Source organism: Noviherbaspirillum sp. (assembly GCF_035654295.1).
GTDB lineage: Bacteria > Pseudomonadota > Gammaproteobacteria > Burkholderiales > Burkholderiaceae_D > Noviherbaspirillum.
Genome location: NZ_DASRXF010000034.1, coordinates 1 through 46,863, shown reverse-complemented (window position 1 = coordinate 46,863; position 46,863 = coordinate 1). Strand labels below are relative to the sequence as shown.

45 protein-coding genes and 1 tRNA gene are annotated in these 46,863 nt (G+C 61.6%); 34 read left to right on the top strand and 12 right to left on the bottom strand.

Annotation, left to right across the window (positions count from 1 at the left end):
- On the top strand, positions 1–454 hold a 454-nt coding region (locus VFF99_RS04155; RefSeq protein ID WP_414691498.1), incomplete at its 5' end, for a branched-chain amino acid ABC transporter permease.
- Between the two features lie 43 nt (positions 455–497).
- Positions 498–1,598 carry an ABC transporter substrate-binding protein gene (locus tag VFF99_RS04150; RefSeq protein ID WP_325015253.1) on the top strand — a complete coding sequence of 367 codons (1,101 nt, stop codon included), beginning with the start codon at positions 498–500 and terminating at the stop codon, positions 1,596–1,598.
- Positions 1,599–1,679: 81 nt separating this feature from the next.
- Here VFF99_RS04150 and VFF99_RS04145 read toward each other — a convergent pair whose 3' ends face one another.
- On the bottom strand, positions 1,680–3,059 hold the full coding sequence (locus tag VFF99_RS04145; protein ID WP_325015252.1) for an erythromycin esterase family protein: 1,380 nt from the start codon (positions 3,057–3,059) through the stop codon (positions 1,680–1,682).
- A 130-nt stretch (positions 3,060–3,189) separates the two neighbouring features.
- On the opposite strand from VFF99_RS04145, the gene VFF99_RS04140 reads away from it, so the two are divergent.
- The 3 genes from VFF99_RS04140 (at position 3,190) to VFF99_RS04130 (ending at position 5,705) form a co-directional block, all read left to right on the top strand.
- Positions 3,190–3,636, top strand: a complete 447-nt coding sequence (locus VFF99_RS04140) for a CBS domain-containing protein (RefSeq protein WP_325015251.1) — start codon at positions 3,190–3,192, stop codon at positions 3,634–3,636.
- A gap of 35 nt (positions 3,637–3,671) precedes the next feature.
- The gene (locus VFF99_RS04135) at positions 3,672–3,905 is read left to right on the top strand and encodes a hypothetical protein (RefSeq protein WP_325015250.1); all 234 of its coding nucleotides are present in this window, start codon (positions 3,672–3,674) and stop codon (positions 3,903–3,905) included.
- A gap of 129 nt (positions 3,906–4,034) precedes the next feature.
- Positions 4,035–5,705 carry a methyl-accepting chemotaxis protein gene (locus tag VFF99_RS04130; protein WP_325015249.1) on the top strand — a complete coding sequence of 557 codons (1,671 nt, stop codon included), beginning with the start codon at positions 4,035–4,037 and terminating at the stop codon, positions 5,703–5,705.
- A 71-nt stretch (positions 5,706–5,776) separates the two neighbouring features.
- Here the strand turns inward: VFF99_RS04130 and VFF99_RS04125 are convergent.
- Both VFF99_RS04125 and VFF99_RS04120 read right to left on the bottom strand, forming a co-directional pair.
- Positions 5,777–5,853, bottom strand: a tRNA-Pro gene (locus tag VFF99_RS04125).
- Positions 5,854–5,897: 44 nt separating this feature from the next.
- On the bottom strand, positions 5,898–6,857 hold the full coding sequence (locus tag VFF99_RS04120; protein ID WP_325015248.1) for a tripartite tricarboxylate transporter substrate binding protein: 960 nt from the start codon (positions 6,855–6,857) through the stop codon (positions 5,898–5,900).
- Between the two features lie 95 nt (positions 6,858–6,952).
- Here VFF99_RS04120 and VFF99_RS04115 point away from each other — a divergent pair, with 95 nt between their 5' ends.
- Together VFF99_RS04115 and VFF99_RS04110 are read left to right on the top strand one after the other, a co-directional pair.
- Positions 6,953–8,080: a M14 family metallopeptidase gene (locus VFF99_RS04115; protein ID WP_325015247.1), complete on the top strand. Its 1,128-nt coding sequence runs from the start codon at positions 6,953–6,955 to the stop codon at positions 8,078–8,080.
- A 2-nt stretch (positions 8,081–8,082) separates the two neighbouring features.
- The gene (locus VFF99_RS04110; protein ID WP_325015258.1) at positions 8,083–8,550 is read left to right on the top strand and encodes a CYTH domain-containing protein; all 468 of its coding nucleotides are present in this window, start codon (positions 8,083–8,085) and stop codon (positions 8,548–8,550) included.
- On the opposite strand, the gene VFF99_RS04105 is transcribed toward VFF99_RS04110, so the two are convergent.
- The 6 genes from VFF99_RS04105 to VFF99_RS04080 form a co-directional block, all read right to left on the bottom strand.
- A complete protein-coding gene (locus VFF99_RS04105; RefSeq protein ID WP_325015246.1) occupies positions 8,547–9,794 on the bottom strand; it encodes a DUF2863 family protein in 1,248 nt (415 codons plus the stop codon). The genes VFF99_RS04110 and VFF99_RS04105 overlap by 4 nt on opposite strands.
- Before the next feature lie 192 nt (positions 9,795–9,986).
- Entirely contained in the window at positions 9,987–10,226 is a 240-nt protein-coding gene (locus VFF99_RS04100) for a hypothetical protein (protein ID WP_325015245.1), read from the bottom strand.
- 101 nt (positions 10,227–10,327) lie between these two features.
- Positions 10,328–13,039, bottom strand: coding sequence for an aconitate hydratase AcnA (gene acnA / locus VFF99_RS04095; RefSeq protein WP_325015244.1), 2,712 nt, complete (start codon positions 13,037–13,039; stop codon positions 10,328–10,330).
- A 155-nt stretch (positions 13,040–13,194) separates the two neighbouring features.
- The gene (locus VFF99_RS04090; protein WP_325015243.1) at positions 13,195–13,653 is read right to left on the bottom strand and encodes a hypothetical protein; all 459 of its coding nucleotides are present in this window, start codon (positions 13,651–13,653) and stop codon (positions 13,195–13,197) included.
- 54 nt (positions 13,654–13,707) lie between these two features.
- Positions 13,708–14,682 carry a CoA ester lyase gene (locus VFF99_RS04085; protein ID WP_325015242.1) on the bottom strand — a complete coding sequence of 325 codons (975 nt, stop codon included), beginning with the start codon at positions 14,680–14,682 and terminating at the stop codon, positions 13,708–13,710.
- A gap of 85 nt (positions 14,683–14,767) precedes the next feature.
- On the bottom strand, positions 14,768–15,757 hold the full coding sequence (locus tag VFF99_RS04080; RefSeq protein WP_325015241.1) for a malate dehydrogenase: 990 nt from the start codon (positions 15,755–15,757) through the stop codon (positions 14,768–14,770).
- Between the two features lie 286 nt (positions 15,758–16,043).
- Between VFF99_RS04080 and VFF99_RS04075 the strand changes: the two genes are divergently transcribed.
- From VFF99_RS04075 to VFF99_RS04015, 13 genes are all read left to right on the top strand, one after another.
- A complete protein-coding gene (locus VFF99_RS04075; RefSeq protein ID WP_325015257.1) occupies positions 16,044–16,835 on the top strand; it encodes a GntR family transcriptional regulator in 792 nt (263 codons plus the stop codon).
- Positions 16,836–16,976: 141 nt separating this feature from the next.
- Positions 16,977–17,387 (top strand): succinate dehydrogenase, cytochrome b556 subunit, encoded by a 411-nt coding sequence (sdhC, locus tag VFF99_RS04070; RefSeq protein WP_325015240.1) that lies wholly within the window; start codon positions 16,977–16,979, stop codon positions 17,385–17,387.
- 1 nt (position 17,388) lies between these two features.
- Entirely contained in the window at positions 17,389–17,757 is a 369-nt protein-coding gene (gene sdhD, locus VFF99_RS04065) for a succinate dehydrogenase, hydrophobic membrane anchor protein (RefSeq protein WP_325015239.1), read from the top strand.
- Positions 17,758–17,759: 2 nt separating this feature from the next.
- Positions 17,760–19,538: a succinate dehydrogenase flavoprotein subunit gene (sdhA, locus tag VFF99_RS04060; RefSeq protein WP_325015238.1), complete on the top strand. Its 1,779-nt coding sequence runs from the start codon at positions 17,760–17,762 to the stop codon at positions 19,536–19,538.
- Between the two features lie 9 nt (positions 19,539–19,547).
- On the top strand, positions 19,548–20,258 hold the full coding sequence (locus VFF99_RS04055) for a succinate dehydrogenase iron-sulfur subunit (RefSeq protein ID WP_088710641.1): 711 nt from the start codon (positions 19,548–19,550) through the stop codon (positions 20,256–20,258).
- A 100-nt stretch (positions 20,259–20,358) separates the two neighbouring features.
- Complete coding sequence (locus tag VFF99_RS04050) at positions 20,359–20,628, top strand: succinate dehydrogenase assembly factor 2 (RefSeq protein ID WP_325015237.1); 270 nt, start codon at positions 20,359–20,361, stop codon at positions 20,626–20,628.
- Positions 20,629–20,697: 69 nt separating this feature from the next.
- A complete protein-coding gene (gene gltA, locus VFF99_RS04045; protein ID WP_325015236.1) occupies positions 20,698–22,011 on the top strand; it encodes a citrate synthase in 1,314 nt (437 codons plus the stop codon).
- Positions 22,012–22,404: 393 nt separating this feature from the next.
- On the top strand, positions 22,405–25,260 hold the full coding sequence (locus tag VFF99_RS04040; protein WP_325015235.1) for a 2-oxoglutarate dehydrogenase E1 component: 2,856 nt from the start codon (positions 22,405–22,407) through the stop codon (positions 25,258–25,260).
- Positions 25,261–25,320: 60 nt separating this feature from the next.
- Positions 25,321–26,598: a 2-oxoglutarate dehydrogenase complex dihydrolipoyllysine-residue succinyltransferase gene (gene odhB, locus VFF99_RS04035; protein WP_325015234.1), complete on the top strand. Its 1,278-nt coding sequence runs from the start codon at positions 25,321–25,323 to the stop codon at positions 26,596–26,598.
- Between the two features lie 84 nt (positions 26,599–26,682).
- Positions 26,683–28,110 (top strand): dihydrolipoyl dehydrogenase, encoded by a 1,428-nt coding sequence (gene lpdA / locus VFF99_RS04030; protein ID WP_325015233.1) that lies wholly within the window; start codon positions 26,683–26,685, stop codon positions 28,108–28,110.
- 10 nt (positions 28,111–28,120) lie between these two features.
- Positions 28,121–28,519 carry a hypothetical protein gene (locus VFF99_RS04025; protein ID WP_325015232.1) on the top strand — a complete coding sequence of 133 codons (399 nt, stop codon included), beginning with the start codon at positions 28,121–28,123 and terminating at the stop codon, positions 28,517–28,519.
- Positions 28,520–28,676: 157 nt separating this feature from the next.
- Positions 28,677–29,774, top strand: coding sequence for a cell division protein ZapE (gene zapE / locus VFF99_RS04020; RefSeq protein WP_325015231.1), 1,098 nt, complete (start codon positions 28,677–28,679; stop codon positions 29,772–29,774).
- Between the two features lie 26 nt (positions 29,775–29,800).
- Complete coding sequence (locus VFF99_RS04015) at positions 29,801–30,493, top strand: hypothetical protein (RefSeq protein WP_325015230.1); 693 nt, start codon at positions 29,801–29,803, stop codon at positions 30,491–30,493.
- 7 nt (positions 30,494–30,500) lie between these two features.
- Here VFF99_RS04015 and VFF99_RS04010 read toward each other — a convergent pair whose 3' ends face one another.
- A complete protein-coding gene (locus tag VFF99_RS04010; protein ID WP_325015229.1) occupies positions 30,501–31,307 on the bottom strand; it encodes a PP2C family protein-serine/threonine phosphatase in 807 nt (268 codons plus the stop codon).
- A gap of 204 nt (positions 31,308–31,511) precedes the next feature.
- Between VFF99_RS04010 and VFF99_RS04005 the strand changes: the two genes are divergently transcribed.
- The 3 genes from VFF99_RS04005 (at position 31,512) to VFF99_RS03995 (ending at position 34,807) form a co-directional block, all read left to right on the top strand.
- On the top strand, positions 31,512–31,712 hold the full coding sequence (locus VFF99_RS04005) for a YdcH family protein (RefSeq protein WP_325015228.1): 201 nt from the start codon (positions 31,512–31,514) through the stop codon (positions 31,710–31,712).
- Positions 31,713–31,751: 39 nt separating this feature from the next.
- The gene (locus VFF99_RS04000) at positions 31,752–33,776 is read left to right on the top strand and encodes an ATP-dependent DNA helicase (RefSeq protein ID WP_414691497.1); all 2,025 of its coding nucleotides are present in this window, start codon (positions 31,752–31,754) and stop codon (positions 33,774–33,776) included.
- A 92-nt stretch (positions 33,777–33,868) separates the two neighbouring features.
- Positions 33,869–34,807, top strand: a complete 939-nt coding sequence (locus tag VFF99_RS03995; RefSeq protein ID WP_325015226.1) for a flagellar brake protein — start codon at positions 33,869–33,871, stop codon at positions 34,805–34,807.
- A 33-nt stretch (positions 34,808–34,840) separates the two neighbouring features.
- Here VFF99_RS03995 and VFF99_RS03990 read toward each other — a convergent pair whose 3' ends face one another.
- A complete protein-coding gene (locus tag VFF99_RS03990; protein ID WP_325015225.1) occupies positions 34,841–35,821 on the bottom strand; it encodes an NADPH:quinone oxidoreductase family protein in 981 nt (326 codons plus the stop codon).
- A gap of 115 nt (positions 35,822–35,936) precedes the next feature.
- On the opposite strand from VFF99_RS03990, the gene surE reads away from it, so the two are divergent.
- The 6 genes from surE to rlmD all read left to right on the top strand — a co-directional run bounded on the left by surE (position 35,937) and on the right by rlmD (position 41,752).
- Positions 35,937–36,674, top strand: a complete 738-nt coding sequence (gene surE / locus VFF99_RS03985) for a 5'/3'-nucleotidase SurE (protein WP_325015223.1) — start codon at positions 35,937–35,939, stop codon at positions 36,672–36,674.
- Positions 36,671–37,540, top strand: coding sequence for a protein-L-isoaspartate(D-aspartate) O-methyltransferase (locus VFF99_RS03980; protein WP_325015221.1), 870 nt, complete (start codon positions 36,671–36,673; stop codon positions 37,538–37,540). Before surE ends, VFF99_RS03980 begins: the two co-directional genes overlap by 4 nt.
- 60 nt (positions 37,541–37,600) lie before the next feature.
- On the top strand, positions 37,601–38,542 hold the full coding sequence (locus VFF99_RS03975; protein ID WP_325015255.1) for a peptidoglycan DD-metalloendopeptidase family protein: 942 nt from the start codon (positions 37,601–37,603) through the stop codon (positions 38,540–38,542).
- The gene (rpoS, locus tag VFF99_RS03970; RefSeq protein ID WP_325015219.1) at positions 38,543–39,565 is read left to right on the top strand and encodes an RNA polymerase sigma factor RpoS; all 1,023 of its coding nucleotides are present in this window, start codon (positions 38,543–38,545) and stop codon (positions 39,563–39,565) included. It abuts the gene before it with no gap.
- On the top strand, positions 39,562–40,341 hold the full coding sequence (locus VFF99_RS03965; protein WP_325015217.1) for a 3'-5' exonuclease: 780 nt from the start codon (positions 39,562–39,564) through the stop codon (positions 40,339–40,341). The genes rpoS and VFF99_RS03965 overlap by 4 nt, the downstream gene beginning before the upstream one ends.
- Positions 40,342–40,408: 67 nt before the next feature.
- The gene (gene rlmD / locus VFF99_RS03960) at positions 40,409–41,752 is read left to right on the top strand and encodes a 23S rRNA (uracil(1939)-C(5))-methyltransferase RlmD (RefSeq protein ID WP_325015215.1); all 1,344 of its coding nucleotides are present in this window, start codon (positions 40,409–40,411) and stop codon (positions 41,750–41,752) included.
- Positions 41,753–41,814: 62 nt separating this feature from the next.
- Here rlmD and VFF99_RS03955 read toward each other — a convergent pair whose 3' ends face one another.
- Complete coding sequence (locus VFF99_RS03955; RefSeq protein ID WP_325015213.1) at positions 41,815–42,507, bottom strand: Bax inhibitor-1/YccA family protein; 693 nt, start codon at positions 42,505–42,507, stop codon at positions 41,815–41,817.
- Between the two features lie 203 nt (positions 42,508–42,710).
- Between VFF99_RS03955 and ndk the strand changes: the two genes are divergently transcribed.
- The 5 genes from ndk to VFF99_RS03930 form a co-directional block, all read left to right on the top strand.
- Positions 42,711–43,136, top strand: coding sequence for a nucleoside-diphosphate kinase (ndk, locus tag VFF99_RS03950; protein ID WP_325015211.1), 426 nt, complete (start codon positions 42,711–42,713; stop codon positions 43,134–43,136).
- A gap of 67 nt (positions 43,137–43,203) precedes the next feature.
- Positions 43,204–44,373 (top strand): 23S rRNA (adenine(2503)-C(2))-methyltransferase RlmN, encoded by a 1,170-nt coding sequence (gene rlmN, locus VFF99_RS03945; RefSeq protein ID WP_325015209.1) that lies wholly within the window; start codon positions 43,204–43,206, stop codon positions 44,371–44,373.
- Between the two features lie 17 nt (positions 44,374–44,390).
- Entirely contained in the window at positions 44,391–45,170 is a 780-nt protein-coding gene (pilW, locus tag VFF99_RS03940) for a type IV pilus biogenesis/stability protein PilW (protein ID WP_325015254.1), read from the top strand.
- On the top strand, positions 45,163–46,101 hold the full coding sequence (locus VFF99_RS03935) for a helix-turn-helix domain-containing protein (protein ID WP_325015207.1): 939 nt from the start codon (positions 45,163–45,165) through the stop codon (positions 46,099–46,101). Before pilW ends, VFF99_RS03935 begins: the two co-directional genes overlap by 8 nt.
- Before the next feature lie 7 nt (positions 46,102–46,108).
- A partial coding sequence (locus VFF99_RS03930; RefSeq protein WP_325015205.1) for a flavodoxin-dependent (E)-4-hydroxy-3-methylbut-2-enyl-diphosphate synthase occupies positions 46,109–46,863 on the top strand: 755 nt, incomplete at its 3' end.

The following is a 46,863-nucleotide window of genomic DNA, read 5'->3' as shown; positions in this document are numbered from 1 at the left end:
GATCTCGCTGGGCTATGACACCGACAAGTACAAGCTGCTGGCCTTCGTGCTGTCGGGCGCGCTTGCCGGCCTTGCGGGTGCTACTAAAACCGTAGTGCTTGGCTTCGAAACGCTGACTGATGTGCACTGGAGCATGTCCGGGCTGGTGGTGCTGATGACGCTGGTCGGCGGCCTCGGCACGCTGGCCGGCCCGATTGTCGGCGCCGTCGTGATCATCGCGCTGGAAAACAAACTTGGCGAACTTGGCAACGGGATCGCCATGGTGACCGGCATCGAATGGTTCCGCACGCTGGGCGAGTCGGTGACCATCGTGACCGGTGCCATCTTCATCGTCTGCGTGCTGGCCTTCCGCCGCGGCATCGTGGGCGAGCTGGTGGAGTTTGCCAAGAAAAGGCGTAAGCCTGTTGCAGCGGTAACGACGCATTCCACGGTGATGAAAACAATGGAGGGATAGCATCATGAAACCACTTGTCTGGTTGAGGTTGGCAGCAGGATGTTTGGGAGCATCTTTCGCCATCTGCGCTTTTAGCGCGGACGAGATCGTGATCGGGCAGGTGGCTCCTCTCTCCGGTGTCCTCGCGGACACCGGAAAGGACATGGTGCTGGGCGCCAAGGTGTACTTCGAGTCGGTCAACGACAAGGGCGGAGTGCACGGCAAGATGATCCGGCACGTGGTGAAGGATGACGGCTACAAGGTCGACGAGACCGTCCGCCTCACCCGCGAGGTCATCGAGAAGGACGGCGCGGTTGCGCTGATCGGTTTCGCCGGCACCGGCAATGTCGGCGAGCTGCTCAAGCAGAAGGTGCTGGAAAAGGCGAACATCGCCCTGGTGGCGCCTTATACCGGCGGCGAGATCCTGCGCACACCGTTCAATCCCTACATCTTCCACATCCGCGCGGGGTATGCGGATGAGGCGGAGGGGATCGTCGACCAGCTGCTGCTGCTCAACATGAAGCGCATCGGCGTGATGTACCAGGATGATCCGTTCGGGAAGGCGGGCCTGGCCGGCGTGGAAGCGGCGCTGAAGAAGCGCGGGCTGGAAGTGGTGGGCACCGGCGCCTACGAAAAGAACACCGACAACGTCGATGCCGCAGTGCAGGCGATCGCCAAGGCGAACCCGCAGGCGGTGGTGATGATCTCGGTAAACAAGAGCACGGCGGCGTTCAGCAAGCAGATCCGCGCGGCGTCGACGGTGGCGCAGCTGGTGAACATCTCGGTGGTCAATCCGAAAGAGATCGTGCGCATCATCGGGCCGGAGAACGCGCGCGGCATCGGCATCGCGCAAGTGATGCCTTATCCCTATTCGCCGACGCTTGCGATCGTGAAGGAGTACCAGCAGGCGATGAAGAAATACGCGCCGCCGGGAACCGAGATGTCGTACACCAGCTTCGAGGAGTTCGTGGGCGCCAAGGTGCTGGTGGAAGGACTGCGCAAGGCGGGACCAAACCCCAGCAGGGAGAAGGTGATCCGCGGGCTGGAGAGCCTGAGTGCGTATGACGTCGGCGGCTTCACGTTGCATTTCTCGCCGAACAATCGCGTCGGATCGCGCTTCGTCGAGATCACGGTGATCGGGAAGGATGGACGCCTGTTGCGTTAAAAGAATTCGGCTGTCGCAAGACGGTAAAGGTTGTTGTTCCCCAGCAGTTTAGGGTTACGCTTGCGTAACCCTTTTTTTTGCTCAGATTCCCGTCGGGTAGGTCTCCGGAAGTTCACCTTCGTGGTGCGCTGCCGCCTTCTCCAGTGGCCGAATCGCATGGGTCTCGTCGAGATGGATCACCGCATCGAACTGGCGCGAGAGGCTTGCGTAGAAATAGTGGCTGACGCGTTCGGATTCCGGAAGGTAGATGACGCCGATTGCGCGTTCCAGCCGCTGCTCTTCGAGCAATCCCCGCAGTTCCGCATTGTCGCGCAAGGGGACGATGAAATTGCCGAGTCCGGTATCGTGGAACACGCGCTCGTAGCTGTCGGGATGGGATGGCCTGACGTTCTTCGTTTCCGACGGCGCATCCCAATCCGACGCGGCCGTGACCGTGCCGGTGTGCGTGCTGAAACCGAGCAGGAATGCATCCCTCATTCCGTACTGTTCCCTCACCAGCTGTCCGAGATTGAGCTGGCCATGTTCACCCATCTCGGTTGCGCGCGCATCGCCGAGATGGGAATTGTGCGCCCAGACGGCGATCTTCGGGCGCCGGCCTTTCCGGTCGATGATGTGCGTGCGCAGCGCCGCCAGGGTTTCGGCCATGTGCTGGTCGCGCAGGTTCCATGATTCATTGCGCCCCTGGAACATCGCGCGATAGTAGGCTTCCGCGTTTTGCGCCACGCGCGCATTTTGCTGGGCGTGGAACAGTTCGTCCGTCTGGTCCGGCCCGCTGTCGGAGAAGAGCGGGGCGCCGTTCTGCGTCAGCTCGACAAGCTGGCGCACGACTTCATTTTCGCAATCCTTGCGCATGCCGAAACTGGCCGCATAGCCATAACGCTGCGGGTCTTCGGCGAGATGGTCGAAGCAGGCATAGCGCGCTCGCGCCCGGCGCGCTGCTTCCGGATCGACTTGCGACAGGTAGCGCACGACCGCTTCCATCGAACTGCGCAGGCTGTAGAGGTCGAGGCCGAAGAAGCCGACCTTGTCCCTGTCGTCGGCGACCTGCATGTTGTGCTGCCGCAGCCAGCCGACCAGTTCGACGATCTCGGTATTGCGCCACATCCACTGCGGGAAGCGTTCGAAGCCGTGCAAGGCTTCGTCGGCAGTGCGCATGGCGCGAGGAGAGTCACCGGAATGCATGTTGCCGATGACATCGGTTCCGGTCTTGATGAAACGGTTGACGTGCAGGGCATCGGGCCAGTCGGCTTCCACGGCGATCGCGTCGAAACCTTTCTCGGTGATCAGCCTTTTGCAGATTTCCGCCCGAACACGATAGAACTCACGCGTGCCATGCGTGGCTTCTCCAAGGAGGACGATGGAGGCGTCGCCGATCTGGTCGATGATGCGGTCGAGCCTGTCGTCCTGGTGAAGGACATGCGCTTCCCGCCGAAGCGCCTCGATGATCGGTCCTGTAGGCATTTCAGCTCCTTTCGCCATTCAATCGTTCGTCCCCGCCTTTACGCGATAGTTCCGGCTCGCAGGAACTTGACTGGCGCCACCGCACACCAAGAGATGTATTCCATCGATTGTTCGAGAACAGGAGAAAGCAATGCAGAGAATTGCCGAAGTCATGACGCGCGACGTGCAAAGCGTCACCCCGCAGGAGACCGTGCGCCGTGCTGCGCAGATCATGGATGAACTGAACGTCGGTGCATTGCCGGTATGCGACGGGCAAAGGCTGATCGGCATGGTCACCGACAGGGATATCACGATACGGGCTGTCGCCGCCGGCCAGGCACCGGACGCGACCCATGTCGCCGACGTGATGTCCGTCTCGGTGCGCTGGTGCTTCGACGACCAGCCGGTCGACGAGGTCATGGAGCAGATGGCGGATTCGCAGATCCGCCGGGTGCCGGTGCTGGATCACGATACGCAGGAATTGATCGGTATCGTTTCCCTGGGTGATCTCGCCACCAAACACTCGGCGCAGGTTGACCGCACATTGGAAGAGATTTCATCTCCGTCCGAACCGGACCGGCGGACGTTGAATTCCTGAGGCTATGCCGGGCAGCACCCGGGAAGGGGGCGATCATGCACGATCAACGCATCGAATACAAAGGGTATGTCATCGAGCCGATACCGCCGCCGGAAGACGCCGGTCGCTACGACGGAGGATATGAGATCTCGAAAGACGGCAAGATCGTCAGCATCCGCAAGAACATCTTCCCTGGATGCTTTTATTTCGACGCGGCAGTGACCGAGAGCATCGAGCACGCCAAGCTGGAGATTGACAATCTTGTGGCAGTCAAGGGACGGTCGCCCTGAAGAGCGCGGACAATGCTTGCTGAAAAAACAAGCAGGTCGTGAAAGCTGCATACCCAAAAAACGGACTAAAGATTCTGGAAAACCCTGCCGTTAATCCTTGATATAAATCAAGTGTTTCAAGGGTCTCCCATGTTCCAGAATCTTTCCATTAAGGCACGCCTGGTCGGCGTGCTTTGTTTTTTGTGCCTTCAGTTGATTGCCGGCGCGCTGATCGGGCTGGGCAACTTGAAGGTAGCCAACGATTCGATGAAGTCGATGTACGACGACCGGCTTGTTCCGTTGGGACAGTTGGACCAGATTGTCCGTCTGTTGAACCAGAATGAGCTGTCTATTGCGAAGGCAATTTCCGATGAGCCTGCCGACGCGGCGAAATTGATGGATCAAATCGATAGCAACATCGCCAAGGCGACGGAGACCTGGAATGCCTACATGGCGACCTACCTGACGCCGGAGGAAAAGAAGCTTGCCGAGCAGTTCGCCGCGGACCGGAAAAAGTTCGTGGACGAGGGGCTGCGTCCGGCGGCCGCCGCCGTGCGCGCGCAGGATGCCAAGCTGGCCACGGAACTGCTGCACGGCCCGATGGAGAAATTGTTCGAGCCGGTACGCCGCGGCATCAACGATTTGATCCACCTGCAGGAGGAAGTGGCCAAGCGCGAATACGAGGAACGTCAACAGACCTACGTATTGGTCCGCAATATGTGCATCGCGGCGCTTGCGTTCGGTCTGCTACTCGCGGCCGTGGTGGGATACTGGCTGCTGCGCGCGATTTCGCGCCCGTTGGAGCAGGCCATTGCGCTCGCAGGCGGCATTGCAGCGGGCGACCTGACGCAAACCTTCCCGCAGCCGGCGCGCAACGAGATGGGGCGCCTGTTGTCGGCACTGAAGAACATGAACGACAGCCTCGTCAAGATCGTCGTCCAGGTGCGCTCCGGTACCGATACGATTGCGACGGCATCGAGCCAGATCGCCGCGGGCAACCAGGACTTGTCGGCACGTACCGAAGAGCAGGCCAGTTCCCTGGAAGAAACCGCATCGTCGATGGAGGAGCTGACTTCCACTGTCAAGCAGAACGCCGACAATGCCGGCCAGGCAAGCACGCTTGCCGTATCGGCATCCGAAGTCGCCTCCAAGGGCGGTGCAGTGGTTTCGGAAGTCGTTCATACGATGGAAGCCATCAACGACTCGTCGCGCAAGATCGTTGACATCATCGCGGTGATCGACGGCATCGCCTTCCAGACCAACATCCTTGCGCTGAATGCGGCAGTGGAGGCGGCGCGCGCGGGTGAGCAGGGGCGAGGCTTCGCAGTCGTCGCAGCGGAAGTGCGCACGCTCGCGCAGCGCTCGGCCAATGCGGCCAAGGAAATCAAGGGCCTCATTCACGATTCCGTGGACAAGGTCGCCTCGGGCGCCAGGCTGGTCGACCAGGCCGGCGTGACCATGCAGGAAATTGTCGACAGCGTCAGGCGCGTGAGCGATATCGTCGGCGAGATCACGGCCGCATCGCGGGAGCAGACTGCCGGCATCGAGCAGATCAACACGGCAATTTCCCAAATGGACCAGGTCACGCAGCAAAACGCGTCTCTGGTTGAAGAAGCGGCGGCGGCATCCGAGTCGATGCAGAACGAGGCAAGGAAGCTGAGTGAGGTGGTCGCTGTGTTCAGGGTCAATGGCGGTCACTCGACACCCACGGTGCGGCCAGTCCCCGCGGCAGCCCTGCCGGTCCACCGTCCCGCTGCCCCGGCAGTGCGGCGTCCCGCGATTCAAAGGAATGCGGAGGCCGATGGCTGGGAGGAGTTCTGAGTCGAAGGCGGAAACAAAAAAGCCACCCGGAGGTGGCTTTTTTGTTGGTTCTTGTAAGTCTTTGATTCTATTGGTCGGGGCGAGAAGATTCGAACTTCCGACCCCTTGCACCCCATGCAAGTGCGCTACCAGGCTGCGCTACGCCCCGACGAAGCCTGCGATTATAGCAGAGACTTGGCTTTCCGCCATGTTTCAATCAAGTTTGGCGCCGGTGCGGCGGATGATCCCGGCCCATTTGCGCGCTTCCGCCTCGATCAGCGCCTTGAATTGCTCCGGAGTTCCACCCGCCGGTTCGAGCCCGGCCTGGTTCAGGCGGTTCTTGACGTCCCCTAATTTGAGGATGGCGTCCACTTCGCGGTTCAGGCGCTGCACGACGGAGGACGGCGTTCCGGCCGGAACGGCGATGCCGTTCCATGTCAGCGATTCGAATTTCGGCAGGCCCGATTCCGCGACCGTGGGCAGGTCCGGCAGCAACGGAAAACGCGTCGCACTCGTCACTGCAAGCGCCCGGAGCTTCCCGGAACGCAAATGCGGCATCACGACCGAGGGCACGCTGAACAGCATGTGCGTTTCGCCGGTTGCCACCGACAGTGCGGCCGGAGGTGCGCCGTTGTAGGGGATGTGCACGACATAGGCGCCGGTCATGGACTTGAACAATTCCGTCGTCAGGTGCGAGGACGAACCATTGCCGACAGAGGCGTAGTTCAGCTTCCCGGGCTGCGATTTTGCGAGGGCAACCAGTTCGGTCACCGATTTCACCGGAAGCCTGGCGGAGACCACGAGCACGTTGGGTTGCGAACTGGTCTGGATCACCGGCACGAGGTCTTTCTGCGGATCGTAAGCCAGGGTGGTCAGGTACTGGGTATAGGCGAGGGGGCCGTTGTAGGACATCAGCAGCGTATGCCCGTCGGGAGCGGCACGCGCGACGGTAGCGCTGGCAATCGTTCCGGATGCGCCCGGAACGTTTTCGACGATGACCGGTTGTCCAAGCCGTTCCTTCAAGTTCTCGCCGACAGTGCGGGCAATGATGTCGAGCGAGGAACCGCCGGGAGCGGCAACGACAAAGCGGATCGGGCGCGAGGGCCAGTTTTCGGCAGCGGCACTCAAGCTGAGCATTGCCAGTGAGAAGGCGAGCAACATTCGGTGGAACATCTTCGGACTTTGCGGAACAGGGCAAAACACGCAGAATAGCATCGGGATGAACAAACAGCCGGCGGGCAGGAAATGGCAGGCCGGCACAGGCAGATATGTCAATCAAGATCAGCAGTCAGTTCGACGCCGGCGCGATCGAAGTCGTGCGCGCGGAGATGCCGTCGGAGATCGAACTCAAACTCCGCAAGGACTCCCATGCCGATGTCCTGCAGTGGTTCTATTTCCGCTTGCAGGGCGCACGCGGCGAGCCCTGCGTGATGAAACTGCTCAACGCCTCGCAGGCGGCGTTTCCGGACGGATGGAAGAACTATCGCGCGGTGGCAAGCTACGACAGGAAGACATGGTTCCGTATCCCCACCGCGTACGATGGCAAGGCACTGACCCTGACCCACACGCCTGAGCGCGAAAGCGTCTATTACGCGTATTTCGAGCCCTACTCATGGGAGCGCCACCTCGAGCTCCTGGGCCGGGTGGAGGATTCGCCCCGGGGCCGCGTGCTGGACATCGGCAGCACGATCGAGGGGCGCGACATGAACCTCGTCGTCATCGGCGAACCTGCCGCGCCGAAGAAGGCATGGGTCATTGCGCGACAGCATCCGGGCGAAACCATGTCCGAATGGTTCATCGAAGGCATGATCGATGCATTGCTCGATCCCGCCGACCCGGTCGCGCGCACGCTGTTGCAAGAGACGGTGTTCTATATCGTCCCGAACATGAATCCGGATGGATCGGTGCGCGGCAACCTGCGCACCAATGCCGCGGGCGCGAACTTGAACCGCGAATGGATGGCGCCGTCGGCCGAGAGGAGTCCGGAGGTTCTCGCCGTGCGCGACAAGATCCATGAGACGGGCTGCGACCTCTTCCTCGACGTGCACGGCGACGAAAGCCTGCCGTATGTCTTCGTCGCGGGCTGCGAAATGCTGGAAGGCTTTACGCAGCAGCAACAGGAAGAGCAACAAGTCTTCATCGACAGCTTCCTGGCGGCCAGCACGGATTTCCAGAGCAAGCATGGTTACGATCCGGGCAAGTATCGCGAGGATGTGCTGCAGCTCGCTTCCAAGTACATCGGCCACACGTTCAAGTGCGTGTCGCTGACGCTGGAGATGCCGTTCAAGGACAATGCGAATCTGCCCGACGAGACGGCCGGATGGAACGGCGCGCGCAGCGCACGGCTCGGCGAGGCTGTCCTGCAGCCCATCCTGCAATCCCTGCGCAAGGCATGACGATGGGCGTCGAGATCGAGCGTAAATTCCTTGTGCGCGGCGATGGCTGGAGGGCGCTGGGGGAAGGCGTCCTGCTGCGCCAGGGATACCTGTCGTCGGCACCGGAGCGCACGGTGCGCGTGCGCGTGGAGGGCGGGGCGGCGATGCTGACGATCAAGGGGCGCTCAACGGGAGCGACGCGCAGCGAATGGGAGTACCCGATTCCCATTCCCGATGCGCAAGCCTTGCTCGATGCGCTTTGCGAACGTCCGCTCATCGAAAAGAAGCGCTACCGCATCCCCTTTGACGGCATGGTGTGGGAAGTCGATGAATTCCTGGGCGAGAATGCCGGGCTGGTCGTGGCCGAGATCGAGCTGTCCGCCGAGGACCAGGCCTTTTCAAAGCCCGACTGGGTCGGCGAGGAAGTCACACACGATCCGCGCTACTTCAACTCCAGCCTGATCCGCAACCCGTATAGCCGCTGGGTCTAGTGGAAGTGCCCGCCGCCCGAGGGGGCGTCTTCGGGCATTTCCGCGTGCACCAGCTCCGCGTCGGGGTCGGGATAGAGCGGTGCGCCGCAATCGTCGCAGAACTCCATCGGGAAGCGTTCGCCGTGGCGCTTGATGTGAGTGACGCCGCAGCTGCGCAGCAAGGCGATGATTTCTTCCAGCGGTGTGCGCAGGTTGGTGTCGAGGATCTCCGGCGTGGTCAGCGATTCGAAGCTCGTGACGGCGGCTTCATCCTCGTCTTCCTGGTCATAGAGCGGCCATACCACGCCATAAATCACTTCGAGGTTCTGGCGCATCGTGAAGCCGATGCGGTATTCGTCGACGCGCCCGCCCACCGGCTCCTCGCTGAAGCTGCCGATGACGGCGCGCAGGCCGGCCGGCTCGATGCCCAGGGTATTGGTCAGGTAATGCACGGCGGCGCGAATGGAGGCGGGGCGAATCTGCTTGTCTGCTTCGCGGCAGGCCACATAGTAGGCTTCCGGCATGAGCAGCTCGATGCCGCATCCAGGCAAGAGCGACGCGATGTTCGGCATTGCCTGCGCACGCCACTGTTCAAGGGCGAGTTCGCGCGCCGACGGATGCAGGCTTTCCTGCCAACCGAAGAGCGGCGTGCCCGCCGGGGCTGCCACCGCTGCCAGCAGATAGCGGGTGTCGGCGAGGAAAGGCGCGGTTTCCGGCGCATTCGACAGCGGACGGATCTGGGTGCCTTTCACGGCGGCCTGGGCCAGCTTCTGGGTGAGGGCGAAGGTTTCGGCGTGATTGCGCGGCAGCTGGTCGATGGCGTACAGGGTCGGTGCCATGGCCAGTCGCACGTCGGTGGCCAGGATATGCCCGTGCAGGTGAGCGCCCAAAGCGCGGCGCAAGTCTTCCGAGACGCTCCCCGAAGCGATCGAGAAGCGGGTCCACGCGAGGATGGGCAGCGCGATCAGCAACGCATGGTACTGGGCGCCGTCGTGCTCCACGGAACAGGACTCGCTTCCGGCTTCGACTGCTTCGAGCAGAATGTCGTAGGCCGGCAGGTCCGAGCGGAACAGGTGTTCGAGCGCGGCGTCGATCGTCTCCTGGTGCGCGCCCTTGAGCGTCTTGTAGATCAGCCCGTCCAGCGAATGCTCCCATATGCGCTCCTCCAGGCGGCTCGAGGCCTGCGCCATGCCTTGCGCAATGGAGACGAGTCGTTGGCTGTCGGCGGACAGCTTGTTGGATGAACTTTTGGAGTGACGGCGCATGACGGAATGAGAGTGAAGCAATGGAAACGTATTGTAGTAGATTCGATAACGACCTACCAAAATACAGTCATTAGCGCGCGAGGACTTGCTGCTTGTGAAGCGGACGACGCGTTGGGGTCGTCATGGATCAGTATATGCGCAAAAAATAAAAAAGCCGCATGGGGTTCCATGCGGCTTGCGGCGCGGAAAGCTTTACTTGGAGGCAGCCGGTTCCGATGCCGCCGGGGCAGCGCCGGGTGCAGCAGGTGCTGCCCCGGGTGCTGCGGGGGCGCCGGGCGCAGCGGCAGGAGCCGCCGGTGTCGAGGCATGATCCGAGGACGACGGCACGCCATGACCGGCTTCACCCTGCATGTCCACCTTGTCGCCACCCTTCATGATCACGAACAGGGCGAGGAGGGCAAAAGCGATGAAGCCTACGAAAATTTTCCACATGATTGATGTCTCCGAGTATTGAATCCTGAAAAAACGCCGGATGGTTCCGGCGTTTCACTTTCTACAAGCCTACCCGTCTATCCTTACAGCTTGCTTGCATGTTATGCAGCAAGCAGCTGGCGCAGCACGAACGGCAGGATGCCGCCGTGCTTGTAGTAGTCGACTTCGATCGGCGTGTCGATGCGAAGCAGGAGCTTGACTTCCTGCGTGTCGCCGTTGGGGCGGCGGATCACCAGCGTGGCTTGCTGCTGCGGCTTGATCTCGCCTTCGAGGCCGACCAGGTCGAAGGTCTCGTCGCCGGTGATGCCCAGCGATTGCACGCTGTCGTCACCCAGGAACTGCAGCGGCAGCACGCCCATGCCGACCAGGTTGGAACGGTGGATGCGCTCGAAGGAACGCGCCACCACCGCCTTCACGCCCAGCAGTTGCGTGCCCTTGGCCGCCCAGTCGCGGGAGGATCCGGTGCCGTACTCTTCGCCGGCGAACACCATCGTCGGCACGCCGTCGTTGATGTACTTCATCGCGGCGTCGTAGATCGACATCTGCTCGCCGCTCGGCTGGTGGATCGTCAGGCCGCCTTCGACGCGCGAACCGTCTTGCTTCGGCGGGATCATCAGGTTCTTGATGCGCACGTTGGCAAAGGTGCCGCGCATCATCACCTCGTGGTTGCCGCGGCGCGAGCCGTAGGAGTTGAAGTCGGCCTTCAGCACGCCGTTCTCCAGCAGCCACTTGCCGGCCGGACTGGTTTCCTTGATGGAGCCTGCCGGGGAGATGTGGTCGGTCGTGATCGAGTCGCCGAACACACCCAGCGCGCGGGCGCCGCTGATGCTGGCGGCCGTGCCTTTCGGCTGCATGTCGAAGCCCTCGAAGAAAGGCGGCTCGGCGATGTAGGTGGATTGCGGCCAGTTGTAGACTTCGCCGGTCGCCACGCCACGGATCTGTTCCCACAGCGTACCAGGGGCACTCTTCACTTCGGCGTAGTTTTCCGTGAAGGTCTTGGCGTTCATCGCAAACTTCATCAGCTTGGCGACTTCCGTCGACGTCGGCCAGATGTCGCCGATATAGATGTCCTTGCCGTCCTTGCCCTTGCCGACAGGCTCGGTCATCAGGTCCCTAGTCACATTGCCGGCGATCGCGTAGGCGACGACCAGCGGCGGCGAGGCCAGGAAGTTGGAGCGGATATTCGGATGGATGCGCGCTTCGAAGTTGCGGTTGCCGGACAGCACCGCCGAGGCCACGATGTCGTTCTTGACGATGGCTTCGTTGATTTCCGGCGTCAGGTCGCCCGCATTGCCGATGCAGGTCGTGCAGCCATAGGCGGCGACGCCGAAGCCCAGCTTCTCAAGGTAGGGCAGCAGGCCGGCCGCTTCGAGGTACTTGGTCACGACGCGCGAGCCCGGGGCGAGCGAGGTCTTGATATGCGGCGCCACGGTCAGGCCGGCTTCCACCGCCTTCTTCGCCAGCAGGCCGGCGGCCAGCAGCACGCTCGGATTCGAGGTGTTGGTGCAGGAAGTGATCGCGGCAATCAGCACATCGCCGTTACGGATCTTGATGCCGTTCGCGGTTTCGTACTCGGCGTCCAGGTCTTCCTGCTTCTTGTTGAAACCATTCTCCGCCACCGGTTTGCTGAAGAGGTCGGAGAAGGTTGCCTTGACGTTGCCGATCTCGATGCGGTCTTGCGGACGCTTGGGGCCGGCCAGCGACGGAGCAACGGTACCGAGGTCGAGCGAGACGACGCTGGTGTAGTCGATGTCGCCTGCCATCGGGATGCCGAACAGGTTCTGCGCCTTGAAATAGGATTCGAAGGCGTCGATCTCCTGCTTGGTTCGGCCGGTGCCCTTGAAGTACTCGATGGTCGCTTCGTCCACCGGGAAGAAGCCCATCGTCGCGCCGTACTCCGGCGCCATGTTCGCAATCGTTGCGCGATCGGTCGTGGACAGTGAGGCGGTGCCTTCGCCGAAGAATTCGACGAACTTGCCGACCACCTTGTGCTTGCGCAGCATCTCGGTGATGGTCAGCACGAGGTCGGTCGCGGTCACGCCTTCGCGCAGCGCGCCAGTGAGGTTCACGCCGACCACGTCCGGCGTCAGGAAGTAGACCGGCTGGCCGAGCATCCCCGCTTCCGCCTCGATGCCGCCCACGCCCCAGCCAACGACACCGATGCCGTTGATCATCGTCGTGTGCGAGTCGGTGCCGACCAGGGTATCCGGATAGAACACGCCTTCCTTCTGGTGCACGCCGCGGGCCAGGTATTCCAGGTTGACCTGGTGCACGATGCCGAAGCCGGGCGGCACGACGCCGAAGGTGTCGAAGGCTTGCATGCCCCATTTCATGAACTGGTAGCGCTCGTTGTTTCGCTGGAATTCCAGCTTCATGTTCAGGTCGAGTGCATTCTGGTCGCGGTAGTGGTCGATCTGCACCGAGTGGTCCACCACGAGATCGACCGGTACCAGCGGCTCGATGTTCTTGGGCTTCTTGCCCATTTTCGAGGCAACGCCGCGCATTGCAGCGAGGTCGGCGAGGAGAGGTACGCCGGTGAAGTCCTGCAGCACGACGCGGGCCACCACGAAAGGGATCTCGTCGACGCGCGCTGCGTTCGGCGCCCAGTTGGCCAGCTGCTTCACGTGCTCTTCCGTCACCTTCTTGCCGTCGCAGTTGCGCAGCACCGATTCCAGCACGATGCGGATCGATACCGGCAGGCGCGAGATGTTCACGCCAAGCGCCTTCTCAAGAGCGGGCAGGGAGTAAAACTTGCCTTTCTTGGAACCCGAGATCTTGAATTCCTTGAGCGTGTTCAGAGTATTGGTGGACATAGCCTCTCCTTGGGATTATTAGAACTGAACTGCTGACAATTGCTGACAAATTCTGCTGACAAATTCTGCTGACAAATTCTGCTGACAAATTCTGACAAAGCGAGCACGTGGAGCATGCGGGCAGGGCGCTTCCGCCCTGCGCGATGTTTACTGCGTCAGCCCTCCGCCATTTTCTGCGCCTGCTGTTCCGGGCTGCGGCACTCGTTGGCGAGCTGCTTGCCCTTCTTCGAGTCGAGCAGCATGCCCTTGGCAGGGATGCCGATCCATACCAGCCCGTTCTTGGCATTCTCAAAACGGTGGGCGCCGGTGGTAGTGCTGACGCGCTGCATGCGGTGCATGCGCTTGTTCCAGTGCAGGGCGATCTGCTGTTCGTCCGCCGCATCGGAATAAATCGTGAGCTTGTTGCCGAGTTCGCAATCGAAGGCGGTGGCCTTCATGTTCTTGACGTCCGGCTGGTCGTCGTCCTCGGCCTGTGCTTCCTTCTTGGCAGCAGCCGCCTTCTTTGCCGTCGCCTTCTTCGAAACCTCGTTGGAGGTGGGGGTGTTGGCCATTGCCGGCTGGGCAATTACCGCAAGTCCGGCAATCAAGAGTGCGAGTGCTGTGACTGACTTCATGCTATGTGTCTCCAATGGGATGCGCGCCTCTTCATGTTGTCAGCGTCGCACCTTCTACAAAAAACTCCCGGCGGATTCCGGGACCGGCATGCCGCTCGCTTTCGCGCGCTGCAGTATCGCCCAATAGTACCGGTAACTGGCCCGGTCGTGGAGCTTGCCGTTGTATTGTATCGGGCCCCATTGTGTCGCGAATGCCTCACTCAGGATGGCGGCGGCTTCGTTCACTTCCGAGCTGCGCGGCGCCAAGGCTTTCAGGATGGGTTTGATCTGGTTGGGGTGGATGCTCCACATCCGGGTGTAACCGAATTCACCGGATGCCCGTGTGGCATCGCTGGCAACCACGGAGGTGTCCTTGATTTCGGTCGTCACGTTGTGCGACGGCACTTTTCCGTGGGCGTGGCAGGCGGCGGCGATCTCGAGCTTGGCGCGCGTGACCAGCGGATGGGTGAACTGTCCCGGAGAGCGCATGGCGGTGCCGGGCACGGCGCCGTAGTGGGCCGAGACGAAATCCATGATGCCGAACGACAGGCATTCCACCTGCGGCAAGGCGGCGATAGCGTGCACGTCGCGCAGCGCACCGTGGGTTTCTATCAGGACATGGATCGGGAGGTTCTTGCGGCCGTATTTTTTCGCGTGCGTGTTGATGGCGTCAATGGCGCGCGTCACATCATCGACGCTATCGACTTTCGGCACGACGAGGTAGGCGAGGCGCTTCGCGGTGGCCTTCGTGACAATCGTCGCGATGTCTTGCTCGAAGCACGGGTGCGTGACGTCGTGGATGCGTACGCCGATACGGTTGAAGCGGTTGTCTTCGCTCGCGATGATCGAAGCGACAAGTTTCGCGTGCGCTTCTTCATTGCCGGCGGCCGCACCGTCTTCGCAATCGAGGGTGATGTCGAAAACGGGCCCAAGTTCTTGCTGCAAGACAATCGACTTTTGCATCAGCTTTTCGGAACCGGCGTAATGGTCGCAGACCGGAATCGATACTGGCTTGTGTTTGCCCTGGAACAAGACCTCGGATGGATGCATGGGTGCTTTGGCGGGAACAGGAGGGAGGGGAGGTGGAACCGGGGAGGACAAACGGCGTGCGCCGTTTGTCCTGATGTCACAGTGATCAGCCGACGAGGTGCTTCACGCCATCGCGCTCTTCCTGCAGCTCTTTCAGCGTCAGGTTGATGCGCTCTTGCGAGAAGGCGTCGATCTGCAGGCCCTGGACGATCTTGTATTCGCCGTTCTCGGTCGTGACCGGGAAGCCGAACATGGTGCCTTCGGGAATGCCGTAGGAGCCGTCGGACGGGATGCCCATCGTGGTCCACTTGCCGTTGGTGCCCAGCACCCAGTCACGCACGTGGTCGATCGCTGCATTGGCTGCGGAAGCGGCGGAGGACAGGCCGCGTGCCTCGATGATGGCGGCGCCGCGCTTGCCGACGGTCGGCAGGTAGACGTCCTTGGTCCATGCTTCGTCGTTCACCAGTGCCTTCGCCGGCTGGCCGTCGACGGTGGCGTGGGTGAAGTCGGCGTACATGGTCGGGGAGTGGTTGCCCCACACGCACAGCTTCTCGATCGAGGTGATCGGCTTGCCGACCTTGGCGGCGAGCTGGGACAGCGCGCGGTTGTGGTCCAGGCGCAGCATGGCGGTGAAGTTCTTGGCCGGCAGGTTGGGGGCCGACTTCATGGCGATGTAGGCGTTGGTGTTGGCCGGGTTGCCGACCACCAGCACCTTGACGTTGCGCGAGGCGACGGCGTCGAGCGCCTTGCCCTGCACCGTGAAGATCTGTGCATTGGCTTCGAGCAGGTCCTTGCGCTCCATGCCCGGGCCGCGCGGACGGGCGCCGACCAGCAGGGCGACGTCGGCATCCTTGAATGCGGTCATCGGGTCGCTGTGTGCGGTCATGCCGGCCAGCAGCGGGAATGCGCAGTCGTCGAGCTCCATCATCACGCCCTTGAGCGCCTTCTGGGCCTTCTCATCCGGGATTTCGAGCAATTGCAGGATGACCGGCTGGTCTTTGCCCAGCATGTCGCCGTTGGCGATGCGGAACAGCAGGGAATAGCCGATTTGGCCGGCGGCGCCGGTGACGGCAACGCGCATAGGGGCTTTAGCCATGTTGAATCTCCAAGTGGGAATGAAAACAGAAATCGTATGAATTCTTCTGCAAGCCTGTAATAATACGCTCGATTCCACACCTGATCACCGCTGGTTCCCTGGCCACGCCTGGGATGGTGCGTCGCAATAACCGGAGCTTCTCGCGGGCTTGCATCCTGCAAATGTTGCAGGCGAGTGTATGCTTGCATGATCGGTCTGTCAATGACTATCTTATATCTTATATAAGACATATCAGTTATACATTTTGCTGGACGGCAATCGGGGTTTTGTGGTGAAATCGCTGATTATGAGTTCAGCCCCGACCAACCTGACACCCAACGGTGCGCCTGGCGCAGGGGCTGGTCTATCCTCTTCCGGAAGCTCCCCCACATTCAGCCCTCTCTATCAGCAGATCAAGGCACTGATCACTCAGAGCCTGCAGTCTGGCGAGTGGAAGCCGGGCGAGCTGATTCCGAGCGAAGTGGAACTCGCCAATCGATTCAAAGTCAGCCAGGGGACGGTCCGCAAGGCGATCGATGAACTGGCTGCGGAAAACCTGGTGGTGCGCCGCCAGGGCAAAGGCACCTTTGTTGCCACGCACCACGAAGCGCGTGCGCAATACCGATTCCTCAGGCTCATGCCGGACGCCGGCGAGCCGCACTATGCCGACAATAAAATCCTTGAGGTCAAGAGACTGAGAGCGCCCGCAGAAGTTGCGCGCCTGCTGGATATCAAGTCGGGTGATTCCGTCATTTTCATCAAGCGCGTGCAGTCGTTCGACGGTGCGCCGACCATCGTCGAGGAGCTCTGGCTCCCGGGTGTGATCTTCAAGGGCCTGACGGCCGAGCGCCTTGTCGAGTACAAGGGGCCGATGTACGGATTGTTCGAAACCGAGTTCGGCACGCGCATGATCCGCGCGACCGAAAAGATCCGTGCGGTCAGTGCAGACGAGTGGACGGCTGAGTTGCTGAATGTCGGGAAGCAAACGCCTCTGCTGAGCGTGGAGCGAGTCTCGTACACCTATGGCGACAGACCCGTGGAGGTGCGTCGCGGGTTGTACTTGACTGACCGACATCACTACCAGAACGAACTGAGTTGAGATTGATAGAGCAGTCGATTTTGCAATAGCGGATTGCCACGCTTGACAAGTGGAAAATGTGCTTGCGGCGAAGCTTGCTATTGGTGTGATGCACAAAATCGGCGAAAATTACGGGATTTTCAAGCCCTGGGAGGTAATGTCATGTCCGAAGCCGTGAACAAAAACCGGCGCAAATATGGCGTAATGAGCTTTGCTCAGACGCGCCACTACCGGCTGCCGTTGGCCGGTATCGTATCGATCCTGCATCGCGTCAGCGGCATGCTGATGTTCCTGCTGATCCCCTTCGTTCTGTACCTGCTCGACAAGAGCCTGACGTCAGAAATCTCCTTCGAATATTTCAAGGGATTCACCTCCCACTGGTTCGTCAAGCTGGTCATCCTGGCCTTGGTCTGGTCCTACCTGCACCACTTCTGCGCCGGCGTCCGCCACCTGTTCATGGACATGCACATCGGCCTGGACAAGGACAGCGGCCGCAAATCAGCCGTTGGCGTGTTCGCAGTGAGCCTGCCGCTGACCGCGCTGGTTGCATTGAAATTGTTCGGAGCTTTCTAAAATGGCAAATAATAATATCGGACCGAAGCGCCTCGTCGTCGGCGCACACTTCGGCCTTCGTGACTGGCTGGCGCAACGCCTGACCGCCATTGTGATGGCGGTGTACACGGTCATCCTGCTGGTGGCATTTCTCTCGGGTAGCAACTTCTCCTACGAAGGCTGGGCGGGTCTCTTCGCGCAGCAGTGGTTCAAGATCGCGACCTTCGTTACCTTCCTTTCGCTGCTGTACCACGCCTGGGTTGGCATGCGTGACGTCTGGATGGACTATGTGACCGTTTCGGTCGGTCTTCGTCTCGTATTTCACGTTGCCACCATCCTGTGGCTGATCGGTTGCGCCGGCTGGGCCGCGCAGATTATCTGGAGAATGTAATCGTGGCAGCAATCAAGCAAAAACTTCCCGTACGCCGTTTTGATGCGGTAATCGTCGGCGCCGGCGGTTCCGGCATGCGCGCTTCCCTGCAACTGGCAGAAGCCGGCCTGAACGTCGCCGTCCTTTCGAAGGTTTTCCCGACCCGTTCGCACACCGTCGCTGCCCAGGGCGGCATCGGCGCTTCCCTCGGCAACATGTCCGAGGACAACTGGTACTGGCACATGTTCGACACCGTCAAGGGCTCGGACTACCTCGGCGACCAGGACGCGATCGAATTCATGTGCCGCGAAGCGCCGAAGGTCGTGTACGAACTCGAACACTTCGGCATGCCTTTCGACCGCAATCCGGACGGCACCATTTACCAGCGTCCGTTCGGCGGCCACACCGCCAACTTCGGCGAGAAGCCGGTGCAGCGCGCCTGCGCCGCCGCCGACCGTACCGGCCACGCACTGCTGCACACCCTGTACCAGCGTAACGTCCGCGCCAAGACTCACTTCTTCGTCGAGTGGATGGCGATCGACCTGATCCGCGACCAGGATGGCGACATCCTCGGCGTCGTCGCGCTGGAAATGGAAACCGGCGACGTGATGATCCTCGAAGCCAAGACCACCCTGTTCGCCACCGGTGGCGCAGGCCGCATCTTCGCCGCCTCGACCAACGCCTTCATCAACACCGGCGACGGCATGGGCATGGCTGCTCGTGCGGGCCTGCCGCTGCAGGACATGGAGTTCTGGCAGTTCCACCCGACCGGCGTGTCCGGTGCCGGCGTGCTGATCACCGAAGGCGTGCGAGGCGAGGGCGGTATCCTGATCAACGCCAACGGCGAGCGCTTCATGGAGCGTTACGCACCGACGCTGAAGGACCTGGCGCCGCGTGACTTCGTGTCCCGCTCGATGGACCAGGAAATCAAGGAAGGCCGCGGCTGCGGTCCGAACAAGGACCACGTGCTGCTCGACCTGCGCCACATCGGCGCCGACACCATCAAGAAGCGCCTGCCGTCGATTCTCGAAATCGGCCACAAGTTCGCCAACGTCGACGCCACCAAGGAACCGATCCCGGTCGTCCCGACCATCCACTACCAGATGGGCGGCATCCCGACCAACATCAACGGCCAGGTCGTTGCACCGAAGAACGGCAGCATGAAGGAAGTTGTCAATGGCATGTATGCCATCGGCGAATGCGCCTGCGTCTCCGTGCACGGCGCGAACCGCCTCGGCACCAACTCGCTGCTCGACCTCGTCGTATTCGGCCGCGCCGCCGGTAACCACATCGTTGCCCAGAACCTCAAGCAGAAGAGCCACAAGGCGCTGCCGGCGGACGCCGCCGACCGCGCGATGGAACGCCTTGCCCGCCTCGAGACCAGCACCGGTTCCGAGCGCGTGCAGGACGTCGCCAACGCCATCCGCTCGACCATGCAACAATACTGCGGCGTGTTCCGTACCGACGAACTGCTGCAGACCGGTGTCAAGAAGATCATCGAGCTCGACGAGCGCCGCAAGCACGTTTCGTTCAAGGACAAGTCGAAGGTATTCAACACCGCGCGCGTCGAAGCGCTCGAGCTGGACAATCTCATTGAAACTGCCAAGGCAACCATCATCTCTGCAGCAGCGCGCAAGGAATCCCGCGGCGCGCACGCGCATCGCGACTACGAAAAGCGCGACGACGAGAACTGGATGAAGCACACGCTGTGGTTCTCCGAGGGCAACCGCCTCGACTACAAGCCGGTCAACACCCAGCCGCTGACCGTTGAAACCTTCAAGCCTAAGGCACGTACTTTCTAAGGTAAGAAAATGGCACGTACTCTGAAATTCCAAATCTACCGTTACGATCCGGACAAGGACGAAAAGCCTTACATGCAGGATCTGACGGTGACCCTGCAGGACACCGACAAGATGCTGCTGGACGCGCTCCAGCGCATCAAGGCCGATGTGGACGACTCGCTGGCCCTGCGCCGCTCCTGCCGTGAAGGCGTGTGCGGCTCCGACGCGATGAACATCAACGGCAAGAACGGCCTGGCCTGCACCACCAACCTGAACGAGCTGACCGAGCCCATCGTGCTGCGTCCGCTGCCGGGCCTGCCGGTCATCCGCGACCTGATCGTGGACATGACCCAGTTCTTCAAGCAGTACCACTCGATCAAGCCGTACTTGATCAACGACACCATTCCGCCGGAGAAAGAGCGCCTGCAGTCGCCGGCTGAACGTGAAGAACTCGACGGCGTCTATGAGTGTATTCTCTGCGCATGCTGCTCGACGTCCTGCCCGTCGTTCTGGTGGAACCCGGACAAGTTCGTCGGCCCGGCCGGTCTGCTGCAAGCCTATCGCTTCATTGCCGACAGCCGCGACCAGGCGACCAACGAGCGCCTGGACAACCTGGAAGATCCGTACCGCCTGTTCCGTTGCCACACGATCATGAACTGCGTCGACGTTTGCCCGAAGGGGCTGAACCCGACGCGCGCGATCGGCAAGATCAAGGAACTGATGGTTCGCCGCGCGGTGTAATTGCAAGACAAGGGCGGAAGCGCGTACTGCTTCCGCCTTATTTCATGAGCCTTCCGGTAGTCATTCCGGAGGGTTCCTGAAATAGAGCGAATGAGGAATTATGTCTGCCAATCATCAAGCCGACCCCATCAAGCGTGCGCGCCTGCGCTGGAGGGCGCGGCGCGGCCTGCTCGAAAACGACCTGATCATCACGCGTTTTCTCGACGCGCATGAAGCCACCTTGACCGACGAAGAGGTGGATGCGTTTTCCCGTTTGATGGACCTGGCCGACAACGAACTGATGGACTTGCTGCTGGCGCGCAAGGAGCCGTCCGGCGACACCGATCTGCCGCACGTCCATGCGCTGCTGGCACGACTGCGTGCTGCCTGACGCCGGTAGGTTTTTGTAATTCGGTTTTTTTTGCAATCGACTCACCCCTCCTCACTAGAAGGAAGAGACATGACCAACTCTGATACCAAAGCAACCCTGTCGTTCTCCGACGGTTCCCCGTCGCTGGACCTCCCGATCTACAAGGGCACCATCGGCCCGGATGTGATCGACATCCGCAAGCTGTACGGCGCTACGGGCAAGTTCACGTATGACCCCGGCTTCATGTCGACTGCCGCCTGCAATTCCTCGATCACCTACATCGACGGCGACAAGGGTGAGTTGCTGTATCGCGGCTATCCGATCGAGCAGCTCGCGGTCAACTGCGACTTCCTCGAGACCTGCTACCTGCTGCTGAACGGCGAACTGCCGAACGCAGCGCAGAAGCAGAAGTTCGTCAGCACCGTGACCAACCACACGATGGTGCACGAGCAGATGCAATTCTTCTTCCGCGGTTTCCGTCGCGACGCGCACCCGATGTCGGTGCTGGTCGGTACCGTGGGCGCGCTGTCCTCCTTCTACCACGACTCGCTGGACATCAACGATCCGCATCACCGCGAAGTGTCGGCAATCCGCCTGATCGCCAAGCTGCCGACGCTGGTCGCGATGTCGTACAAGTATTCCGTCGGCCAGCCGTTCGTGTACCCGCGCAACGACCTGTCCTACAGCGCCAACTTCATGCGCATGATGTTCTCGACCCCGTGCGAAGAGTACAAGGTCAATGACGTCCTGGTGCGCGCGCTCGACCGCATCCTGATCCTGCACGCCGACCACGAGCAGAACGCGTCGACCTCGACGGTCCGCCTGGCCGGCTCCTCCGGCGCCAACCCGTTCGCCTGTATCGCTGCCGGTATCGCCTGCCTCTGGGGCCCGGCGCACGGTGGCGCGAACGAAGCCGCGCTGAACATGCTGGAAGACATCCAGCGCGAAGGCGGCGTCGAGCGCATCGGCGAATTCATCGCCAAGGTCAAGGACAAGAACTCCAACGTCAAGCTGATGGGCTTCGGTCACCGCGTCTACAAGAACTACGACCCGCGTGCCAAGCTGATGCGGGAAACCTGCCACGAAGTGCTGAACGAACTGGGCCTGCACGACGACCCGCTGTTCAAGCTTGCAATGGCACTGGAAAAGATCGCCCTGGAAGACGACTACTTCGTCCAGCGCAAGCTCTACCCGAACGTCGACTTCTACTCCGGCATCGTCCAGCGCGCGCTGGGTATCCCGGTCTCGCTGTTCACCGGTATCTTCGCGATGGCTCGTACCGTCGGCTGGATCGCCCAGTGGAACGAGATGATCTCCGATCCGGAACAGAAGATCGGCCGTCCGCGCCAGCTGTTCGTCGGCTCCACGAAGCGCGACGTTCCGCCGATGGCCAAGCGCGGCTAATCGCGATGCACGTGCCCGGGGCTGCTGCCCCGGATCGAAAAAGGAAAACCCGCAGGAACCTGGTTCCCGCGGGTTTTTTCTTGTCCGCGGCGCACCGAAGAGAAGAGGGCAGGGCGTTTCGCACGACCGTTCAAATCGTATTTCTTGCGTGCCTGGATAGCCCTTTCAACAAGTATTTTGACCGCTGGAAAAATGGCGTTGCAGGCGGCGCAAAATGGCCGCCGATCCGCACGTTGACCTTGATAAATATGATATGCTCGCGGTTCGTAACACTTCAGGTCACGCAGCCCTTCCCCCCACAACTTGATGTGCGATCCGCTAACCGGTCAGGCCGTGTCGCGGAAGGTTAGATTAACCCGCTAATCTCGCGAAACGCGAAGAAAGGTGAGCAAGATGATGCAGCAGTACTTCTCCAATTCATATCTGTTTGGAGGCAACGCACCGTACGTCGAAGAACTGTACGAAGCGTATCTCAACAATCCCGGTTCCGTTCCCGACAACTGGCGCGCGTATTTCGACGCGATGCAGAACGTTCCCGCCGTCGACGGCACGAACAAGCCTGACGTCGCCCACGCGCCCGTGATCGCATCGTTTGCCGAACGCGCCAAGCAAGGCCCGATCCGCACCGTCACCGCCTCCGCCGACGCCGAAATGGGCCGCAAGCGCGTGGCCGTCACGCAGCTGATCGCCGCTTACCGCTTCCTCGGCAACCGCTGGGCCAACCTCGACCCGCTGCAGCGCCAGGAACGTCCCAACATCCCGGAACTGGAACCGAGCTTCTACGGTTTCACCGATGCCGACCAAGACATCGTGTTCAACGTCAGCAACACGTACTTCGGTCCGGAAACCGCTTCGCTGCGCGACTTGCTGCAGGCATTGCGCGACACCTACTGCCGTTCGATCGGCGCCGAGTTCATGTACGTCAGCGACCCTGCACAGAAGCGCTGGCTGCAGGAGCGCCTCGAATCGGTCCGTTCCACCCCGAATTTCTCGCCCGAGAAGAAAAAGCATATCCTCGACCGCCTGACTGCGGCCGAAGGCCTCGAACGCTATCTGCACACCCGTTACGTCGGCCAGAAGCGCTTCTCGCTGGAAGGCGGCGAAAGCTTCATCGCATCCCTGGATGAGACCATCCAGCGCGCCGGCGAAAAGGGTGTCCAGGAAATCGTCATCGGCATGGCCCACCGCGGCCGTCTGAACGTCCTGGTCAACACGCTCGGCAAGATGCCGCAAGACCTGTTCGCCGAATTCGAAGGCCGTCACGCCGACGACCTGCCGGCCGGCGACGTGAAGTACCACCAGGGCTTCTCCTCCGACGTTTCCACGCCCGGCGGCCCGGTGCACCTGTCGCTGGCATTCAACCCGTCGCACCTGGAAATCGTCAACCCGGTGGTCGAGGGTTCGGTCAAGGCCCGCATGGACCGCCGCGGCGACAAGGACGGCTCGCAAGTCATGCCGATCCTGGTCCACGGCGACGCCGCTTTCGCTGGCCAGGGTGTTGTGATGGAGACCCTGAACCTGGCGCAGACCCGCGGCTACGGCACGGGCGGCACGGTTCACATCGTGATCAACAACCAGATCGGTTTCACCACCTCCGACCCGCGCGACTCGCGTTCGACGCTGTACTGCTCCGACGTCGTCAAGATGATCGAGGCGCCGGTGCTGCACGTGAACGGCGACGATCCGGAAGCCGTCATTCTGGCTACCCAGATCGCTCTGGACTTCCGCCTCGAATTCAAGAAGGACGTGGTCGTCGACATCATCTGCTTCCGCAAGCTGGGCCACAACGAGCAGGACACCCCGGCACTGACCCAGCCGCTGATGTACAAGAAGATCGGCAAGCATCCGGGCACCCGCAAGCTGTACGCGGACAAGCTCGCCGCCCAGGGCACCATCGCCGCCGACGACGGCGACGCCATGGTCAAGGCCTATCGCGATGCGATGGACGCAGGCAAGCACACCGTCGATCCGGTCATCTCGAACTTCAAGAGCAAGTACGCAGTCGACTGGATGCCTTTCCTCAACCGCAAGTGGACCGACGCCGCCGACACCGCGGTGCCGCTGGCAGAACTGAAGCGCTTGGCCGCCCGCATCACCACCGTGCCGGAAAACTTCAAGCTGCACCCGCTGGTCGAGAAGGTGCTCGCCGACCGTGCCGCCATGGGCCGTGGCGAACTGAACCTCGACTGGGGCATGGGCGAACACCTCGCCTACGCCTCGCTCGTGGCTTCCGGTTATGCCGTCCGCCTCACTGGCCAGGACGCCGGCCGCGGCACCTTCGTGCACCGCCACGCCGTGTTGCACGACCAGAACCGCGAACGTTGGGACGCAGGCACGTTCATTCCGCTGCAGAACATCTCCGAAGGCCAGGCGCCGTTCAACGTCATCGACTCGGTGCTGTCGGAAGAGGCAGTGCTGGGCTTTGAATACGGTTACTCGACCGCCGAGCCGAACGCACTGACGATCTGGGAAGCGCAGTTCGGCGACTTCGCCAACGGCGCGCAAGTCGTGATCGACCAGTTCATCAGCTCCGGCGAAGTGAAGTGGGGCCGTGCATCGGGTCTCGTCATGATGCTGCCGCACGGTTACGAAGGCCAGGGTCCGGAACACTCTTCCGCCCGCCTGGAGCGTTACCTGCAGCTGTGCGCGGACAACAACATGCAAGTGGTGCAGCCGACCACTGCAGCGCAGATTTTCCACCTGCTGCGCCGTCAGATGATCCGCCTGTTCCGCAAGCCGCTCGTCATCATGACGCCGAAGTCGCTGCTGCGTAACAAGGATGCCGGCTCGCCGCTGTCCGAACTCGCCAAGGGCCAGTTCCAGACCGTGATCGGTGAGGTCGACGAGAAGATCGATCCGAAGAAGGTCAAGCGCGTTGTCGCCTGCTCGGGCAAGGTCTACTACGACCTCGTCAATGCACGCAAGGAGCGCGCTGCGTCCGACGTCGCCATCATCCGTATCGAGCAGCTCTATCCGTTCCCGCACAAGGCTTTTGCCGCGGAACTGAAGAAGTTCCCGAACTTCGCGGAACTGGTGTGGGCGCAGGACGAACCGCAGAACCAGGGTGCCTGGTTCCAGATTCAGCACAACATCTTCGAGAATCTGGAAGAGGGCCAGAAACTGGCGTATGCCGGCCGTCCGGCCAGCGCGTCGCCTGCTGTCGGCTACTACGACAAGCACTACGCGCAGCAAAAGGCGCTGATCGACACCGCGTTCTCGAAGCTCAAGGGCTTCGTCCTGACGAAATAAAGACCCGACGGCGCGCTAGAAGCTGGCGCGCCGCACGAACAACCCGAAACGGAGAGTTACATGGCAATTATCGAAGTGAAAGTTCCGCAATTGTCGGAATCGGTTGCAGAAGCAACCCTGTTGCAGTGGCATAAGAAAGTAGGCGAAGCCGTCGCCCGAGACGAAAACCTGATCGACATCGAAACCGACAAGGTGGTCCTCGAACTTCCCGCGCCGGACGCCGGCGTGATCGTTGAAGTCATCAAGGCCGACGGCAGCACCGTCGTCGCCGGCGAAGTCATCGCCAAGCTGGACACCGAAGCCAAGGCCGGCGCAGCCGCTGCACCGGCTGCGGCCGCAGCACCGGCAGCGGCCGCAGCACCTGCCGCGGTAGCCGCCGCCGCGGCACCTGCTCCCGCATCCGCCGCAGCAAGCGGCATCGCCATGCCGGCAGCTGCGAAGATGCTGGCCGACAACAACATGACCACCGCTCAGGTAACGGGCACCGGCAAGGATGGCCGCGTGACCAAGGGTGATGTGATCGGCGCCCTGCAGAACAAGCCGGCGGCGCCCGCACCTGCCGCACCGGCTCCTGCCGCTGCTGCCAAGCCGGCCCTGCAGCAAGTCGCCGCACCGGTCAGCCTCGCCAACCTGGCGAACCGTCCGGAAGAGCGCGTGCCGATGAGCCGCCTGCGTGCGCGCGTCGCCGAGCGCCTGCTGCAGTCCCAGGCAACCAATGCGATCCTGACCACGTTCAACGAAGTGAACATGCAGCCGGTCATGGACCTGCGCAACAAGTACAAGGACAAGTTCGAGAAAGAGCATGGCGTGAAGCTCGGCTTCATGTCCTTCTTCGTCAAGGCCGCGGTTGCCGCGCTGAAGAAGTATCCGGTGCTGAACGCCTCCGTCGACGGCAACGACATCGTCTACCACGGCTATTTCGACATCGGTATCGCCGTCGGTTCGCCGCGCGGCCTGGTGGTGCCCATCCTGCGCGATGCCGATCAGATGACTATCGCCGACATCGAGAAGAAGATCGCCGAATTCGGCGTCAAGGCCAAGGACGGCAAGCTGACGCTGGAAGAGCTGACCGGCGGCACCTTCTCGATCTCGAACGGTGGCGTGTTCGGCTCCATGCTGTCCACCCCGATCATCAACCCGCCGCAATCCGCCATCCTCGGCGTGCACGCGACCAAGGAGCGTCCGGTTGTAGAGAACGGCCAGATCGTGATCCGTCCGATCAACTTCCTGGCAATGTCCTACGACCACCGCATCATCGACGGCCGTGAAGCCGTTCTCGGCCTGGTCGCCATGAAGGAAGCGCTGGAAGATCCGGCGCGCCTGCTGCTGGACCTCTAATCCATCACGCCATGCGCACACGGAGCACGACACGTTCCTGCTCCGTGTGTGTCGTCCATTCCCGCGGAAAAATAGGGTAAGAATATGTCGAAGAATTTTGATGTGGTCGTCATCGGCGGCGGTCCCGGTGGCTACGTCGCGGCCATTCGCGCTGCACAACTGGGTTTCAGCACCGCTTGCATCGACGAGTGGAAGAATGCCAAGAACGGTCCCGCTCCGGGCGGCACCTGCACCAACGTGGGCTGCATCCCCTCCAAGGCGCTGCTGCAGTCGTCCGAACACTATGAGCATGCCGGCCATGCCTTCGCCGACCACGGCATCGATGTCAAGGGCCTGAGCATTGATGTGGGCCGGATGCTGGCTCGCAAGGAAGCAATCGTCAAGCAGAACAATGACGGCATCCTGTACCTGTTCAAGAAGAACAAGGTCACCTTCTTCCACGGCCGCGGCTCGTTCGTGAAGGGCGATGCCAACGGCTACGAGATCAAGGTGGCAGGCGCTACCGAGGAAACGATTACCGGCAAGCACATCATCGTTGCAACCGGCTCCAATCCGCGTGCGCTGCCCAACGCCGCATTCGACGAGAAGCTCATCCTGTCGAACACCGGCGCACTCGCCATCGGCGAAGTGCCGAAGAAGCTGGGCGTGATCGGCGCCGGCGTGATCGGCCTCGAGATGGGCAGCGTGTGGCGTCGCGTCGGTGCAGAAGTCACCGTGCTGGAAGCGCTGCCGACCTTCCTCGGCGCGGTCGACGAGCAGATCGCCAAGGAAGCGCACAAGCTGTTCGTCAAGCAGGGGCTGGCCATCAGCCTCGGCGTGAAGATCGGCGCGATTACTGCCGGCAAGAAAGACGTGACCGTCGAGTACACCGACGACAAGGGCAATGCGCAGAAGGCTGTCTTCGACAAGCTGATCGTCTCCATCGGCCGCGTGCCGAACACCATCGGCCTGAACGCCGAGGGTATCGGCCTGAAGCTGGATGAGCGCGGCTTCGTCGCCGTCGACGGCGATTGCAAGACCAACCTGCCGAACGTGTGGGCGGTGGGCGACGTCGTGCGCGGCCCGATGCTGGCCCACAAGGCTGAGGAAGAGGGCGTTGCCGTGGCCGAGCGCATTGCGGGCCAACACGGACATGTGAACTTCAACACAATTCCCTGGGTCATATATACGTCTCCGGAAATTGCGTGGGTGGGCAAGACCGAACAGCAGCTCAAGGCGGAAGGCGTCGCCTACAAGGCAGGCACCTTCCCGTTCATGGCCAACGGCCGTGCACGCGCCCTCGGCGATACCTCCGGCATGGTGAAGTTCCTGGCCGATGCCAAGACGGACGAGATCCTCGGCGTGCACATCGTCGGGCCGATGGCTTCCGAACTGATTTCGGAAGCGGTCGTCGCGATGGAATTCCGTGCTTCGTCGGAAGACATCGCCCGTATCTGCCACGCTCACCCTTCCTTGTCCGAGGCGACCAAGGAAGCCGCACTGGCGGTCGACAAGAGGTCGCTCAACTTCTAAGGAGCCACGCATGCGTCACCTGATCCTGTTGCTGCCGCTTGCAATCGCCGCATGTGCCACGACAGGATCGAGTGACGGCGTGATCGCGGTTGAAACCGTATCGCGCGGACAGCCGGTGACCGGTGCGAATTGTGCGGTCAGCACCGGGTCCGGCAACTGGAACGTGGTGACGCCCGCATCCCTGAACATCGGCAGTGCCAACGGGGACCTGCGGGTGATCTGCAACAAGCCTGGCTTCCGGACGTCCGAAATCGTCTTCCGTCCTTCGAATCCCTACGGCTCCAGCATGGGTGTCGGGGTCGGCGGGGGAGGCGGTAACGTCGGTGTCGGCGTGGGATTGAGCTTTCCTGTCCGTTTCGGCGGCGGCACGTATCCATCGAGGGTGACCGTCGACATGAATCCCCAGTAAGCCGGACGGGGCGCGCCTGTCGACTTCGGGCAATACAGGCATAATTGTCGCGAATTGCCGGGTTTCAACGATCAGCATGAATGGGCGAGACACTCTCGCCCATTTTCATGTCGGGCGCGAGCCTGCATGGACGGCAGCAACCAACGAAATAGTCGATATGAACGTCAGGGAGTTTTACGCGCACGCGCTCGCGCAGCGCGGCTATCAATCGGATGAGGCGCAGTTGCGGGCAGTGGAACGGCTGCAGCAGTGCTATGACGAATGGGTCGCCTACAAGTCGCAGCGGTCGAACCGCTTGAAACGGTTGATCAGCCGGCCGGAAGTTCCGCGGGGCCTGTATATGTGGGGCGGTGTCGGGCGCGGCAAATCCTTTCTGATGGACAGCTTCTATTCGGTCGTGCCCGTGGTGCGCAAGACGCGCCTGCACTTCCACGAATTCATGCGCGGGGTGCACCGCCAGCTGGACGACCTGAAAGGCATGGCCGACCCGCTCGATGAAGTGGCGCGACGCATCGCGAAGAAGTACCGCCTGATCTGCTTCGACGAATTCCACGTGTCGGACATCGCCGACGCGATGATCCTCTATAACCTGCTCAAGGCACTGTTCGATAACGGCGTGACCTTCGTCATGACGTCGAATTACGTGCCGGATGCCTTGTATCCTGACGGATTGCATCGCGACCGCATCCTGCCGGCGATCGGCTTGCTCAAGGAAAGGCTCGATGTGATGAACGTCGATGCGGGTGTCGATTACCGCAAGAGGGTGCTGGAGCAGGTCGAGGCCTATCACACGCCGCTGGGGGCCGCCGCCGACCATGCGCTGCGCAATGCGTTCGCCAACCTGGCCGAAACCGCGGACGAGGATCCGCACATCCGCATCGAGGCGCGCGATATCAAGGCGCTGCGTCGCGCCGGCGGCGTCATCTGGTTCGATTTTGCCACCCTGTGCGGCGGGCCGCGTTCGCAGAACGATTACCTGGAGATTGCGAGCCAATTCCACACGGTGATACTTTCCTCGGTGCCACGGATGTCGGCCGCCATGTCCTCCGAGGCGCGGCGCTTCACCTGGCTGGTCGACGTCCTCTACGACCACAAGGTCAAACTCCTGATGTCCGCCGAGGTCGAACCCGATCAACTCTATACGGAAGGCATGCTGGCAAACGAATTCCATCGGACGGTATCGCGCATCATCGAAATGCAGTCCGCGGAATACATGGAAAGCGAGCGGCGCGACGTCGCCGGATCACTGGCATGACATTCGGCATGAACAGGGGCCCAGGAATGCGTACTTGCACAATCACCATCGCTCTCGCCTTGATGGCGGGGCTCTCCGGAACGTCGTCGCTTGCACAGACCACCGCCGAAGCACGTGCAAGCGTATCCAAGCGTTTTCCGCCCGGTTCGATCCGTTCCGTCAGTGAGGCTGACATTGCGCTGGCGGATGCGTCGGCTGAGCGCGCCGGCATCGAAGCGCGTTACCTGGCCGATGAGCAGGGATGTCATCCGAAGTTCTTCGCCACTTCCTGCATCGAGCAGGCAAAGGAGCGCCGGCGTGCTGCGCTGGCGGCGGTGCGTCCTGTGGAAATCGAGGCCAATGCCTTCAAGCGCCAGGCCCGCGTGGCGGAGCGCGACAAGGCGCTTGCCGAACGCATGGAAAAGGATGAGAAGGAACGGCAGGAGCGGCAGGAGCGGCAGGAGAGGGATGGCCGCATGCCCGGCGCCGACCCCGGATCGAAGGCCGACGCGCCCGCAAATCCGCCGGGGAAGGTGCAGACGACGATCTTCGACGACCGCGTCGAAAAGCATGAGGCAAAGATGAAGCAGCGGCAGGCCGAGGAAGCGGCCGACGCCGCCAAGCGTGCCGAGAACATCGCCGCCTACGAACGCAAGCAGCAGGAAGCGCTGGAACGGCAGAGAAAGGTCGCCGAGCGCAAGGCGGAAAAAGAGCGCAAGCGCAACGGGAAGGCAGAGTAACGTGCTTTTACACTGCGCGCTTCATTTTTCCGATGGAATAAGCCTTGGGCTCGGCGGGCACTTCGGCCAGTTTGACGATCGCGAGCGTGCAGTTGTCTCCTGCCGCGTCCGTCGTCCTTTCGCGCGCCTTGGAGATCAGCATTTCCGATGCCTGGCGGGGAGAATTCATCGCAATGGCGGCACCGAGTTCGGCATCCGAGAAGTAATGCCACAGGCCGTCCGAGCATAGCAGGAAGGCGTCGCCGGCCTTCAGTCCGTCAACCCTGCGCAGCGTGACCTGCGGCTCCCGGTCATGGGAGCCGAGCGCACTGACAAGCACATTCGAGAGACGATGGTTCCGTGCTTCTTCCCGGGACAGCTTGCCCTCGCGCACCAGCATTTCAACATAGGAGTGGTCTACTGTCCGTTCGGTGCAATTCGGCCCGTCGAAGCGGTACAGGCGGGAATCGCCCACATGCGCCCACACCGCGCTGCGTTCAGGGGTGATCACGAGCGCGACCATCGTGCTGTGCGGATTTTTCTCCGAGGAGAAGGATGTCAGCTTGATGATCGTATGCGCATCGTGCGCGATCGTTTCAAGCATCTTGCCGACGTCGTCGGTTAACGGGGAGAAGTGGTCAAAGGCTTGTTTCGCGGTACGGATGACCTGCTCGGCGGCCAAGGCGCCGCCGCTCATTCCACCCATCCCGTCGGCCAGGATGGCCAGGACATAACCGGGCGCTCTCGGGGCGGCGAACAGTGCTGCGCGGTCCTGCTGCTCCTTGCGGTCGCCGATATGCTGCCCTGTGCCTGCTTCGATCTTGTAGGGGCTCATGGGGGAGGAAGTACGCTTCGACGGGAAAAATTATTGCATGCGAAAAATTTCGCACGTACCCTTGTTCCCTTTTGTTACAACTCTTCATGCTTGTTCATACACACGGGGTAGTGTTGCCGATAGGCATCGTCGTGCAAGAGTGCTAGCCGCGCCGGGTATTCACTCTTAAAATACAAGTTACTGAGCGCATTCAACAACGACATCATGATTCCATCAGAAGAGATACAGCGAAGAATCGTCGAACTGGAGGTAGAACATCGCGATCTCGACGCAGTGATCGAACTGCTTGCGCGTGATGTCCTGCACGATGAGATCCAGTTGCGGCGTCTGAAGAAACGCAAGCTCCAGCTGAAGGATCATATAACCTTGTTGAAAATGCAACTCGTCCCGGATATCCCTGCGTGATCCGCCGGGACCGCTTCATCACCCGCCCGCCGCACCGCTTTGACCGACAATTCCGCACCGACGCCCGACCCGGGCATCCACGACGCCGACATCGAGCAGTTGTTTGATATCGAAGGGCCGCTCAGCCAGGCGGTGGCCGGCTTTCGGCCTCGCCAGTCACAGACCGAAATGGCGAAAGCGATTGCCTCGGCGATCGCCAGCCAGTCGGCCCTGATCGCCGAAGCAGGCACCGGAACCGGCAAGACCTTCGCCTATCTCGTGCCCGCCCTGCTGTGGGGCGGGAAGGTCATCCTCTCGACAGGCACCAAGAACCTGCAGGACCAGCTCTACCTGCGCGACATCCCGACCGTGCGCAAGGCGCTCAGCGCGCCGGTGTCGGTTGCGCTGCTCAAGGGGCGCGCCAACTATGTCTGTCACTTCCATCTCGAGCGTACGCTGCAGAACGGGCGCCTGACCTCGCGCGAGGACGTCGGCTACCTGCGCGAAATTTCGCGCTTCGTGAAGACCACCAGCTCCGGCGACAAGGCCGAGCTATCCCGCGTCCCCGAGTCGGCGAGCGTGTGGAATCTCGTCACCTCGACGCGCGACACGTGCATGGGCGCCGAGTGCCAGTACTACCAGGACTGCTTCGTCATGAAGGCGCGCAAGGAAGCGCAGCAGGCCGATGTCGTCGTGGTCAACCACCATCTCTTCTTCGCCGACGTGGCGCTCAGGGATACCGGCGTCGCCGAACTGCTGCCATCGGCGAACACAGTCATCTTCGATGAGGCGCACCAGCTGCCGGAAACGGCAACCTTGTTCTTCGGCGAGACGGTTTCAACATCCCAGGTCCTCGAATTGTGCCGCGACGTGCTCGCCGAGGGCCTGGCGCATGCCCGCGACGGAGCGGACTGGGCGAAAGTGGTCTCGACGGTGGAGCGCGCGGCACGCGACCTCCGGCTTGCCTTTCCCCAGGATGTCATGCGGCTCGCCGCGAACCAGATCGCCGCCTCCAGTCCCTTTTTCCCGGCGCTCGAAAAGCTGCAGGATGAGCTGCACGGCATGATCGCCGTGCTGGAAACGCAGGCCGAGCGCGCGGAAACCATCGAACAATGCCGCACGCGGGCCATCGAATTGTCGGACAAGCTGGCCGCATGGGAGGGCGCACAATCTGCCAACCCGGACACGCTGACCCCGGAAAAGGAGCGCGTGCTTTGGGTGGAAGCCTTTTCATCTTCCCTCCAGTTGCACCAGACACCCTTGTCGATTGCGCCGATCTTCAGCAAGCAGCGCGAGGGATCGCCGCGAGCCTGGATATTCACCTCCGCCACGCTCGCGGTGAAGAACGATTTCAACCACTATGCCTCGCAGATGGGGTTGTGGAACGAGCCGGCACAGTCATGGCCGAGCCCCTTCGACTACGGTAAGCAAGGCCTGTTGTACGTTCCCGAGAACCTGCCGCAGCCGAACTCCCTGGATTACACCGACGCGGTGATCGATGCGGCGCTGCCCATGATCGAGGCGTCCGGTGGCCGGGCTTTCCTCTTGTGCACGACGATACGCGCGGTCAACCGCGCTGCTGAGCGGCTGCGGGAAGAATTCGACAAGCGCAAGCTGCCGTTTCCCTTGTTCGTGCAGGGAGAGGCGGGCCGCACCGAGCTGCTCGACCGTTTTCGCGCGGCCGGGAATGCCGTGCTCATCGGCAGCCAGAGTTTCTGGGAGGGCGTGGACGTGCGTGGCGACGCGCTCTCGCTCGTCATCATCGACAAGCTGCCGTTTTCACCGCCTGACGATCCGGTGCTCGCGGCACGCATCGATGCGCTGGAGCGGAAGGGGCTGAACGGCTTCGTGCACCACCAGCTTCCGGCTGCCATCATCAATCTCAAGCAGGGGGCGGGGCGCCTGATCCGCGACGAAACGGACCGCGGCGTGCTCATGATCTGCGATCCGCGCCTTATCTCCAAGCCATACGGCCGGCGCATCTGGCAAAGCCTGCCGCCTTTCAGCCGCACGCGCGACGCCAACGTGGCGAAGGCCTTTTTCAGCAACGCACAGCAGGACGCACCAACAATGCAGGTTGGTTAAGGTAACATTGTCCCCGAAACGCATGCACGGACTCGCTATACTTTCCGGCGTGCGATGTGCGCGGTAACCGCATGTGCAAATGAAGAGGGGACATGGCTGATCCGGTGGTTTCTTTGGTTCCTGTGCGTGGCGCCGACCTTGCAGTGGGCAAGCCATTGCCTCAGGCGGTCTACGACTGGCACGGCAACCTTCTTCTCGCGGCGGGCTGCGTGGTGGAGAGCCAGAGCCAGCTCGACGGGCTGATCAACAACGGCTTCATCCAGGACTCGGCATGGGACCTGGCCCCCAAACCGGCGAGGGACCCGTTGCTGGCCGGGACCTCACGGCGTCCGGCCATGGCGACGGAAACGCCGCCCGATGCCGCGGCCGCCAATGCAAGCAAGGAAGTGGTCGTCGGCATGGATGACGTGCGCTGGTATGTCGGCGAGACGCTCTATTTGCAGCAGATCGACAATCCGGCGATCCGCTATACCGTCCGCCTGATCGGCTTCGTCCGCAACAAGACTGTCCTGGTCACGGCGCCGTCGGTCGACGGCAAGCTGGAGTTCGTGCGGGACGGCCAGACCTTCATCGTGCGCGCGTTCTCCGGCAAGAAGGCATATGCCTTCGTGACTTCAGCTGTGAAGTCCGTCCATTCCCCGCATCCCTACCTGCATCTGGGTTTTCCGAAGGAAGTCCGCTGCACGGTTGTGCGCCGCGGTGTGCGCGCGGCGGTCAAGCTGATTGCCGCGGTGACGTTGGATAACCCGGAGCGAACGGGCGCGGCGGTGCTCACCGACCTCAGCATGGGCGGCGCTTCGGGCACGCTGAAGCAGATTCTCGGACAGAAGGGGGAAGAGGGTCAGATCAAATTCAAGGTCCATGCAGCGGGGCAGGACGAGTTCCTTAACCTGAGGACGGCGCTGCGGTCCGTCGCGCCGGCCGAAGGGGGCGACGGCTACAAGCACGGCTTTGAATTCCTCGATGTCTCTATCCACGACCGGCTGATCCTGTCAGCCTACGTGCACCAGATCCTCGCCGAGGGGGATTAGCCCTCCCGCGCATGGGCAGGAGGGCAGGGCTGCTTACTTCTGCGGCTGAATCACCACCTTGCCGGTCACCTTTCGGGCGGCCATGTCATTGAGCGCCTTCGGGGTATCGGCGAGTGCATAGCGGCCGGAGATGTGCGGCCGGATCTTTCCTTCTGCCATCCAGCCCATCAACTGCATCATGCCCGCCAGGTTTGCCTTCGGTTCGCGCTTGGCGAACTCGCCCCAGAAGACACCCACAAGAGAAGCCCCCTTCAGGAGCGGGAGGTTGAGCGGCAGTTTCGGGATTTCGCCGTTGGCGAAACCGATGACTAGATACCGGCCGCGCCAGGCGATGGACCGGAATGCCGGCTCGGCATAAATGCCGCCGACCGGATCGTAGATCACATCCGGACCCTTGCCATCCGTCGCGGCCTTGATCGCCTCGCGCAAGTCTTCGTTCGTGTAATTGATCGTCGCGTCCGCGCCGTGCTCCTTGCACACGGCGAGCTTTTCGTCCGTCGACGCCGCCGCGATTACCCGTGCACCCAGCGCCTTGCCGATCTCGATTGCGGCAAGCCCTACGCCTCCCGCGGCACCTAGGACCAGCATGGTCTCACCAGCCTTGAGCTGCGCGCGGTCGACAACGGCGTGGTGCGACGTTCCGTAAGTCAGCGTAAAGGCTGCGGCCGTGTCGAAATCCAGGCCCGGTGGCAGCGGCACGACCGCCTTTGCCGGCACCGAGATCTGCTGCGCAAAAGCACCGAGGTTGACGAAGGCAAGCACCTTGTCGCCGGGCTTGTAATGCGAAACGCCTTCGCCCACCGCGCGTACCACGCCGGCAAGCTCGCTGCCCGGCGTGAACGGCAATTCCGGCTTGAACTGGTATTTGTTCTGGATGATCAGCACGTCGGGAAAATTGACGCCTGCCGCATGGACATCGATCGCGACCTCGCCAGGTCCCGGGACGGCATCAGGCAAGTCTTCCACAACCAGTGTGTCCGGCAGTCCCCAGGTTTTGCAGACGATCGCTTTCATTATGTCTCCTTGATGGTTTTGGGCTAAAAAAGAACGGTCGTTTCATTTTATTCCTGTGCCGCAAAATGTCAACAACAACGCCGGGCGGGATGATCCCTTCGGTTAGAATTCGCTTATGAAAATTCTCGTTAGTAACGACGATGGTTACCTTGCGCCAGGAATCATCGCCCTGGCAGATGCGCTCAGGCCCATTGCAGAAGTTGTGGTAGTTGCTCCCGACAGCAACCGCTCCGGAAGTTCGAACTCCTTGACATTGGACCGGCCGCTCTCGGTATACCGCGCGGAAAACGGTTTCTATTTCGTCAACGGCACCCCCTCCGACTGCGTCCACGTCGCGCTGACCGGCGGACTGGCCTTCAAGCCCGACCTCATCGTGTCCGGCATCAATCAGGGGCAGAACATGGGCGACGACACGCTGTATTCCGGCACGGTTGCCGCGGCGACCGAAGGATTCCTCTTCGGCATACCTGCCATTGCGTTCTCGCAGGTGGAGAAGGGCTGGGCGCACGTCGATTCCGCTGCCCGCATCGCCCGCGAATTCGTCGAGCGTGACTTCGGCATGCTGCAGCAGCCCTATCTGCTGAACATCAATATCCCGAACCTGCCTTACGAAGAGATCAAGGGCTTGCGCGCCACCCGGCTCGGCAAACGCCACGAGTCGGAACCTGTCATCAAGACCGAGGATCCGCACGGGCGCCAGATCTTCTGGATCGGGCCCGCGGGCAAGGCCAAGGATTCCGGCGAAGGCACCGACTTCCACGCAGTCTCGCAGGGTTATGTGTCGGTGACGCCGTTGCAGATCGACTTGACGCACACCTCCCAGCTAGAGGTGCTGAAAAAAGGATTGTCATGACAACCGGGGACAAGCGCTTTCCGTTGCCGCTATCGTCCGTTGTCGAGAAGCCGGCAAAGACCGGCCGTGCGGAGCCGTCTTCGCAGAAGGTTGCGACACCTCAGACCGCCACACAGAACGCCGCGCAGAATATTGCCCGGGTTCGCGCGAGTGCGGCGCCGGCTCCCCCGGCACGCGCGTCACAACCCGCTGCCCCGGTCGCGCCAGTCGTACGGTCTGAGCCGCTGGTTTCGGATGCCGTGCGCGCGGCGATGGTTGCGCGCGTGGCCAGGCAGGGCGTCAAGGATGCGAAGGTGCTGGCGGCACTGGATGCCGTGCCGCGCCATCTCTTTGTCCAGCCTGCGCTGGCGAGCCAGGCCTATATCGATGCATCGCTGCCGATCGGCCATCACCAGACGATTTCGCAGCCCTACATCGTGGCGCGGATGATCGAGGTGATGCGTGCCAACGCCAACGGCGGCGTGCTGGACAAGGTGCTGGAGATCGGCACCGGCTGCGGTTACCAGGCGGCCGTGCTGTCGCTCGTGGCAAAGGAGGTTTATTCGATCGAGCGCATCAAGCCCTTGCACGAACTGGCCAAGTCGAACCTGCGTCCGCTGCGGATTGCGAACATCCGCCTGCACTATGGAGATGGTATGCTTGGGCTGCCTCAGGTTGCCCCGTTCGACGGTATCATCCTGGCCGCTGCGGGGCTTGAGGTTCCGCAGGCACTGCTCGAACAGCTCAGCATCGGCGGAAGGCTCGTGGCGCCGGTCGGCGCCCGCCACCAGGTCCTTCAGCTCATCGAGCGGGTCGGGAAGTTCGAGTGGACGAACACGACGCTGGAAGATTGCCACTTCGTTCCGTTGCGTCCCGGTGTTGCGTGATCCTGTTTCAGATTGAAACGCATGCCGACAGTTCGTCGCCAAATTGTTAACTTTATGAGAATGAAAAAAGCACGACTTGTTTTTCTGGCTGCCTTGCCGGTGCTGATCGCCGCGTGTACGACTGCACCGCGCCAGCCCGCGCCGGTGATCGATCGTCCGGTGACGGTGAAGCCGCCGGAGCCGCCCAAGCCCGCAACTCAGCCGATGCCGTCAACGGCTGCTCCCAAGCAGTCCGAGCGCGGCTACTACACGGTGCGCAAGGGGGATACGCTGATCCAGATTGCCCTGGACTTCGGCCAGAATTATCGCGACCTCGTCGCCTGGAACAATCTTGCCAATCCGAACGACATCAAGGTTGACCAGGTATTGCGCGTACTGCCGCCGGAAGGCGCCGCGCAAACCGGCAGCGTCGCTACTTCGTCCGGCGTGGAGGTTCGACCGCTGACCCCGGGTCCGGGTGGCGCTGTTCCGAACAAGACCACGCCGAAGGGCGATAAGCGCCCCTATTCGGAATCCGCGTTGGCGGAATTGCAAAAGCCCGAGGCACCGCCTGCGGCAACGGCCACGCCGCGGCCGGAACAGGCGAAGCCGGCGGAGAAAGGGCCTGAAACCGCGCCGGTTCCCGCTACCGAGGACGAGAACATCGCATGGGTCTGGCCGGCCGAAGGCAAGATCATCAGTCACTTCGGCGAAGGCAAGAGGGGCATCGATATTGCCGGCAAGATGGGGCAGCCGGTTTTAGCGGCGGGATCCGGCAAAGTGCTGTATGCTGGAAGCGGCATCCGCGGTTACGGCAATCTCGTGATTGTCAAACATTCCAACAATCTGCTTTCGGCCTATGCGCACAACAAAACCATCTTCGTAAAAGAGGATCAAAATGTGACCAAAGGCCAGAAAATTGCAGAAATGGGAAATTCCGATTCGGATGAGGTAAAACTGCATTTCGAGATTCGCCAGCAAGGTAAGCCCGTCGATCCGTCAAAATTTTTGCCAAGCCGCTAAATGAATCGCACTCCACACGATCCTCTCGACGACGATACGCCATCGGACGATATTTCCGACGATATGCCGCTTAACGGCACCGAAGACGAGGGCGGCTTGATCGACGACGGCGAGGGTGAGCGCGCGGAAGGAACAGCCTCCGCCGCCGATCCTGTGGACGAACTGAAGACGGTGCTGGCGGCCGAACTGTCCACCGACACGACGCAGCATTACCTGAACCAGATCGGCGCGCGGCCCTTGCTCACGGTCGAGGAAGAGGTCCGCTACGCGACGCTTGCCAAGCAGGGCAACTTCGAAGCGCGCCAGAAGATGATCGAACATAACCTGCGCCTGGTTGTGTCGATCGCCAAGCACTACATCAACCGCGGCGTGGTGCTGCTCGATCTCATCGAAGAAGGCAATCTGGGCTTGATGCGCGCCATCGACAAGTTCGAGCCCGAGCGCGGTTTTCGATTCTCAACCTATGCAACGTGGTGGATTCGCCAGAGTATCGAGCGCGCCATCATGAACCAGGCACGTACCGTTCGCCTTCCTGTGCACATGGTGCGTGAACTGAACCAGATCCTGCGTGCGAAATATCACCTGGAAGCGCAGCACCACGACGGCAAGGACGCCACGGCGGAAGACATCGCGCACCTGGTGGACCGTCCGGTGGAAGACGTGCAGGATATCCTCGCACTGTCCGAACATGCGACCTCTCTCGACGCGCCGCTCGACAACGATCCGCAGGCCAGCCTGATGGACATGCTGCCGGGCGACGTGGAAGACGGCCCGGACTCGCGCGCGGAGCACCATGAAATGACCGTCCTCGTCCGCGACTGGCTCAAGAAGCTGCCGGACAAGCAGCGTGTCGTCATCGTCCGCCGTTTCGGGCTGGATAACGACGATCCGGCAACCCTGGAAGAACTGGCGGCGGAAATGAGCGTCACGCGCGAGCGCGTGCGCCAGATTCAGCAAGAGGCGCTGGTCAAGCTCAAGCGCGCACTGACTGCGCGCGGCGTCGGCAAGGACGCGTTGTTGTGATTCCTGTTTTGGTCTTCGACATCGAGACGATTCCCGATGTCCCCGGTTTGCGTGCCCTGAACGGCCATCCGCCGGCGATGACCGACGCGGAAGTCGCGGCGCATGCCTTCACACAGCGGCGTGAGAAAACGGGCTCCGAGTTCCTGCAGCATCACCTGCACCGGGTAGCTGCGATTTCCTGCGTCTTCCGCGACGACGAGGGTTTTCGCGTCCGTTCGCTCGGCACTCTCGAGGACCAGGAGCCGAAGCTGGTCAACGACTTTTTCCGCATCATCGACAAGTACACGCCGCAACTGGTGTCCTGGAATGGCGGCGGCTTCGACCTGCCTGTCCTGCATTACCGCGCCATGATTAATGGCGTGACCGCGTCCCGCTACTGGGAGATGGGCGACGATGACCGCGACTTCAAGTGGAACAATTACCTGAGCCGCTACCACACGCGTCACCTCGACCTGATGGACCTGCTCGCGCTGTACACCGGCCGCGCCAATGCGCCGCTCGATGACCTCGCCAAGCTCTGCGGCTTCCCCGGAAAGCTGGGCGTGGACGGCTCCCAGGTGTGGACGCTCTACCAGGAGGGGCGCCTCAACGAGATCCGCGACTATTGCGAAACCGACGTGGTCAACACTTACCTCGTCTATTGCCGCTACCTGCTGATGCGCGGCGCCATGTCGCGCGAGGCGTACAATACCGAAATCGGCCTTGTCAGGTCATCGCTCGCGTCGCTCGACGGCCCGCACTGGAAAGAGTATCTCGCCGCCTGGCAGACCGCCTGAGACCGCTACAACGTATTCCGAACTGTCAATTCCCCGGGCCGCACGCGTCCGGCATTTCATTTTAGTCATGCAGCAGAACATCATCGACATCGAATCCCTCGACATGGAAGGCCGCGGAGTCGGCCATTTGAGCAACGAAGACGGCACGCCGGGGAAGGTCATTTTCGTTGAAGGAGCCTTGCCGGGGGAGCGCGTGAGCTTCCAGTCCTTCCGCAAGAAACCGAAGTGGGAGGCGGCCACGTTGACCGCACTGCAACGCGAATCTGCGCTGCGCGTTGCGCCCAAGTGCACCTATTTCGGCATTTGCGGCGGCTGCGCGATGCAGCACCTCGAACCCGCGGCGCAGGTCGCGATCAAGCAGCGCGTGCTGGAGGATAATCTGTGGCATATCGGGAAGGTGCGGGCGGAGCGGATGATGCGCCCGATCTACGGACCGACCTGGGGCTATCGCTATCGCGCCCGCCTGTCGGTGCGCAACGTGCAGAAGAAGGGCGGCGTGCTGGTCGGCTTTCACGAGCGGAAATCCTCGTACATCGCCGACATGAAGACCTGCGAGATCCTGCCGCCGCACGTCTCGGCCATGCTGGTCCCGCTGCGCCGCCTGGTGGAATCCCTGTCGATCTTCGATCAGATGCCCCAGATCGAACTTGCGGTGGGCGAAAGCGTCACGGCCCTCGTGCTGCGCATCATGGCGCCCTTGACCGCCGAAGACGAGCAAAAGCTGCGCGCCTTCGCGGATGAATACCGGGTCCAGTGGTGGCTGCAGCCGAAGGGGCCGGATACCGTTTACCCGTTCTATCCGACCGATGTCCGGCTCGAGTATGTATTGCCGGAGTTCGGCGTGCGCATGCCCTTCAAGCCAACCGACTTCACCCAGGTCAACCACCATATCAACCGCGTGCTGGTCGCCAAGGCTTTGCGGCTGCTGGATGTACAGCCGGGAGAGCGCGTGGCCGACCTGTTCTGCGGGCTGGGAAATTTCACTTTGCCTATTGCCACCCAGGCAAGGGAAGTGGTGGGTATCGAAGGAAGCACGGCGCTGACCGAGCGCGCGCTGGACAATGCGCGCGCGAATGGAGTGGACAAGAAGACCACTTTCCATTGCCGCAACCTCTTCGAAGCGACGGCAGAGGATTTCGCCGCGCTGGGCCGTTTCGACCGCGTCCTGATCGATCCGCCGCGCGAAGGCGCGATCGCGGTGTGCCAGGCCATTGTCGCTCTCGGCGAGCAGCAGCCGGACATGAAGCCGAAACGCATCGTCTACGTGTCCTGCAGTCCCTCAACGCTTGCGCGCGATGCGGGCTATCTCGTCCACCAGGGTGGCTACATCTTGCGGGAGGCAGGCGTGGTCAACATGTTCCCGCATACCGCCCACGTGGAATCCATCGCGGTGTTCGAACTGCCGTCTTAAGAATCTTCCGGGCAACAAAAAAGCCGGCATTGCAGCCGGCTTCCGGAGAGGCCGAAGGCCGGTCAGTCGTTATCGCCGCCGAAGATGCCGAGCAGCGCCAGCAGATTGCTGAAAATGTTGTACACGTCGAGGTAGATAGCCAGCGTTGCCGTAATGTAGTTGGTTTCGCCGCCATTAATCACTTGTTGTACGTCATACAGGATGAAGGCCGAGAAGATGCCGATGGCGAGCACGGAAACCGCCAGGTAGAGCGCCGGAAGTTGGAGGAAGGCATTCGCCAGTGCCGCCACCAGGATGACGAGGACGCCGGCGAACAGCCACTTGCCCATGCCGGAAAAATCGCGCTTGGATACAGTGGCGATCGATGCCATTGCGGCGAAAATGACGGCCGTACCGCCGAACGCGGTCATGATGAGGGATGCGCCGTTCGAAAAGCCGAGAATGTGCCCGATCAGCCGGGACAGCATCAAGCCCATGAAGAAGGTGAATCCCAGCAGGATGACTACGCCGAGGCCGGAATTCTTGGTCTTTTCAATTGCATAGAAGAAACCAAAAGCGATGGCCAGGAAAACTGCCAGTCCGATGAACGGGCTGCCGGCGAAGAAGGAAAACTTGAACTGGACGCCCAGCCACGCGCCGAGGACAGTCGGCACCATCGAGAGCGCGAGCAGCCAGTAGGTATTGCGCAATACGCGATTGCGGACGACCAGGGCTTCTGACGGCGCGCTGTAGGTGTGCTGCAGGTTTTGGTCCATATTGCCTCCGATAGACGTTTTGCACAGGGTTGAGTGGCAAAAGCATAACATGTGCAACTACAGTATAGGACGTGCGTGCCGGAGGGAAGTTCGGAAGGCCGCGGTCAAATGGACTGGGAAAAGGGCTTTCGTGCTACAATAGAAGGTTAGTTGATTTCTCAATTGATAACCTTAACCCATTCTTTTTATTGGAGTTTTTACAGATGGCAATCGAACGCACCCTGTCGATCATCAAACCGGACGCAGTCGCAAAGAACGTTATCGGCCAAATTTACACCCGCTTCGAAAACGCCGGTCTGAAGGTCGTTGCTGCGCGTATGGCCCAACTGTCCCGCGCCGAAGCAGAAGGCTTCTACGCCGTGCACCGTGAGCGTCCTTTCTTCAAGGACCTGGTTGACTTCATGGTTTCCGGCCCGGTGATGATCCAGGTCCTGGAAGGCGAAAACGCGATTGCCAAGAACCGCGAACTGATGGGCGCGACCGACCCGAAGAAGGCTGACAAGGGCACCATCCGCGCCGACTTCGCCGATTCCATCGACGCCAATGCAGTGCACGGCTCCGACGGCGCCGACACCGCCAAAGTGGAAATCGCGTACTTTTTCCCGGCGCTGAACGTTTACTCCCGCTAATTTGACAATGCGTTCACCTTGATCGATCGTTTACTTTCAAGGATGAACGCAGGAATGAAATACTCCTATGATGGCTCTCACCAACTTGCTGGATCTCGATCCCGCGCAACTTGTCGCCTATTGCGGCGAGTTGGGTGAGAAGCCGTTTCGCGCCAAGCAATTGCAGCGCTGGATCCACCAGTTCGGCGCCAGCGATTTCGATGCGATGACCGATCTCGCAAAGTCCTTGCGGGACAAGCTCAAGTCGCGCGCGACCATCGCCGCTCCCGGCATCATCAGCGATCACATTTCCGCCGACGGCACGCGCAAGTGGCTGCTGGACGTCGGGCAGGGCAATGCGGTCGAAACCGTTTTCATCCCGGAAGAGAACCGCGGCACGCTGTGCATCTCGACGCAGGCGGGTTGCGCCGTCAACTGCCGCTTCTGCTCCACGGGAAAGCAGGGCTTCAGCCGCAACCTGACGGTGGGCGAGATCATCGGACAGCTATGGATGGCCGAGTTCGAGCTGCGCCGCTCCAAGGGAATCGAGCCCGGGCCGAAAGGCGAGCGCCAGATCACCAACGTGGTGATGATGGGCATGGGTGAACCCTTGCTCAACTATGAGCCGACCGTGACGGCGCTCAAGCTGATGCTCGACGATAACGCCTACGGCCTTTCGCGCCGGCGCGTAACCGTGTCGACCAGCGGCGTGGTGCCGATGATCGACAAGCTCTCGCAGGATTGCCCGGTTGCCCTGGCAGTCTCGCTCCACGCCTCCAACGATGCGTTACGCGACGGCCTCGTGCCGCTCAACAAGAAATATCCCTTGAAGGACCTGATGGCCGCGTGCCGCCGCTACCTCGAGTTTGCGCCGCGCGATTTCATCACCTTCGAATACTGCATGCTGGATGGCGTCAACGATACCGATGCCCACGCGCGCGAACTGGTTGCGCTGGTGCAGAACGGCGGCGAATCCGTACCGTGCAAGTTCAACCTGATTCCGTTCAATCCCTTCCCGGAATCCGGGCTGACGCGCTCCAATAATGTCCGTATCAAGGCGTTCGCGCAGATCCTGATCGACGCCGGCATCGTCACAACGATACGCAAGACCCGCGGCGACGATATCGACGCCGCCTGCGGTCAGCTCGCCGGCGAGGTGCAGGATCGTACCCGCGTGCAGGAGCGCATGCAGAAAATGGCTGAATATCAGAAAAAGTTCGGAAAGAATTTTGGCCGTATCGTCGAGGTGCCCAGGTGACGACAATTCGGGTAAAGATGTTGCTCGCGCTTGCTGCTGCGACTGCGGGTCTGCTTGCTGGCTGCGCGTCCGGTCCGGGCGCGACGCCCGCCGCGGAGGCGCCGGCAATCGCCGACCAGACCGACAACCAGCGCCGCGCGCGTATCCGCCTGCAGCTTGCTGTCGGCTACTACGAGCAGCGCCAGATGGCGGTTGCGCTGGACGAGATCAGGCAGGCACTGGCGGCAGACCCGGCATTCGCCGAGGCGTACGTCATGCGCGCCCTGATCTACATGGACATGGGTGAAATCAAGCTGGCGGAAGAAAACTTCCAGCAGGCGATCAGGCTCGCCCCGAACAACCCCGAATTCAATAACAACTATGGATGGTTCCTGTGCCAGAACGGCCGGGAGAAGGATTCCATCGCCTATTTCGACGCTGCACTGAAGAACCGCACTTACCAGTCGCCGGCCAAGGCGCTGAACAACGCGGGCATCTGCAGCATGAAGCTGAAGAACAGAGCCGCTGCAGAACGCTATTTTTCGCAGGCCTTCCAGTTCGATCCGGGCAACCCGACGACCAACTCCAACCTGGCACGTATCTATTACGACCAGGGCGATTACGAACGGGCACGTTTCTACATCGGCCGCGTGATGAAAACCGATGTCATGACAGCCGACGTGCTCTGGCTCGCCATCAAGATCGAGCGCAAGCTCGGTGACCGTGCGGCCGAGACCAGCCTGGCCACGCAATTGCGCCGGCGCCACGGCGGTTCGGCTGAATTCGCGGCGTATCAACGCGGAGCATTTGATGAATGATTCCGGAGTAAACGATCAGCCGGCCTTCAACGAAGCCGAGGGTGCGCCCATGAAGATGTCTCCTGGTGCACGCCTTGCTGGTTTGCGCGAGGAGCGCGGCTGGACCGTAGAACAGGTTGCGAGCCAGTTGAACCTCGCACCCAGGCAGATCCTCGCCATCGAGCGTGACGACTATCCGGCTTTACCTGGCATGGCCATCACCCGCGGCTTCGTCCGGGCGTATGCCAAGTTGCTGAAGGTCGACGCGGCGCCCTTGCTTGCCGATCTTGGCGGCGAGACCGTGCTGGTGCATGAATCGCTGGCACCGCAGAAGTCGCTGTCCACTCCGTTCGCCGATTCGCGCATGCCGTCCCTGACCGAACAGCGCCCTGGCATATCGTCGAAGTGGGTGGTTGGCGGCCTGCTGATTGCATTGCTGGGCGTCGGCATCTGGTCGACGCGACAGGGTGGCGAGCAGGTGCCCGCACCGGCGGCAGTGTCGTCTGCCGTCAAGGAAGGTGTGGCCGACATGGCCGGCACGGCTTCGGATAAACCGGCTGCGGATGCAGCAACCGAATCGCGTTCCGCACCCGCCGCCGAGGCGAGCGCACCCGTGGCTGCAGCGGAAGCTCCTGCGCAGACGCCGGCAGCGGCTGTGCAGCCGGCTGCGCCAGAACAAGCTGCGGCGGCTGAGGCATCGCCGGCAGGCGGCAAGGATGCATTGCAACTGAACGTACGCGAGGATTCCTGGATCGAAATCCGGCGCAGCGGCGACAACCGCGTGCTGCTTTCCCGCCTCGTGAAGGCGGGCGAGTCCGAGACCGTCCCGCTGACCGAGCCGGTTTCGGTCGTCGTCGGCAACGCTGCCGGCGTTGACGCCACCCTGCGCGGCGCCCCGTTGGAAATGAAGGCAAGCTCCAAGAGCAATGTTGCCCGTTTAACCGTGAAGTAGGCTCTGCATGGCATTTTCGAATTCCCCTATCGATTCAGGCCCGCTTGCAAGGCGCATGACCCGCGCGGTTGCAATCCGCTATGCCGGCAAGACCGTGACGGTCGGCGGCGGCGCCCCCGTTGTCGTGCAGTCGATGACCAACACCGATACGGCCGACGCCATCGGGACTGCGATCCAGGTCAAGGAACTTGCACGAGCGGGTTCCGAAGTCGTGCGCATCACGGTCAATAACCCGGAAGCGGCGGCCGCCGTCGTCGCCATCCGCGAGCAGCTCGACAAGATGGGCATCGATGTTCCGCTCGTCGGCGACTTCCATTACAACGGCCATAAGCTGCTGAACGATTTTCCCGAATGCGCCCAGGCCTTGTCCAAGTACCGCATCAATCCGGGCAACGTGGGGCAGGGCGCCAAGCGCGACACGCAGTTTGCGCAGATGATCGAGACGGCCTGCAAGTACGACAAGCCGGTGCGAATCGGCGTGAACTGGGGCAGCCTCGACCAGGACCTGCTGGCGCGCATCATGGACGAAAACGCGCGGCGCCCCGAGCCGTGGGATGCGAAGGCGGTAATGTATGAAGCGCTGGTCACTTCCGCCATCGACAACGCCCGCCGTGCCGAAGAGCTCGGTCTGGCAGGGGACAAGATCATCCTGTCCTGCAAGGTCTCCGGCGTGCAGGACCTGATTGCCGTTTATCGCGAACTTGCCCGCCGCTGCGACTATCCCTTGCACCTCGGCCTGACCGAGGCCGGCATGGGCAGCAA

Excerpts from the sequence above, each read along its gene's own strand:
- VFF99_RS04145 (WP_325015252.1), bottom strand. The coding sequence starts at position 3,059 with ATGCCTACAGGACCGATCATCGAGGCGCTTCGGCGGGAAGCGCATGTC.
- VFF99_RS04140 (WP_325015251.1), top strand. The coding sequence starts at position 3,190 with ATGCAGAGAATTGCCGAAGTCATGACGCGCGACGTGCAAAGCGTCACC.
- VFF99_RS04135 (WP_325015250.1), top strand. The coding sequence starts at position 3,672 with ATGCACGATCAACGCATCGAATACAAAGGGTATGTCATCGAGCCGATA.
- VFF99_RS04130 (WP_325015249.1), top strand. The coding sequence starts at position 4,035 with ATGTTCCAGAATCTTTCCATTAAGGCACGCCTGGTCGGCGTGCTTTGT.
- VFF99_RS04120 (WP_325015248.1), bottom strand. The coding sequence starts at position 6,857 with ATGTTCCACCGAATGTTGCTCGCCTTCTCACTGGCAATGCTCAGCTTG.
- VFF99_RS04115 (WP_325015247.1), top strand. The coding sequence starts at position 6,953 with ATGTCAATCAAGATCAGCAGTCAGTTCGACGCCGGCGCGATCGAAGTC.
- VFF99_RS04110 (WP_325015258.1), top strand. The coding sequence starts at position 8,083 with ATGGGCGTCGAGATCGAGCGTAAATTCCTTGTGCGCGGCGATGGCTGG.
- VFF99_RS04105 (WP_325015246.1), bottom strand. The coding sequence starts at position 9,794 with ATGCGCCGTCACTCCAAAAGTTCATCCAACAAGCTGTCCGCCGACAGC.
- VFF99_RS04100 (WP_325015245.1), bottom strand. The coding sequence starts at position 10,226 with ATGTGGAAAATTTTCGTAGGCTTCATCGCTTTTGCCCTCCTCGCCCTG.
- acnA (WP_325015244.1), bottom strand. The coding sequence starts at position 13,039 with ATGTCCACCAATACTCTGAACACGCTCAAGGAATTCAAGATCTCGGGT.
- VFF99_RS04090 (WP_325015243.1), bottom strand. The coding sequence starts at position 13,653 with ATGAAGTCAGTCACAGCACTCGCACTCTTGATTGCCGGACTTGCGGTA.
- VFF99_RS04085 (WP_325015242.1), bottom strand. The coding sequence starts at position 14,682 with ATGCATCCATCCGAGGTCTTGTTCCAGGGCAAACACAAGCCAGTATCG.
- VFF99_RS04080 (WP_325015241.1), bottom strand. The coding sequence starts at position 15,757 with ATGGCTAAAGCCCCTATGCGCGTTGCCGTCACCGGCGCCGCCGGCCAA.
- VFF99_RS04075 (WP_325015257.1), top strand. The coding sequence starts at position 16,044 with ATGAGTTCAGCCCCGACCAACCTGACACCCAACGGTGCGCCTGGCGCA.
- sdhC (WP_325015240.1), top strand. The coding sequence starts at position 16,977 with ATGTCCGAAGCCGTGAACAAAAACCGGCGCAAATATGGCGTAATGAGC.
- sdhD (WP_325015239.1), top strand. The coding sequence starts at position 17,389 with ATGGCAAATAATAATATCGGACCGAAGCGCCTCGTCGTCGGCGCACAC.
- VFF99_RS04055 (WP_088710641.1), top strand. The coding sequence starts at position 19,548 with ATGGCACGTACTCTGAAATTCCAAATCTACCGTTACGATCCGGACAAG.
- VFF99_RS04050 (WP_325015237.1), top strand. The coding sequence starts at position 20,359 with ATGTCTGCCAATCATCAAGCCGACCCCATCAAGCGTGCGCGCCTGCGC.
- gltA (WP_325015236.1), top strand. The coding sequence starts at position 20,698 with ATGACCAACTCTGATACCAAAGCAACCCTGTCGTTCTCCGACGGTTCC.
- VFF99_RS04040 (WP_325015235.1), top strand. The coding sequence starts at position 22,405 with ATGATGCAGCAGTACTTCTCCAATTCATATCTGTTTGGAGGCAACGCA.
- odhB (WP_325015234.1), top strand. The coding sequence starts at position 25,321 with ATGGCAATTATCGAAGTGAAAGTTCCGCAATTGTCGGAATCGGTTGCA.
- lpdA (WP_325015233.1), top strand. The coding sequence starts at position 26,683 with ATGTCGAAGAATTTTGATGTGGTCGTCATCGGCGGCGGTCCCGGTGGC.
- VFF99_RS04025 (WP_325015232.1), top strand. The coding sequence starts at position 28,121 with ATGCGTCACCTGATCCTGTTGCTGCCGCTTGCAATCGCCGCATGTGCC.
- zapE (WP_325015231.1), top strand. The coding sequence starts at position 28,677 with ATGAACGTCAGGGAGTTTTACGCGCACGCGCTCGCGCAGCGCGGCTAT.
- VFF99_RS04015 (WP_325015230.1), top strand. The coding sequence starts at position 29,801 with ATGCGTACTTGCACAATCACCATCGCTCTCGCCTTGATGGCGGGGCTC.
- VFF99_RS04010 (WP_325015229.1), bottom strand. The coding sequence starts at position 31,307 with ATGAGCCCCTACAAGATCGAAGCAGGCACAGGGCAGCATATCGGCGAC.
- VFF99_RS04005 (WP_325015228.1), top strand. The coding sequence starts at position 31,512 with ATGATTCCATCAGAAGAGATACAGCGAAGAATCGTCGAACTGGAGGTA.
- VFF99_RS03995 (WP_325015226.1), top strand. The coding sequence starts at position 33,869 with ATGGCTGATCCGGTGGTTTCTTTGGTTCCTGTGCGTGGCGCCGACCTT.
- VFF99_RS03990 (WP_325015225.1), bottom strand. The coding sequence starts at position 35,821 with ATGAAAGCGATCGTCTGCAAAACCTGGGGACTGCCGGACACACTGGTT.
- surE (WP_325015223.1), top strand. The coding sequence starts at position 35,937 with ATGAAAATTCTCGTTAGTAACGACGATGGTTACCTTGCGCCAGGAATC.
- VFF99_RS03980 (WP_325015221.1), top strand. The coding sequence starts at position 36,671 with ATGACAACCGGGGACAAGCGCTTTCCGTTGCCGCTATCGTCCGTTGTC.
- VFF99_RS03975 (WP_325015255.1), top strand. The coding sequence starts at position 37,601 with ATGAAAAAAGCACGACTTGTTTTTCTGGCTGCCTTGCCGGTGCTGATC.
- rpoS (WP_325015219.1), top strand. The coding sequence starts at position 38,543 with ATGAATCGCACTCCACACGATCCTCTCGACGACGATACGCCATCGGAC.
- rlmD (WP_325015215.1), top strand. The coding sequence starts at position 40,409 with ATGCAGCAGAACATCATCGACATCGAATCCCTCGACATGGAAGGCCGC.
- VFF99_RS03955 (WP_325015213.1), bottom strand. The coding sequence starts at position 42,507 with ATGGACCAAAACCTGCAGCACACCTACAGCGCGCCGTCAGAAGCCCTG.
- ndk (WP_325015211.1), top strand. The coding sequence starts at position 42,711 with ATGGCAATCGAACGCACCCTGTCGATCATCAAACCGGACGCAGTCGCA.
- rlmN (WP_325015209.1), top strand. The coding sequence starts at position 43,204 with ATGATGGCTCTCACCAACTTGCTGGATCTCGATCCCGCGCAACTTGTC.
- pilW (WP_325015254.1), top strand. The coding sequence starts at position 44,391 with ATGTTGCTCGCGCTTGCTGCTGCGACTGCGGGTCTGCTTGCTGGCTGC.
- VFF99_RS03935 (WP_325015207.1), top strand. The coding sequence starts at position 45,163 with ATGAATGATTCCGGAGTAAACGATCAGCCGGCCTTCAACGAAGCCGAG.